We start from the raw sequence: 48,385 nt of genomic DNA, 5'->3' as shown, positions 1-48,385 counted from the left end.
TGGCGAGAGGAGGAAGTTCCCCTTTGGTATCAGGAAAAGCCAACTCAAGTTGGTCACAAACATTCTGAATCGAGCGATTGCGCAGTAATCCAATCCCTAAAACTAGCCAAACAGCCTGCTCAGCGGGAAAGCGACGTTTACGCAAAGAAGCGCGTCCGGTTTGTTTGACTGCTTCTTCAACCCACTCAAGAGGAATGTGTTTAGAGAATGCGTTGATAGGGTGGTCTTGGCAAAACTCAGCGGTGATGTGTAACTCTTTCAAAAACTCAGACATAAAAAATCGGCCTCAACAATGTTGAGGCCGATTATGAAGCCTGCGTAGGATCGTTCAATGACTTAAAACGATCGGCATTATGCCTTGGCAGGGATTTTTCTCTCTGGGTTCGTCTATTGAAAGACTAGAACAGACGACGTTCGCGACGCTTACCAAAGAACTGAGAAAGTACAACGATAGCGAGCACAATCAGCATGGCGGCGAAAATGATCACAAGCCATTGTGGCATCGAAAGATCGAAGAATTGCCAAACCACTTTGCCGCAGTCGCCGTTTGCTTCAAACATCCAAGGTGCCCATTTGTTCAAGGGTGCCCAAGAAGGGAAGGAAACAAAGATGTCGCATGTTGCACCGAACAAGTCGCTAGGATCAGGGAATTGATAACCAACGTGTTCAATGGATAGCTTTAATCCATAACCTGCAGATACGCCCCAGCCTAATAAACCCACCCAGCGGATGAGCCCATTTTGTGGTGCCAGTAAGCCAATGAAAGCGGCGACTAAAACGCCTGCCATCGCTACGCGTTCATAAATACACATCACACATGGTGCAAGGTTCATCACGTGTTGGAAGTAAAGTGCGCATAACTCAAACCCTAAAACAGAAAGCAACAGCAGAAGCCATGCTCCGCGGGTTCTTGAGATTTCGTTGAAAAAGGCCAACATAGTTAACGTATCCATTTCAAAAAGACAAAGCCCTGCATAGGCAGGACTTTGTTATTCAATGTGTTATTTGACCAAAAATCAACAATTAATGGCCAGAAGTCACCGCACTGACGGCACTTGCATCACCCAGAGTGATCCAGCCAGCAGCGTAGAACCAATCTGTTATTGGCACCAGCAGCAGTTCAATACCTGCTAGGCCAACCAGACCCATCACCACGGTATATGGCAGTGCCATGTAAACCATTTTGCCGTAAGACAAACGAAGCAGTGGTGCCAGCGTTGACGTCAGCAAGAACAGGAAGGCCGCTTGGCCGTTTGGTGTTGCAACAGACGGCAGGTTAGTACCTGTGTTGATCGCAACGGCAAGCAATTCAAACTGTTCACGCGAAATCACGCCATCCATGAGGGCTGCTTTTACTTCGTTGATGTAAACCGTTCCAACGAATACGTTATCAGACACCATCGAAAGCAAACCGTTCGCAATGTAGAACATGGTTAGCTGTGCGCCACCTTCAAGTTCCAGTACGGCACTGATGACTGGCGTGAAAAGCTCTTGGTCAACGATGACGGCAACGATAGAGAAAAAGACGGCAAGAAGTGCAGTAAATGGCAATGCTTCTTCGAAGGCTTTACCAATATGATGCTCATCAATGACGCCGGTAAATGACGTAGCAAGGATGATAACCATTAGACCGATAAGGCCGACTGCAGCCAGGTGCATGGCAAGTGCAATCACGAGGAAGACTGCAATACATGCTTGTGCAATTAACTTAGCGACATCAATGTTTGTGCGCTTTGCTTTTTCTGCGTTGTTGAATTCAACAAGAATGGCACGCACGTTTTCTGGAAGTTCTGTGCCGTAGTCAAACAGGCGGAACTTCTCAACGAACAAACAGGTAAGTAAACCACAGAACAAAACGGGTAAGGTCACAGGCAACATGCGGATGATGAACTCACCAAACTGCCAGCCTGCTTTTTCAGCAATGATCAGGTTTTGTGGTTCGCCAACCATGGTCATTACGCCACCTAATGCAGTACCAACACCTGCATGCATGAGCAAGCTACGTAGGAAAGCACGGTATTGTTCAAGGTCATCACGGCTTAGATCATCTCCGAGATTGTCGTCAGAGGTTGGGTCGTTATCTGCTGCGCCACCCGATGCTACACGGTGGTAAATAGAGTAAAAGCCAACAGCAACGCTGATAACAACCGCGATAACGGTTAGGGCGTCCAAGAACGCAGAAAGCAAGGCTGCTGCAGAACAGAAAGCGAGAGAAAGAAGGGCTTTAGAGCGAATGCCAAGCAGTATCTTTGTGAACATGTACAGCAGAAGCTGTTTCATGAAGTAGATGCCTGCAACCATGAAGATCAGAAGCAGTAGCACTTCAAAGTTTGCCACAAGTTCGTGTTTTACTGTGCTTGCGTCGGTCATGCCGATCGCAACAGCTTCAATGGCTAACAAACCACCTGGTTGAAGTGGGTAGCACTTCAGTGCCATCGCCAGCGTGAAGATGAACTCGACAACGAGTAACCAACCTGCCACAAACGGGTCAATTGCAAAGACAATTGGGTTGATAATCAAAAATGCGATGATTGCTGCTTTGTACCAGTCAGGTGCTTTACCGAGAAAGTTCTTGGTAAAGGCATTCCTTAGCGTAATAGCCATGTCTGTTTCTCTGTTCTTATGAAATAAGCTAATTTTCTTGGAAAATTGAAAAGAAGGTGTAAATAAACTGTTGTAGAGGTTGGCGGTTGTTTTGCATTGTTCGCCTTTGGTGGAAACAGGAGAGGATTTACAAACCTAACGTCGATTTCTCGACACGCACTACCTTTTGTGCCCTATTGCATAGGTATACACGGAGCACACAATACAGTGAGTTTCTAAACAGTCAACATTCCTTTCCGTGTTAATTAAATTACTGGAATTTGTTACGAAAAAAAGCAACGAGGTCTCGAACCCGTTGACGGTTTCTGTAACATTTTGCGCGGTATTTTATGCTGCAGTGGGTATTGATACAGTGATGCGGATCAACATTGTCCGAGCAGAGTTTCATGCAATGGCGATTTTTATTCAGTGAGTTAATGCGAATACTTATGAATATTGCGCTAATTATGAATAACCATTGAATGACGTGCTCAATCTTTGCATTTAAGGTTAGCGATGAATTTGCGAAGCGCTTTGCGGTTTTACTCATCACGTTCTGTTTTAAACAGCGCAATTTTTGTTCGACTTTACTTAGCTAACGATCGGGCATGTTGTGGTGGAAATTTCTATGTATGTGAACTGGCTCAGGCGATGGGGGTTAAATGACATGAATCGATGTCACCGGAAGGTTTCTTGGTTGATGTGAGAAGTGGTATGATGAGTTATTAATCAGGATAAGAAGCAACTTGGATACAATACTAAATGGTTATTAAGGCTGATAGCCCGGCAACGTTTGCTGAGAAATATATAATAGAAAGTATCTGGAATGATCACTTTCCTCAGGGCTCTATTTTGCCTGCAGAGCGGGAGCTATCAGAGCTTATCGGTGTTACTCGAACAACGCTTCGCGAAGTCCTTCAACGTCTCGCCCGTGATGGCTGGTTAACTATCCAGCACGGCAAACCTACCCGTGTTAATGACTACATGAACACGTCTGGTTTAAACATCCTTGATACGCTTGTTACCCTTGAAGGTGAAGACGTTCATGGCGTTCTAGAAAACCTTCTCTCGGCACGTACAGACATCAGCGGCGTTTACATGCGTTATGCGATGAAAAACGACGCGCAATCTTGCGCTGCTTTGATTGAAAAAGTCATTAGCCGTTGTGAGGAGCTTCTTGCGAGCGATAGCTTTGCTGCGTTTGTTGATGACGTTGAAGAAAAAGCGGCGATTCAGCAAGACGTGAAAAAGATTTACGATACCTTCGGTAAGTTGGACACTGAACTGTGTGAAGCGGTTTGCCGTGGTCGCGCGTTCAACCACTTTGACTATATGTTGTTCCAAGGCATGGCTCAACGTTCAGGTAACAAAGTCTACGTATTGACCATGAATGGCATGCGTAAGATTTACTCGCGTGTTGGCGGCTATTACTTCATGGATCAACGTGCCTGTGAATTGGCGCTTCAGTTCTACCGTGACCTTCTGGCGTTAACACTTTCAAACAGCCATGGTGATGTGGCTGACCGTATTAAACAGTATGGTCGTGAAAGTGGCGCGATGTGGTTCGGCAACCGCGAAACCATCGCAAAGCTGATGGAACAAGAAGAAGCGTAAGCGTATTACGCCGTGTCTTTATGTGAAAACAGCAGACACAAGAGAAAACGTAAAAAAAACCGCCAATTTGGCGGTTTTTTGTTTTTGTCGCTAGGCGGTTTGAGTGGTGTCACGTTCCTGGGATTAAATCCGGATCAAACTGCGGACGCTTTGGGCACGTCGCGATGATCTTCCCTTTCCCTTCTGGCGTTTCCTCTTCGAGTACCACTTCAAAGCCCCACAAACGATGCACATGCTTGAGCACTTCTTCGTGTGAGTTACCGAGAGGAATTCGGTTGTGCGGCACATAGCGAAGCGTTAACGCGCGATTTCCACGTAAATCTACGTCCCAAACCTGAATGTTTGGTTCGTGGTTCGCCAAATTGTATTGAGCAGAAAGTCTCTCACGCAGTTGCTGATAACCTTCCTCGTTATGAATGCCTGTTACTTCAATGTAATTCTGTCTGTCATCATCATTGATGGCGAAGAATTTCATGTCGCGCATCACTTTTGGTGATAAGAACTGGCTGATGAAACTTTCATCTTTGAAATTATGCATGGCGAAATGCAGTGTTTCGAGCCAATCAGAACCAGCAATGTCTGGGAACCAGTGTTTGTCTTCTTCCGTCGGGTTCTCACAAATTCTACGAAGGTCGGTAAACATGGCAAAACCCAATGCATACGGGTTAATGCCGCTGTAGTACTTGCTGTTGTATGGCGGTTGAGCAACCACGTTAGTGTGGCTGTGCAAAAATTCTAAAATGAAGCGATCGCTCACCAAGCCTTCGTCATACATATGATTCAAGATGGTGTAGTGCCAGAACGTTGCCCAGCCTTCGTTCATTACCTGCGTTTGTTTCTGTGGGTAGAAATACTGGCTGACTTTACGAACAATACGAATGGCTTCACGTTGCCACGGTTCAAGCAGTGGTGAATGCTTCTCAAAGAAATACAGGATGTTCTCCTGAGGCTCTGACGGGAAACGTTCTACTTCGACTTCGCGCTTTTTCTCGCTGGTGGGGATAGTACGCCAAAGTGCATTTACCTGAGTTTGAAGGTAATCCTCACGGGCTTTCTGGCGTGCGACTTCTTCCGCCATGGATATTTTCTGCGGGCGCTTATAACGGTCGACACCGTAGTTCATTAAGGCATGGCAGGAATCGAGAAGCTTTTCGACTTCATCGACGCCATATTTCTCTTCGCATTCGCTGATGTAGTTTTTGGCGAAGAGCAGGTAGTCAATGATAGAGCTTGCATCTGTCCACGTTTGGAACAGGTAATTACCTTTAAAGAAAGAATTGTGGCCATAACACGCATGCGCCATGACAAGCGCCTGCATGGTAATGGTATTTTCTTCCATTAAGTAAGCAATACAAGGGTCGGAGTTAATGACGATTTCGTACGCTAACCCCATATGACCGTGTTTGTAATTGCGCTCTGTTTCGATGAATTTTTTGCCGAATGACCAATGGCTGTAGTTGATCGGCATGCCCACACTGGAGTAGGCATCCATCATCTGTTCGGCGGTGATAATCTCAATTTGGTTAACGTAAGTATCGAGCTTGTAGTGCGCCGCTACTCGCTTGATTTCAGTGTGGTATTGGTCAAGAAGATCAAATGTCCAATCTGGCCCATCACTGAGTGTCTTGTTTTTCTTCTTTGCGGAGACAGTCATCATGGTCCTCCTTGGCGTCCGAACCGAATGCGAAATGCTTAGTGCGTTTGCAACAACACGCCGACTAACTTACTTGTTTCTTAAATAGCTCCCTGAAGACAGGGAAGATGTCGTCGGCAGTTCGAATGTTCTGCATGGCGAAGTTTTCATAGTTTTCATCAAGCGTTTCATACTCTCGCCAAAGCGTTTGATGTGCACGGCGTGTGATTTCGATATAGGAATAATATCTTGTCACCGGCAGCAGTTGTTTTTCGAGCAATTCACGACAACCTGGGGAATCATCCGCCCAGTTATCGCCATCTGAAGCTTGTGCTGCATACACATTCCACTCGCTTGCGGGATAACGCGCTTTGACGATTTCATCCATTAATCGCAATGCACTGGAGACAATGGTGCCACCGGTTTCTTGCGAATAGAAAAACTCGTGCTCATCCACTTCTTTAGCTTGTGTATGGTGGCGAATAAACACCACCTCAACGCTTTTGTAAGTCCGCGTTAAGAAGAGATATAGCAGGATATAAAAGCGCTTAGCGATGTCTTTGGTGGCTTGGTCCATTGAACCTGAGACATCCATCAAACAAAACATCACGGCCTGACTGCTTGGCTGTGGGCGTTTTTCGTAGTTTTTAAAGCGCAAATCAAAGGTGTCGATAAAAGGCACGGCTTTGATTTTGTCTTTGAGCGATTGAATTTCTTCTTCGATGCGTTTTTCTTCAAGCGGCTGAGCGGGTTCTGTCCCTTTCAGCACTTCAAGTTCTGCTTCGAGCTCTTTCACTTTGCGTCGCTTACCCGCTGACATCGCAGTACGGCGAGCCAACGAGTTTTGTAGTGAACGCACGATGGCAATATTGGATGGTACCCCTGTCGCTTTAAAACCGGAGCGATGGGTTTTGTACTCGACCAATTTGGTCATCTGGTTCTTTTGAAGATTAGGCAGTTCTAAGTCTTCAAATAGCAAATCGAGATATTCGTCTTTGGAAATCTGAAACACGAATTCGTCTTGGCCTTCGCCGTCAGGACTGGCTTGTCCTTCTCCTGCGCCACCACTTCCTCCACCGCCTGGTGGACGCTCAATGCGATCACCAGGGATGAATTGGTCGTTGCCAGGGTGGACAGCATCACGCTGTCCTCCTTTGCCTTGACGAAAGGTCGGCTCTCGGATGTCGCGAGAGGGGATAGTGATGCTCTCACCACTATCCACGTCGGTAATCGAGCGTTGGTTTACTGCATCAGCAATAGACTCTTTAATCTGTCTCTTGTGACGACGTAAGAAACGTTGTCGATTGACCGTACTCTTGTTTTTTCCGTTGAGCCGTCGATCTATAAAATGCGCCATAAGCCCCCCGTATGCTGGTTACTTCTCTGACTAGGCTGAATTAAGAGGACTTACGCACGCGTAGGTACCATTCAGACAGAAGTCGCACTTGCTTGCGGGTATATCCCTTCTCCATCATACGAGCGACAAAGTCGTCGTGTTTCTTCTGTTCTTCGGTCGAGGTTTTCGCATTGAAGGAGATAACAGGCAGCAGCTCTTCTGTGTTCGAGAACATTTTCTTCTCAATCACAGTGCGAAGTTTCTCGTAGCTGGTCCAGCCAGGATTCTTGCCTTCATTGTTAGCACGAGCACGAAGCACGAAGTTAACAATTTCATTTCGGAAGTCTTTAGGGTTACTGATCCCTGCTGGCTTCTCAATTTTTTCCAGTTCACTGTTCAATGCGGAGCGGTCGAACAATTGGCCGGTGTCTGGATCGCGGTATTCTTGGTCTTGGATCCAGAAGTCTGCGTAGGTCACGTAACGGTCAAAGATGTTTTGACCGTACTCAGAGTATGACTCGAGGTAAGCGGTTTGAATTTCTTTGCCAATGAACTCGACGTACTTAGGAATCAAATAGCCTTTGAGGTTCTCTAGATACTTCTCTGCGATTTCTTGCGGGAACTGCTCACGTTCAATTTGCTGTTCGAGTACGTAGAACAGGTGCACAGGGTTAGCCGCGACCTCGGAATGGTCGAAGTTAAATACGCGTGACAGGATCTTAAAGGCGAAGCGTGTAGACAGGCCGTTCATGCCTTCGTCAACGCCCGCATAGTCACGGTATTCTTGGTAAGACTTGGCTTTTGGATCTGTGTCTTTCAGTGTTTCACCGTCGTACACACGCATCTTCGAGAAGATGCTGGAGTTTTCAGGCTCTTTCAGACGAGAAAGGACACTGAAGCGCGCAAGAATATCGAGCGTGCTTGGTGAACAAGGTGCTGACGAAAGTTCACTGCTCTCCAATAGCTTGTCGTAAATCTTCATCTCTTCCGATACGCGCAAGCAGTATGGCACTTTCACGATATAAACACGGTCGAGGAAGGCTTCGTTGTTCTTGTTGTTACGGAATGTCTGCCACTCAGATTCGTTTGAGTGCGCTAGAATCATGCCGTCAAATGGTAATGCTGACAGGCCTTCGGTACCGTTGTAGTTACCTTCTTGTGTGGCTGTTAGCAATGGGTGAAGCACTTTGATCGGTGCTTTAAACATCTCGACGAATTCCATTAAGCCTTGGTTGGCTTTACACAGCGCACCGGAGTAGCTGTATGCATCAGGGTCGTCTTGCGCGAAATGTTCGAGTTGTCGAATGTCGACTTTACCGACCAAGGACGAGATGTCTTGGTTGTTTTCATCGCCGGGCTCGGTTTTGGCTACGGCCACTTGGTCTAAGATTGAAGGACGAACCTTCACCACGCGGAATTTGCTTATGTCGCCGCCGAATTCGTGCAGACGCTTAGCAGCCCATGGTGACATGATGGAACGTACATAACGTTGTGAAATGCCATACTCACTTTCAAGTAGCGCACCGTCTTCAACAACATCGAATAAACAGAAAGGATGATCGTTCACTGGGCTGCGTTCGCCGTTTGCTGTCAGAATGTACACAGGCACTTTCTGCATCAGGCTTTTTAGTTTTTCAGCCAGCGAGGATTTACCACCACCAACAGGACCAAGGAGATACAAGATCTGCTTACGTTCTTCCAGGCCTTGGGCGGCGTGTTTAAGGTAAGAAACGATTTGTTCTATGGCTTCTTCCATGCCGTAGAAATCTTCGAAGGTTTTGTAGCGCGAGATGACTCGGTTTGAAAAGAGGCGACTTAAACGTGGTTCTAACGCCGTATCAATCATCTCGGGTTCACCGATTGCCATTAACAAGCGTTCAGCCGCGTTGGCGTAAACACTGCGATCTTCCCGGCAAAGGTCCAGAAACTCTTGAAGGCTCAGCTCTTCGTCTTTCGCTTCTTCATAGCGCTGACGATAGTGGTCGAAAATACTCATGGTCCTGCCCCCTAAATCGTACTGTTAACATTAAGAAAGGATATCGGCGCAGTTGCTTTCATATCCTCACTACTTTAAGACTAGTACCAACTGATCAATTTGCTTGGTTGAATTACTTGTTTTTTCGATATTTTTCCCTTTTGTGATAAGGCTTTGTATTCGGTATGTAACTTTTGCCAGCCGCAATTGTCATTGTGTATTTCGTTGATTGAAGCGGGAAAATCTAAATGTTGAGACGGCAACAGAGGAATTTGCTGTTTGATTGAGGGCGTTGTTGGCAGTGGAGTCTTTGGAACAAAGTAATAAAAAAGAAGGACAAGGTAACAAAAAATAAAAACCGAAGCAGGGCGCTTCGGTTTTGTCTTTCGCGTGGCAGGCGGCGTTTTGCCGTCGCTTTGTGCGTGGTTAGCAACTTACAATTTTTGTTGAAAGCGTATGCGTCTCGCCAGCATTCAATGTCACGCTGCGATCATGCACCGCAGACTCCACACACACCATGGTTTCGTAGCTGTTATCTGCCATGTCACCCATGCTGATTGACAATGCTTTCCAAGGGTTCCACACAACCACGCCATTGTTACCACCGTTGATCACGTTAAGGCGACGCTGCAGTGCAGGATCGTCCACGACGACCGTTTCGTCTGCGTGCGGGTAAATGCGGTCAACTTCTTGATCAAATTGTGTGTTACCTGCGCTTGGTTTACGCACGCCACCTTCAATGTATTCGTTGCCGAGGCTTGATACTGTGGTTGTGGTGATGTCACCGATGTTGAGGTAAGTGTGCAGTGCGCCGCCCAGTTGGAACGGTGTATCGCCTGTGTTGGTGCTGACCAGTTTCACATCTAGCGTGTCAGTCACTTCAACGAGGAGTTCTGCCTTGAATTCATGTGGCCAAATCGCGCGGGTTTCCGCTGAATCTTGCAGCGTTAGGCTGATGATCACGCCTTCATCGTTTTCACGATGTTCGTTGAGTATCCACTCGCTGGTGCGGGCGAAGCCATGAGATGGTTCAGCCGCTTTACCAAACCAAGGCCAACAGACTGGAATGCCACCTCGAATGGCTTTGCTGCCGCCAAAGTCAGCGTTCTCGCTCATCCAAATGGTATCTTTCTTACCAGTGGGCTGAAAGCTAAGTACGTGAGCACCAAAGAGAGAAATTGTCGCAGTTGCTTTTGGATGAATAACGCGAACAACTTTGATGCCGTCCAATTCGCAAACGGTAACATAGTCAGAGAGTACAGCAAGGGTAGGGAGCTGTTTAACGTCCATGAAGCATGCCTTCTGAATGTGAAATTTAGGTACAAAAAAGGCGGCCAATAAGCCGCCTTTTGTCACTCATGCCTTAACGGCAATCCGGAATGATTACTTAGAGATGTGAGCAACCAGGTCCAGAACTTTGTTTGAGTAACCGATTTCGTTGTCGTACCAAGATACAACTTTAACGAATTTGTCAGTCAGAGCAACACCCGCTTTCGCGTCGAATACTGAAGTTTGAACTTCACCGATGAAGTCTTGAGATACAACTTCGTCTTCAGTGTAGCCAAGAACGCCAGCCATTTCGCCTTCTGAAGCAGCTTTCATTGCCGCACAGATTTCTGCGTAAGTAGCAGCTTCTTTTAGGTTAACAGTCAGGTCAACAACAGAAACGTTTGCAGTTGGTACGCGGAAAGCCATACCAGTCAGTTTGCCGTTTAGTTCAGGAAGAACTACGCCAACTGCTTTAGCTGCGCCAGTTGATGATGGGATGATGTTCTGAGAAGCACCACGACCACCACGCCAGTCTTTCGCAGAAGGACCGTCAACAGTTTTCTGAGTTGCAGTAGTAGCGTGAACAGTAGTCATAAGACCAGATTCGATGCCCCACTTGTCGTTCAGTACTTTCGCGATAGGCGCAAGACAGTTAGTCGTACAAGAAGCGTTAGAAACGATGTCTTGACCAGCGTAAGAAGCGTGGTTAACGCCCATTACGAACATTGGCGTTGCGTCTTTAGAAGGACCAGTTAGAACAACTTTCTTCGCACCAGCAGTGATGTGTTGGCGTGCAGTTTCGTCAGTCAGGAAGATACCAGTTGCTTCAGCAACAACATCAACACCTACTGCGTCCCACTGAAGTTCAGTTGGGTTACGTTCTGCAGTTACGCGTACGGTTTTACCGTTAACAACCAAGTTACCGTCTACAACTTCAACAGTACCGTTGAAACGGCCGTGAGTTGAGTCGTACTTCAGCATGTACGCCATGTAATCAACGTCGATCAGGTCGTTGATTGCTACAACTTCGATGTCGTTACGCTCAACAGATGCACGGAAAACGAAACGGCCGATACGGCCAAAACCGTTAATACCTACTTTGATAGTCATTATGTTGCTCCACAACTTAATATCTAGTGAAAGGAAATTGGTAGTAAAATTACAGAATCGGTATCCCCCATGCAAGCGAAAAACCGATCTAAATTGCGTAAAGTCAAAATTTAGTACGGATTATTTTTACATCACCCAAACAAATTTTGTGTTTCCTATTGGAAAAGTTGAATTTATTGGGGCCAATGACACGATGACTGATTTTTGAACATTGCGCACTGAAATGCATACAGCACATAAAACGTACGCAAATCGGTATATCGAAAAGTATGGTGAGAATAGTGTGATGCTTGAGTGCGAAATTTGAGAATTGGAACGCGTTACAAGTTAATCGACGGACAGGGTATGTGGCAGTGTTACTCACGCACTTTATGCGTCGTTGAGGCTAAGCGAATGTCGCTCGAATGCATTCACCTCATTGCATTATTAGAAAGACACACATAAGTCGTTAGAACTCAAAATAATGACGGTGGCTGCAAAGAAGCTCTTTAAGCTGACGCTACGTTAATTTTTACTCAGCTTTGGGTTCATACATAGAAAGGATCATGCGTTTGATCACATCTATGCGTGCGAATGCTTATTGTCTGCACGAGAACTGTTTTAAATAGGAGGCTAACTGATGCTTCGGCACGAATAAATGCATTCAACACAGGGAGTAAAGATGACAAAGGGCGGCGATGATAAGTGGAAAGCATCACTTTCTGAGTTGGCTTATAAGGTTTGTCGCTTGGGGCACACAGAGCCAGCATATAGCGGAGCCTTACTCCACAACCACCGATGTGGGTTTTACCACTGCATTTGTTGCAATCAGCGATTATTTGATTCGAACACTAAATTTGATTCTGGGTGCGGTTGGCCGAGTTTCGATGTAGCGATTGAAGGCACTGTTCGGTATGTGGCAGATAAGAGCCATGGCATGGTAAGAACGGAAATTCGTTGTGTTCAATGTGACAGTCATTTAGGGCATGTATTTGATGATGGCCCAACGAGCACAGGTCAACGCTATTGCGTGAATTCAGTTTCCATGCAGTTTGATGGCGCGTCTCCCTCCGACCAATAACGTCATGTGATTTTCGGGGAAATAAAAAAGCGAACGGCAAACGTTCGCTTTTTTGTTGTGTCCTGTCAGTGTCTTTTATTAATGTGCGTTTCCCATTCTGGTGCTGCACTATTGATCAGAGAAAAGAGTTCGTCTTAGAAACTATTCTTTCTTGTTGTCAATGATGGCTAATGTGCTTAATAAACCCGAATTAAAATCACCATCTTCAATGGCGCTCGCAATGTCGCCCGCAATGTCTGAAATTTGATCACGTCTCGCGTCTTCCATCGGGTAGAGCAATTTCAACTGTGCTTGCTTCGCAACGGGAAGATCCATTTCTGAGCCGACCAATGCCCATAGGTAAGCAATGTCCAAGTTGCCGAGTGAGTGGTTTGCTGTTGCCAGTGATTTGATGGCTTCTGGGACAGTTTTGTCTCGTGTTTTTCCTGCTCGGCCATCGTAAAGCATCAATGACTTCTGTAGCAGGTCAATGGTATGAAGCTTGTCTTTATCGACGTAGTAAGTGGCAAGGCCGAGTTGTAATTCTGGTGTGTCGAGGTACTCGGTTTCTTCTAGCTTTAAGAATTGCTCTAACGCTTCGTTATCACCCTGCGTCCAACGGTAATAGATGATTGAGGGTTGATAAGAGCTTTTCAGTTCTAGCTCTAGGCGTTCAATCGAGTCGAACGCATGAAACAACGCTTCAGTTCGGAGCGTCTTTTTCGCTTTCAATGTTGTGGTCTCAATCTGTGCGACGAGCTCCATACACCTTGCGTACTTTTTGGTGAGCATCAGTTCATCGAACTTGTTGAGATCGGACGGTTTTTTTAGAACGTTAAAACGCTTCCAGATGAGATCAGTACGTTCATGACGACACTGACCGTCTTGCACATTGAGCTTGGCACAAATCGAAGGATTGTTTTCACAAAGCTGAGCAGTGCTTCGGTTGCTTTCAAAGCAGCCAGTGACCAGTAACGTACCAAATACGGTAATGGCGAGTTGGGTGTTGAATTTGGCTCGACTTATCTTCATTCCGTGAAATGCTCTTCTGTTTTTAAATCGGGACACAAGACTTATAACATAAACACTTCTTCTTAGTTTATCTCCAATTTCGGCCTTTTGCGTGACCACGCAAAGAGAAAAAAAGGCCAGCGTGATGCTGACCTTCCTCTTGCTTACGGATTTTATCTGAATTTATAGACCGTTATACGATATCCGTGCCGAGGTAAGTAATAGTCTCTGCGTCGGTCCAAATCGTGATTTGATCGTCACTGAACTGGTCATCAAACACATAAGCCTGAAGATCGCTGACTTGCGCGTTGGTTAGCCCCATTTTTTCTATCATTGCGGGGGTTATATCAGCGTTTGATGTTGCAGATGCATTGTATGCCCAATTGACACCCGTTAGGTTCAACGTGTCGTCACCATCCCCCAACCAAGCAACAAAACCCTGCCAGTCGTCATTGTTTGTATCGTCAGATTGCTGATCAATCTCGTGTGCATTGATGGTGATGGTTTGGTTACTGTTGTCGCCAATCACGGCTTCTATGCCTGCAATAACGTTACCGCTAATGCCTGGCGTGGTTTGGTAGGCAGCTCCCGTAAAGTCGGCATGATGTTCACCTTCCATCAGCAAAGTATCAAATCCGGTTGAAGCATCGTAGATGTTCTGAGTTATCTGTCTGCCGCTTCCTAGGGTTTCGATCTGTCCTTGGAAATCATCTTGATCGAACACGAATGTGTCTGCGTTAAAACTACCGACAAGGATATCTTGACCCTCTTGCCCATCCAGATAGTTGTTATCACTCATCCAACCTGAGAATAGGTAGTCGTTTCCTTCTCCGCCCAAAAGCGTATTGCTGCCAAGAATGCCGTAGATTTCGTCGTTGCCGTCTCCGCCATCAAGGTAGTCATCACCTCGTTGACCTCGCAGGATGTCATCGCCGTCTTCGCCGTAGATTTTATCGTCACTCGAACCGCCTCGTAAATCGTCGTTACCATGGCCACCGTAAATTTCATCATCATCAATGCCGCCGAACACAAGGTCGTCGCCATCGCCTGTATCAATATAGTTACTGCCAGCGGTGCCATGAACGATGTCATCACCGTCGTCCGCCCAGAGCTCATCATCGCCCGCGCCCGCGATGATAGTGTCATCGCCGGCTTGACCGAAAATCAGGTCGTCACCGTCACCGCCACTGAGAGTGTCGTTGCCGCGTCCGCCGCGCAGTTCGTCATCACCTACACCGCCTTCTAACGTGTCGTTACCATTTTGGCCAAACAGACGGTCGTCGCCGTTTCCACCGTGAATGAGGTCGTCGCCGTCCTCACCCCACATTCTGTCGTCACCTTCGCCACCTGAAAGCACGTCGTTACCATCGCCGCCTATCAGAGAGTCATCCCCGCCTTCACCATAAAGGCGATCATCGCCGTCATAGCCATAAAGGGAATCATTGCCGCCAATGGTTGGATCGCCAGTGGTTTGTTCTACCTCAATAGAGACAGAAGAGGACGATATATTGGTTTCTACGTCGTTTAGGACGAGTGGGCGCCATTCGAACCCAGACCTGTCAGCGACAGGAAGCGAGAAAAAGACAAGCGTCGTGCCATTTGCAACGTTGATATCGATGGCACTGGTGTCTTGTGCTGTGGCCGTTGATTCGACGAGGATTTTGGTGCTCAACACATTGCCGCTGCTATCTAAAACGGCGTAGCCGACACTTTTATCATCGCCAGAAGGAAATGAAAACTGTGACAAATGTACTGACAGAAAAGTCTCACTAGAGATACTGTAACTGCCATCAGAATTTTGCGAGAGTTGAGAAATCTGACTGCTTGAGGAATCGCCATAAACAACGTCATCACCTTCATAGGCTCTAAGGGTGTCATTTCCTTCAAGGCCATAGATGAGGTCGTCGTCGGTTGTACCGTCGAGCATATTTGCGGCGTTATCGCCAGTGATTGTAGCCATGGGTTTTACCTTTTAATGGGCGCTTTCAATAATAAATAGTGCGCACAGAACCGTTCAAATTACGCATTGACGTTGTGCAAAATTACGGGGGGTAAAACCTACAGTCTTTGATTATTTTTATGTGCGATGAATTGAACTCTTTTGTTGATGACAAGTGAGGCATTCATCGTCAATTGGATAAACACGTTTTATTGAAACGCGTTTCTCTACACCCTCGATAATATGGTGATACGGTGGCAAAAGTGGACGAATATCACAAGACTATGGCTGTCTATTAATAAGAAAATCAGTACTATTAGGGTTGAGAGACATGCTGATCCTCGCGCAAAGCATGATCAAAATATGAGATCTTCATTCAAAAAAGAATGGGTTTCAAACAAGACGCAATCGTGAAATATTTGGTGTAAAGTAAACCAAATACTGGCCTTACGCGTTGATTAATGCGAGATGTAGAACCGAGGAAAGGTGCAAAACAAACATGGATATCGAACAACTACTAGAAAGCATCACACCTGAAGCATTCGAACGATTAAATTACGCCGTTGCGACGGGAAAATGGCCTGAAGGAACACCGCTGACTCAGGAGCAGCGAGACAACGCCATACAAGTGGTCATGTTGTACCAATCGCGCAACAACACTGACCCTCAGCACATGTCTGTGGCTGCGGGTGGGGACATCAAACTCAAGTCAAAGAGTGAATTAAAGCGTGATTTTTCGCCTGCGCAAGAAACCATTGTTCAGATGAAAGCATCTGACGATTAATCGGTGCTTTTTTCATTCTTAAAGATGAAAAAAACGGCCCGGTCGGGCCGTTTGATGTTACATGCTTTTTATCACAATAAGATCGTCGTCAATTAAACGATATCAATACCGGATTGCGTAACATGTTCAGCGTCCGTCCAAACAGTAATCTGTGAATTGCTGTTGAAGTCGAAAGTGAAAACGTATGCTTGAAGGTCGGCAACTTCGCCTGCAGTCAGGCCCATTTGCTGAATCATCTCTGGCGAGATATCGGCGTTAGAAACACCTGCTGCATCGTAGCTCCAATCCGCACCAACCAGGTTTAAGGTGTCATCACCCTCACCAAGGTATGCGACGAAACCATCCCAGTTGCTTAGGTCGATATCATCCGATTGTGCAAAGATGGCGAACTCGTTCAACGTGATAGTCTGGTCACCTGCATCGCCGATAACCGCTTCTACACCTGAAATGACGTTACCTGTGATGCTTGCATCAGATTGATACTCTGCACCCGTAAAGTCAGCATGCACATCTCCATCTACTTTGAGTGTATCGAAGCTGCTAGAGGCGTCGTAAAGCTTAACGTTAACCTCACGGCCGGCATTGTTCACGAAGGTGCTGCCGTCAAAGTCATTCACATCAAAGATCAGCGTATCGGTTCCAATACCACCGACATATTGGTCAACGCCAACGCCGCCATCAAGCGTGTTGTTATGGCCATTCCCCGCAAAGAGAAAGTCATCACCTTCGCCACCGAGTAATACGTTGCTGCCGTCACTACCGAACAAGCGGTCGTTACCCGCGCCACCTTCAATGGTGTCGTTACCCTCTTTGCCATGCAGTACGTCATCGCCGTCACCACCATAAATGGTGTCGTCGCCTAGGCCGCCACGAATGTCATCTTGACCTTCGTCACCATACAGTTCGTCATCACCCTGGCCACCGAAAATCAGGTCATTACCTTCTCCGCCAGAGATAGTATCTTCACCAAGACCACCGTAAACCGTATCATCACCGCCTTCCGCTGAGATCACATCATCATCAGGTTGGTTTGGTAGGAATTGATTTACATAAACATCAAAGGTGGTATCAACGAAATCACCACTGCCTAAGTTCCAACGGTCATCCCAGATGCTCGTATCACCGCAAATCCGTTCATGATCTTGACCATCACCGTTTTCGTTTTCCTGAGAAACATAAACGATAGATTCAATCGTACCTTGGGCAACAATTGGGACTTGGCCTGAGAGATCAAGATCAACCTCACCTTCAACATAGCCTTGAGAAGCGCCGTCAGGAATAAGGAAAAGACTGAGTGATGTTGCACCTTCTGTGTCAATGCTGAAGACAGTGGCGGTGGTTGCAGTTTTTGCATTGGCTGCAAGTATTTCAGCGCTCAACACATTGCCATTACTATCGAGGAGAAAATAACCGACAGAATTGTTGAATTCAGTGTCGTTGGTGAAATTCGATAGGCTGATATTAAATGTATCACCCTCACTGACATCGTAAGTTCCGTCAGCGTTTCGTGCGCTTGGAGATGCGCCATTGGCTAACTCGCCGCCGATAATGAGATCATTCCCATCACCACCGTTGAGAATATCATCCCCCTCCAACCCATAGATGGTGTCGTCGGTAGAAGTGCCGTTTAACGTATCGTTTTGGTTAGTACCAATAATAGAAGCCATTTTTCATTGCCCTGTGTATAGATAGAGCCGAAGCTCTGCAACTGACATTCATCGAAAATCCCAACATCGTTTATGTCCGTCATCGCGATGAGATCGCGATGCGATTATTCGCCTTGCAGTCGACGCTTTATGTTGTGTTGGGTGAGAAGGGTACTGAGAAGACCGACGACTATCTGGCCCTGTACCTAGGGAGAATGTAAATGTACGAATTTCTATGACAAGCGATGAGCTGTGAATTAAGTGGAATATGGAAGATAGTCTGATGTAAGTGTGACCAGATATTTTCTTAAAGTATGTAATACTGTATATAGAAAGTGCTAATAAAGAGGGGGTAGGGCAATATGGTAATGGGTCTCACTTCCGCGATTTTTGGCGGTTTTTTACTGGAAACCGCATTTACTTCGTCGTAAAACGACCATCTATGAAATTTGTTTTATTCTTTTCTCCATCGTCCGTTTTGTACAATAATCTGAGTTTCTAATGTGTGCTTATTTATACATTCAAACAGTGTGACATGGGGAAGTAATTCGATTGAATTTGGCACATTTATTCATACACCCATGCTCAGTGTAGGGGCAATGTTAGACATCGGAATGATGTAAGAAATAGCGGCAATGCTCGGAAAGTGAAGAACGAGTGTGCAAAGCAAAAAGCCAGCAGAATACTGCTGGCTTTGGGTGTGCGTTAACGAGGTTGCTTAGTGTGTTAATTCGCCACGAAGGTCTTGTTGCAGCATGGTACGAGTGATATCCATTGGCAGATTCTGGCTTAACAAATAATGCAGTTTTGCCAATGCAGCTTCTGGGGTCATGTCATAACCGCTTAGCACGCCAGCTTCTGCAAGCGCACAGCCTGTGGCATAGCCACCCATGTTTACTTTACCCGCAAGACATTGTGTAAGGTTTAGAACAATGACGCCGCGTTGAGTAGCTTCTTTCAGTAAACCCAACAGTTCCGCGTTTTGTGGGGCGTTACCAACACCAAACGTTAGCAATATCATGGCATTCACTGGTTGCTTGAGCGCATTGCTGATGACATCCGGTGAGATACCTGGGTACATCATGATGATGGCGACAGGTTGCTCTGTGATGGTGTGAACCTTAAACGCACCTTCTGGCTTTTTATCAATCTCCGCACCGTGAAGTTGAATATTGATACCAGCTTCAAGCAGGGAAGGCAGGTTTGGCGACGTGAAAGCGTTAAAACCATCAGCATGCGATTTGGTGCTGCGGTTGCCACGAAGTAATTGGTTGTTGAAGAACAATGTGACTTCGTTAATCGGATAGTTTGCCGCGATATGCAGAGAATTTAGCAAGTTGGCCTGGCCATCAGAACGAAGTTCAGCCAAAGGGATCTGTGACCCTGTTACGATAACGGGTTTATCCAAATTCTCCAGCATGAAAGAAAGCGCAGACGCCGTGTATGCCATGGTGTCAGTACCATGCAAGATCACAAAGCCATCATACTTGTCGTAGTTGTCGCGGATATCGTCAGCAATGCGTTGCCAATCCGCTGGCGTCATATCAGCAGAATCGATGAGTGGGCTGTACTCATGGATCGTGAATTCAGGCATTTCTGGGCGATGGAATTCAGGCATTTGCTTAAGTTGTTCTTGCATAAAGCCAGACACAGGAATGTAACCCTGTTCAGATTTAAGCATGCCGATCGTGCCGCCTGTATAGGCGATGTAAATATGTTTTCTTTCCATCTTCACAAATTCAATGTTGCCGAGGTAGTGGCGGCATTATACGTACCAGTGGCGTGAAAAAAACCCCGGCACTTGCCGGGGAGTTCTCAGTTTTCGAAATAGCGGCAACTTGGACACAGGGCATAGCGTCCATTTGGATCGTTGAAGTTAGTTAAATTGTTGATTTCTGATGCCGCAGCGTTAGCAAACTGTTCAAATGCCGGTGGCAATACCGACGCAGTATCAAGACCGACAAACACCATGGTTTGATTGATCATGTCATAAATAAATTGCTGCGCAGGGGTCAGAGGCTCTTCCATCCAATCTAACGAGTAATCGGTAATGCCTGCTAATTCTGCTGCAACAGAAATGGCATCGTCAAAATCGCCCATTTGATCGACCAGCCCGCGCTTCATCGCGTCATAACCGGTCCAAACTCGACCTTGAGCCACCTGATCGACATCTTCAATGGATAGGTTTCGCTGGCTTGCTACGAGCTGAATAAAACGTTGGTAACCATTTTCGATACCAAGCTGCATGATTTCACTGACTTCTTCAGGCAAGGCGCGTGTAACGCCAACGCCCGCAAGTGGCGTTGTACCAATACCGTCGTTGTATACACCATATTTTGCTAGCGCATCTTCAAAGGTAGTCAAAATGCCAAAAATACCAATAGAGCCAGTAATGGTGGTTGGCTGTGCCAAAATGCGGTTGGCGCTGGTGGATATCCAATAACCGCCAGATGCCGCAACACTTGACATAGAAACCACAACAGGCTTATCCGCCTCTTTTAGTGCTTCTACTTCATTGCGGATCACTTCAGAGGCAAACGCACTGCCGCCTGGGCTATCGACACGAAGCACGACGGCTTTCACTGCATCGTCCAAACGTGCTTCACGGAGCAGCGCGGCGGTGGTGTCGCCACCCACTGTACCTTCTCGCTCATAGCCATCAATGATGGCACCGCTAGCAACAACCACGGCAATTTGGTCTGCCTTCGGTAACATGAAATCGTTGGCGTTGTAATCGTAAATGCTGACGTAGTTAAAACTGTCATCCCCGTCGCTACCAAATGTCTCGGCCAGCTTGGTTCGGATTTGTTGGCGTGTCATCAACACATCAACCAAGCCTAGGTTTTGAGAAAGCTTAGCGAAATCGCCATTTGCTGCCTTGATGGCGCTGAGCAAGGTTGCAGAATCCGGCGATATGGATTCGACCGTCACACCACGGTTCATGGCGATATCGTCAACGAATGCCCCCCAAAGCTGATTAAGCCAAACCGCGTTGGCTTCGCGTGCTTGTTCCGACATGTCGGTACGGGTGTAAGGCTCTACAAACGATTTATAAGTACCAACGCGGAACACATGGGTGGTGATATCAAGATTCTTCAACAGATCTTTGAAGTAAAGGTTGTACGTGCCATATCCACGCAGCAGCACCGCACCGTCTGGCGACATCATGATCTCGTCAGCATAGCTGGCAAGGTAATATTGGCTTTGGTTGTAGTGCCCGCCAATCGCCACCACGGATTTCCCGGCAGCTTTAAACTCGTTAATCGCTTTCGCAATGTATCGCAGTTTAGTGAGGCTAGTTTCTGACATGTCGGACAAACTCAGTACCATGCCGTTGATCTTGTCATCTTTGGCGGCGGCACGAATTTGATCGACAACATCAAACAGCACGGTTTCAACTTCTACCGAGCGGCCAATGAGGTTTTGGGTGGCAATGTCATAGGGGTCTAGGCGACGCTGTTTTTCAACAATCGGGCCTGAAATATCAACGAGCAGAGCGCGAGCAGGTTGATCGGTTGGTGTTGGTAACTCTGCATCTTCAATCGTAAAGGCAAAGTAAATAGCAACGAGTAGACCAATAAAAAGCACGTTGAGTATTAACTGACGTGCAAACCCCAATATCTTCCAACACCACTTCAAGATGGTGCCTAGAAACTTAAAAAGCATTTTCATGAATGATTCCAGCGACTTTCCCTAGACATAATCGTAACGAATCCTATTTGGATTGCTAGGGTCTGAGGGTTTTTGATAGCACTATTCTACATAAACCGTCGGAAAGACCTCATAAAAGTCTATGTAATTAGATAAAAAATCCTCTACCCCGAGCCTTCGATGCTGGTATTTGATCGGTGTTGTAAAAATGTAAACAAACGTTTGAATTTTTGGTTTTGCAGGCTTATCTTGGTCAGACCAGAACTCATAATAAGAATGGAAGCGCCTAATGAATTCGCCTTACCCTCACTTGCTCGCTCCACTGGATCTTGGTTTTACCCAGTTGAAAAACCGTGTGTTGATGGGTTCCATGCACACAGGGCTGGAAGAATCTAACGATGGGTTTAGAAAGCTCTCTGCCTTTTATGCTGAGCGTGCCAAAGGAGGCGTCGGGCTCATTGTTACAGGGGGCTTTTCGCCAAATTTCCGGGGTCGATTGCACCCACTCAGTGCGCAGTTCAGCAGCGGCAGAGCGGCGAGGGCACACCGAAACATTACGGATGCTGTTCATGAAAATGGCGGGAAGATAGCCCTTCAACTCCTTCATGCTGGGCGTTATGCCATGCATCCTTTTGCGTTAAGTGCTTCCGAGGTGCGTTCACCGATTTCTAAATTTGCACCTTCTGAAATGAGCGAACGCCAAATCAGAAACACGATCAGTGATTTCGCGAAGAGTTCAGAACTTGCGCGTGAAGCGGGCTATGACGGTGTTGAAATCATGGGCTCTGAGGGCTATTTGATTAACCAATTCATCTGTAAGCGCTCAAACAACCGTTACGACGCATGGGGTGGTAGCTATCAAAATCGCTCGCGTTTTCCTATCGAAATCGTGAAAGCAGTGCGTGAGCGAGTGGGGAAAGATTTCATCATTATTTTCCGACTTTCCATGTTGGATTTGGTGGAACAGGGCAGCACGCATGATGAAGTGGTTGAGCTGGCCAAAGCCCTCGAAGCGGCAGGTGTTACCATTCTAAATACCGGCATTGGTTGGCACGAAGCCCGTGTCCCAACGATTGCGACCCAAGTGCCGCGCGCGGCGTTCAGTTGGGTAACGGAAAGATTGAAGGGGGAAGTCAACATTCCTCTTGTCACTTGTAACCGCATTAACACGCCAGAAGTGGGGGAATCCATTCTCTCGAGTGGGCAGGCAGACATGGTATCAATGGCGCGTCCTTTCCTCGCTGATGCAAATTTTGTGGTGAAAGCGGAAGAAGATCGTTCGGACGACATCAATACCTGTATTGCCTGTAATCAGGCGTGTCTTGACCATGTATTTAAAGGCAAGCGCGCAAGCTGCTTGGTTAATCCACAAGCCTGTTATGAAACAGAGCTGGTGGTTGCACCTGCTACCGCAAAACGAAAAGTTGCTGTGGTCGGTGGCGGCATGGCCGGTATGTCTTGCGCCGTGACGGCAGCCGAGCGTGGTTTTGATGTCGTGCTGTTTGAAAAAGCCCCTCAGCTAGGTGGCCAGTTCAACCTTGCGATGCAAATCCCCGGTAAAGAAGAATTCAAAGAATCGATCCGATATTTCACACGTCGTGTTGAGCAGTGTGGCATTGAGGTGCGTTTGAATACCGAAGTGAATGCGGAATCACTCGATGGGTTTGATGAGGTGGTGATTGCTACGGGTGTGAAACCGAGAATGCCAAACATTCAAGGAATCGATCACGAAAAAGCCATCGATTACCAAACCTTTATTCGAGAGCAACCTGCGTTGGGTGGACGTATCGCTATTGTCGGTGCGGGTGGCATCGGTATTGATGTCGCGACCATGATCACTGAGCCCGAAAATCAAACCTTGGATGAGTGGCTGCAAGATTGGGGTATTGACAAGTCTTTGTCTCATGAAGGGGGATTACTTCCTGCACCACACTATGTAGCACAACGCCAAGTTTGGTTGCTGCAACGTCGTCAAGGGCGTGTTGGTAAAGGCCCTGGTAAAACGACGGGCTGGATCCACCGTAAAACATTGGAAAAACGTGGCGTGGAACTGCTCGGCGGTGTGAGCTACGAAAAGATTGATGATGCAGGTTTGCACATTACCTTGGAAGGGCAAGAGCATATTCTGCCTGCGGATCATGTCATCATTTGTGCCGGTCAAGAATCAGTGAATGGGTTGGTGGCTGAGCTCGAAAGCAAGGGCATCAACGCACACATTATCGGCGGCGCTGAAAAGGCGGGAGAGCTTGATGCAAAACGTGCGATTCGACAAGGTGTTGAGCTCGCCATCGCGCTTTAAACGTTTGGTATAAATCCGTAAAAGCCAGAGGGAAATATCCTTCTGGCTTTGTGGTATCTTGAGGGTAATTGTTTTCTTGAATGGGACCTTTCATGGACGCTTTAAGCCTACTGACGCAACGTCGCTCTATCCCTCGCCTTGCTGAACCCGCGCCATCCGGCGATGCCCTAAACAACATGATTGCAGCGGGGCTTCGTGCACCCGATCATGGTGCATTAACGCCATGGCAATTTGTGGTGGCAACCGGCGAAGGGTTGGAAAAGCTTTCAGACATTTTGAAACGTGCTGCTGAATCTGACAATGCGGAAGACGCTGTTGTTGAGAAAGCACTGAAATCGCCGTTTCGTGCCCCTATGGTGATCACTGTTATCGCCCGTACAAAGCAACATGACAAAGTCCCTGTGATTGAACAGCACATTTCTGCTGGCTGTGCAGCCCAAGCAATGCAGATGGCTGCTGTGGCTCAGGGCTTTCAAGGCTTCTGGCGAACAGGGAAGTGGGCGTATCACCCTGTCGTGCGTGAAGCCTTCAATGTGTCAGGTGACGATGAAATCGTTGGCTTTTTGTATGTTGGGACGCCGGGATGTGAACCTGCAAACCCTCCCAAGCGTGATACGAGCAAGTTCGTCACTTTTCTTTGATCACCTGAATCCAATCTAGCGCAAATAACTGGATGAATATCCAGTTATTTGTTGTTAATAATACGCAATTTCGCTAAATTAACGTCAATATCCTCTGTTCAGATTTCCTCATGGCTCGACTCTTTATCGCAGAAAAACCCAGCCTTGGCCGTGCAATTGTTGCCGCTTTGCCTAAGCCTCATAAAAACAATGAAGGCTATATTCAAGCTGCAAATGGTGACACAGTCACGTGGTGTATTGGGCACTTACTCGAGCAAGCCGAACCCGATGCCTATGATGAAAAATACAAAACATGGCGTCTTGATGATCTGCCTATTATCCCTTCTGAATGGCAATTAAAGCCGCGAAAATCTGCGGCGAAACAACTTTCTGTCGTCAAGAAACTGCTGCGTCAGTTCGATGACATCATCCATGCCGGTGACCCTGATAGAGAAGGGCAATTGCTGGTGGATGAGGTGTTTAGTCATGCCAAGTTGCCCGCCACAAAGAAGCAAAAAATCCAACGCTTATTGATTAACGACCTAAACGTGTCCGCGGTAAAAAAAGCGTTATCAGCGCTGCGAAGTAACCTCGATTTTGTGCCTTTGTCTGTTTCTGCATTAGCGCGTTCTCGTGCTGATTGGCTTTATGGCATGAACATGTCCCGTGCTTACACCCTGTTAGGCAAGCAGGCGGGGTATCAAGGTGTGTTATCCGTAGGGCGCGTTCAAACGCCAGTATTGGGTTTGGTGGTGAGGCGCGATCGAGAGATAGAGGCGTTTATCCCTAACCCCTTTTACCAATTGGATGCTGTTATTCCTTATCAAGGTAATGACATTTTGGCGCGTTGGCAGCCAAGTGAATCCTGTGAGCCCTGGCAAGATGAAGAAGGGCGTGTGCTGTCACGCAAGTTGGTAGAGAACGTTGCTAAACGCATTGAAGGTCAACCCGCGACAGTGGCGGAATCAGAGCGAAAGAACAGCAAGCAAGCGCCGCCCTTGCCTTACAGTTTATCGACACTGCAAATTGATGCGGCAAAGCGGTTCAATATGAGCGCAGCGGATGTGTTGTCTTGCTGTCAATCGCTGTACGAAAAACACAAAGTCATTACCTATCCGCGATCGGATAGCCGCTACTTGCCGAACGGTCATTTTAAAGAAGCGGGGAGCGTGACTGCAGCCATCAGTAAAACCGCGTCATCACTTGGTGAGGCGGTTAAACATGCCAACTTATCGCTACGTTCTAAGGCGTGGAACGATGCCAAAGTTGAAGCGCACCATGCGATCATTCCTACGGGAAAGAGCAGCAGTGCGTTAAGCAGCTACGAACAGAATGTCTACGAGCTGATTGCTCGCCAGTATCTGATGCAGTTTTACTCTGCCGCAGAGTATGCCGAAGCCAAACTACGCTTTGATATTGCGGGTGGACAGTTCATTGCGAAAGGTAAACAGCTTATTGTTCACGGTTGGCGCGCGCTGTTATCCCGAGATAAAGCTGCACAAAAAGACGACATTGAAAGCCAAGTTCCACCGCTGGAAAAAGGCACCGTACTGACGTGTCTGCGTGGGGACATTAAAGATTGCATGACAGAGCCGCCAAGGCATTTCACGGAAGCCACCTTACTTCAAGCCATGACTGGTATTGGTCGATTTGTACAAGATGCCTCGTTGAAGAAAATTCTACGAGAAACGGATGGTCTTGGCACGGAGGCTACCCGTGCGGGTATTTTGGATTTGCTCTTTAAACGCAGTTTGCTTTCACGAGAAGGCAAACAGATTCGGGCGACAGCGTCTGGATGTGGCTTGATTGATGCCTTACCTGAAAAAGCGGCATACCCAGACATGACAGCGCAATGGGAGCGTCAACTGCATGACATGGCAGAAAAGAAGGGTTCGTATCAGCCCTTTATGACGGCGTTGGAATCCGAACTGTTAGCGCTAATGGGCTCCGTTCGACAAGGGCCAGTGCCTGAGAGCTTGCGCTCATTGCCACAAAGTCCTTCGCCGTTTAGGAAGAAAAAAGGCCGATCATTTTCAAGCAAGAAAAAGGGCTACCAGAAGAAATCGGCTAGCAAATAGCGGCTGACATTTACGACCAATATGAACGAAAAATAGCGAGGTTCGTCTCGCTATTTTTTATCAATGACACCTAGAGACTAGAGACTAGAGACTAGAGACACATGCCGCTACAAGACAAACGCACAATCTTTGCCGCTGCTTTTGGCTTCATATAAAGCAACATCGGCATCAATGAATAGCTGTTGTTGGTTGCTTGCTCTATCAGGTATCGTGGTTTTACCGCCAATACTGATGGTAACACATGGCGAAACCGGCGACGTTTCATGCATGATTTGAAGCTTGCGAACGGCATTCAACGCGCGCTGAGCAATGGCTGAAGCACTTTCTGAATCACAGCCAGGAAGCAGATAAACAAACTCTTCACCACCAAATCGTGCAAACAACGCGCCTGCGCGTCTCTCTACTTTGCTTAAAGCGCTCGCCACTTTCATCAAACATAAATCGCCCAACGCATGTCCGTATTTATCGTTGTATTGCTTAAAGTGGTCGATATCGATAATCAGCATAGACAGCGGCATGTGATAGCGTCTTGCACGTCGCCATTCCTCTTCGAGCTTCTCGTCGAGCATGCGTCGGTTAGGGACTTGTGTCAGGCTGTCTTCGCGTGAAATTTGATTGAGGCGTTTGTTCGCATTCTCCAACTGCGTAGTGCGTTCTGCAACACGATGCTCCAAGGATTGGTTGAGCGCTTTGAGGTCGTCTTGCGCATGTCGTTGTATGAGGTGTTGAGACATGGTCACGCCAAGAAGTTTTAACAACTCGCTGTGGTAACTTTTCAACGGTGTCCCCGTCAACAAGTTGTCGCACGCAATCCAACCAATCGCTTCATCACTGTCCCACAATGAAATTGTGGCATTCCAGCCAACGCCCACTTCTTTGCTCGCGTGATAGAGCGGTGTCCCTTCATTGATGGTGATATGTTGGCGACGATCGAGTGTCTGTTTCGCGTGATAATGTTCATCAATGGCAGCGGAATACCACTGTTCATTGGTAACAACACCGTGAACGTCTGTGCCATACGTTCCGCGCAAAATACCCGTGCGATTGTTCACCAAGAAAATTGCCATACGGTCGAAATCTAATGCGTGGATGCATTCATAAACAGCGGTATGGAGCATGTTATCAAGGGAGTGAGCATGCCATAAACGCATCGATATTTTATGCAAGATATGCAGCTGTTCGAGCAAGCCTTTTTGTGAACAGACCTCTAAGTGCCACTTTTTGAGTGTGAGGTCATGGTGGCTTTTCTCGCACTCTAACGCGTCATGTTGCAAATGACCATCAAGTGCACCTGCTATGGAAGTCGCTAGCATCGTAAGCGTCGAATACACATTGGCGTCTAATGGCTGAGAGAAACGGATGGCAAGGCAGCCAAACGTGTCTCCTCGCACTGATAAGTCGATCAGTAGATGGTTTGAACCCAGAACATCGATACGTTTATCGGCAGCAAGCCACGTGTTGATCTGTGCCACGGATGTGGACGTCTCTTTACTAAACACAATAGCAGGCACGTGAACATGAATATCTTGGTTTTCCATGGCCGTGAGTAAGTGCCAGCTATTCTCAGAACCAGAGACCACAAACAATTCGAGGTGGGAAATATCAGCATGGCTAGAGAGTGTTTGAGCGAGCGACAAACAAAAAGAATGCGTGTCTTTTTGCTGACAAACGATTTCACTCACGCGGAGGCAGAACACAGAATCCAAAGCTTGCATGCCCGCCAACTCCCTTTTCACGATCAAATTCAAAATGTGATCTTGCTTCTAAAATAGACAAGGGTTGAGTATGACACCTATTGGTATTGGAAATGCCTGAATATTTATCGTATACGACTTATGTCACAGGTAAAATAGTCGACATGTGATCATGGTAAACTCTTTGATAATAAAGAGATGTGAGGTTGTTCTAGGGTTCAATATTACAGGACATATAAAGTCGATTTATTGTCATTAATTCTATGCACTGTAAGCAAACACACACCCGACTAACGTCATGATGAACAAGAACCATTTCAAGGTGTTGGGGTTAGCTTTGACGGCAAACTTCACCGCAATCCATGCACCAAACATAGAGCCGATGGCGAGTAGCAAACCTGGCAACCAAAGAATCAAATCTTGCCAAACAAATATCGCAAGAGACACACCCGTGAATGCAAGGGTGCAGACTAGTTTAAGGGCATTACCTCGAACCAAATCGTACTTTAACGTTCCACACAGTGCGGCTAACAGAACGAAACCTACCCCCGCTTGAACGAATCCCCCATAAAACCCAGCAATGCCTAAACTCAGCCATGATGCAGGCGTGTCAGCCACCTTTTTTATGTCTGCTGCTTCTTCTGGCGCAACCAACGAAGGCTTCACGAGCATAATAAAAGCCATGAGCAACATAGTGCCTAAAAGCAAAGGTTTGATGATAGATGATGGTAGCCATGCCGCCGCAGAAGCACCGATAGTGCCACCTAGCAAGGTTGGGATAAGAATAGGGATCAGATCGGAGGTATCCAGTCGCTTATGATGACGGAAGCCTGCAACACCAGACACGCTTTGCATCATCACGCCCACACGGTTGGTTGCGTTTGCGACTTCGGCTGGCATACCGAGCACGATCAACGCGGGAATGGTGAGGTTTGAGCCGCCGCCAGCAAGCGTGTTGATGATACCAGCAACAAAACCCAGCACGATGAGTAGAACACCAAATGCTATCGAGATATCCATATCATCAACCTTTGTGTTATGTAGCGAAAACCAGCGCGTCATTCTATGCGGTAACGTGCTGTAAAAACGGGGCATGCGGCGTTTAAACGAAAAAAGCCCGCAGCGATTGTGCTGCGGGCTTTCGAAAATGGTCGGTCTGAGAGGATTTGAACCTCCGACCCCTGACACCCCATGACAGTGCGCTACCAAGCTGCGCTACAGACCGACTAACTGAAATTCATGTTACGAACTGAGTGTTAATGTGTCAATTGTCTTTATTCATTTTCTCTGTGTGATTCAACCAGTTGGATAAGGAAGAAAAAAAGCAGCCGTTGGGCTGCCTCCTTTTTATTGTTCTTCTGGGTGGTAGAACCGTTTTAGTTCGTGCATGACTTGCATTAACACAGACAGCTGCGGTTTCCCTTCTGGCTGCTGTTTATAGTTGCTGTCGTAAACACGGTAATTACCAAACTTGTCCACCACAGTGGTTTTGTCTGGTTGCACCACAACGATATCTCGGCTGTCTCCTGCCAGTACCCATTTGCGTGGCTTGTCAGCAAGCTCAAAAATATTGCGGCCACTGGTGTAAAGCTCCGCAGGGCTATCAACTGCTAACATCGATTCCATCAAGGTTGGTACGATATCGAGGTGTGAACTGTATGCTTCGATCACTTGTGGGGCTTTGTTTGGCCAATGCACAACCAATGGCACTTGTAACTGATAATTGCTGTAGTTGGTGTTGGCACCCCAACTGTTCGATCCTGTCTCGTTAAATTCAGTCCCGTGATTGGAGGTCACAATGACGATGGTGTTATCGAGTTGTCCGTTGGCTTCAAGAGAATCAAACAGGTCGCCTAGCAATTCGTCGACATAGTACGCCGCGTTGTTGTAGCTGTTTTTCAGCACCAAGGCAGTATGGTCGCCAACGCTCGCCAATTCATTGTCGAGAGAGGGCTGGAACGGGCGTGTATAGTCCCCGCCTTGTTCATAATTGGTGACGCTTTTAAGCTCTAAATAGGCGAACCAAGGGGCTTTCGTGTCAGAGGCATTGACCCACGTGTTGAGGGCATCCGTTGCTTGATCGTCAGCAAGCCACGACGCTTTTTCTTCAAAACGCTGTGCGGTGTCTAAATGCTTGCCAAACACGCTTTGGTAATAAATCGGATTGCTAAAGTTGTCTGCGCTGAAAAGCCCAAACGCATATTTCTTATTGTCGAGTGTATCGATAAGCAAAGGGCTTAGTCCCTCTGTTCTCGCGCTTTGAGCGTAGCTACCTGGTAGACCATAAAACAAACCAAAGATGCCAGCCATTGCATCATTGCTGGTGCTGAAGTGGTGCTCGAATTTGGCGTTATTATTGGCAAATTCATTGAGGCGAGGCATCACAACAGGATCAAGCATGTCGGCGCGAAGGCTTTCTACCATCACGACCAACAGGTTCTGGTTGTAGCTGTTCGCATTGGAGGCGAAAGAGACACTGTCCAGTGGATAACGGATCACTTCGCTATCTTGCTGACCGAGTTCATCTCGGCGTGCTTGGTACTCTTGACGGTCAAGCAGACCGTATTTCTCCATGAAGGTTTTTGCCGTCATAGGATAAGAAATTGGGAAATTAGAACGCTGCGCCGTCACAGGGCTATATAAGAAAGCATCCGCCCATATGTGGATCAGATGACTGCCAATGAAGCAAAGCGAGAACACGGTGGCGATAGGCACACCAACACGCTTACGCGACAGCTTACGCAGTTTGCGCCATACCCATTCAGACATGGCAATTTCGAGCAAGAAAATCGCGGGCACGACGACAAACAAGTATTGCCAGTGCGCGTTCATGTCCGTTTTTTCACCGCTCAACAACAGCTCCCACACCAAGGGATTCAGGTGCAGGTGCAGTGTTTGATACGCGTAGATGTCCAGCAATAACGCGGTCAGTCCGGCAGTGGCGACGAGCACTGCAAACAGACGCATTAAGCGCTGCGACGGAATGATAAAGCTGGCAGGGAAGATAATCAGAATATAGACAGCGAAAACCAGAAAGCCGAAATGACCTATCCACGTAAAAAGTTGATAAGTTTGTCCAAGCAGGGTTTCTGGCCAACCCGACTGAGCGATATAACGTGTGCCCAGCAACATGGCTGCAATGATGTTAAAAAAACTAAACCAGTGTCCCCAGCTGATAAGCTGTGACACTTTATCCCTGTAGGTATTTCCGCTGTCTACCATAAAGGTCAATTCTTCTCTTTATTCTTACTGCGCGATATCCGAATTAACGGCTTATTACTCTGTATCGATTGAAGACACGAGAGCTTGAGCAAATTTTTCCGCGATAATTTTACGTTGCGCGGCTGGCAGGTTGTTATTGATCAAATTTGTCGCGATATTACCAACAACCATCAGCGATAAGTCAGTTGATGCTTTGTGCTTTTCAAGAACATTGACCACATCGCTCAGGATCTGTTCAACGTTTTTATCTTGATATTTAGAAGTAACAGGCATAGAAACTCTTGTCTTGTGTCATCAGAAGCCGCGTATAATACCCCACACTCTAGTCTGACTTAAAATGTTTTCAATTATGAGCCTCACGCTTTCAAACGTAATTCTTCATCAACTGAAAAAAGACGGTGAAGACACGCTGGTCGTTCAGCTACGCGATCAACTGCTAACCCATTCTCCTTCAACGGAAAATTTAATCAGTGAAATCCACCGCATTTATAACGCAAAAGCCGGAAAAGGTTTTGGTCAATTTGCGCAGGAGAGTGACGTATCTGCGTGGCTGAAGGCCTGTCGCAATCAAGAAATGGATTTTTTGACCTTTTCTTCTCAAGCAGCAGAGCGTTTAAAGACGGAACTTTCAAAGTATCCTTTTGCTGATGAAGGGGTTTTGGTATTGGCAGAATACCGTTCACTGGCGACGGAATATTTGTTCATTGGCCTTTTAGAATCGAAAGCCAGCATGAAAGTGACCGATGATCTGGAAATCAGCTCAACGGATTACCTTGATGTGGCAAAAATGGACATCGCTGCGCGTATCGATTTGTCGACGTGGGAAAGCGATGCGGATTCAAACCGCTACCTCACTTACATTAAAGGCCGTGTTGGCCGTAAAGTGGCGGATTTCTTCCTCGACTTCATGCAAGCCGAAGTGGGCATGGACACCAAACAGCAAAACTTGGTGCTGATGCAAGCTGTCGAAGATTACTGCGCAGATTCGCGTCTTGAAAAAGATGAAAAGCAGCAATACCGTAAGCAAGTTTACGATTACTGCAAGGGCCAATTGCAATCTGGCGATGAAGTCATCGTAAAAGAATTGGCGGGTGAACTGCCTAAAAATGACCAAGGCGTGGATTTTTACCAGTTTGCGTCAGAGCAAGGTTATGAGCTTGAAGAAAGCTTCCCGGCGGACAAAACCTCAATGCGTAAGCTCACGAAATTCGTGGGTGGCGGTGGTGGCCTTTCGATTAACTTCGACAGCATGCTGCTAGGCGAACGCATTTTCTACGATCAAGACACAGATACACTCACCATCAAAGGCATTCCACCTAACCTCCGTGATCAACTTACGCGCCGCCTAAACGTTGAAGAGTAAATCTTGCTGATTTATCAATAAAAATGAAGTCGCTTATTGCGGCTTTATTTTTATATACTGCTATGCAAAAACACGCACAACATTTGCAAAATTGGGCAAAGTTTCTAACTTAAAGAAAGCATATCTAGAAAAGCTTACATAGTTAGTTTTAGCGCTGGCAGATTAATGGTTTAGGCAGTGAACAACACACAAGCTTAAGCTTTTTTAAAGGAACTCCTGTGATATCAAAGTTATCCATGTTCGCCTTGAACAGTCGGAAAAAAACAAGAAACAGCCAACGTCTTCAACTGAGTCGGCTTTCGATGTTGGTATGGGTGCTTTTTTTCATCTCTTTTTTCTACGCGATGGCGACCTACAAAGAGATGTACCACGTTAAAGAACACGCGACACATGTTGTGAAGCTCAATAACGCGGCGCAGCAGTTACGACAAGCCGTGTCGGCCTCAATGCTCAATCAGAAAATTGAGCTCTCGAACATTGAAAAAGAAATCCAACATTTTCGTTATCTGCTGCTGCAGACCAAATCCCACACGATTGACGATCAGTGGAGCGATATTCAAAGCACCTTGTTAGATGCTGATGCATTTGCGGAAGATGTGGATAATCTGCTCGCCTCCATCTACTCAGTCGCGAATGTGACCAAGAAACTTAAACAACTCTCCGAATCAGAAATCAGTGTCGATCAACAATTGTTGTATCAAAGTATTAGTAGCTACCTACTTTATGAATTGCACGGGCTAAATGATTCCGGAACAACCCGCCGTGCAGACCGTTTTAATGAATACATTGCTACGTTAGAGGCCATGCTTGCTGAGCGTTCAAGTAAGCCTGCGAGTGTTGAGGTTTATGCCTTATATACCGGTCTAGAGCGGTTGAATCAGCAGTTGGAAAACGTTGATAGCATTATGAATCATCGTTTCGTTAGAGCGATGACGCAACAGCAAACCTATTGGACGACGCAGGTCATCGCGTTGTTAGATCGCACATTACTGCTGTTCGGCATCGCGTTTTTGTTTCTCGCTGCGCAGGTTCTTGTTCGTTATAAACTCGAAAGATTGTCGACCAATTTCTCGCGAAAAATGCCACCGGTATCATCCGAAGATATTGGCTTTATTCAAAACGATGCGGTGCAGTACGACCAGTCTGTGTTTGAAATCGAGAACTTGATGGAGCAACTAGAGGGCGACACTGATGCTATTGATGCCGTTCTCGGCATGTTTGTCGAAGAGCATAAAACGGACGGCGAGAAACTTCAGACGTTTGCAAAAAACGACGATGTAGAAGGTACGCGCGGATTGATCCACAGCATGAAAGGGGTCTCGGGTAATATTGGCGCGTATGCGATGCAGCATTTTTGTATCCAGCTTGAAAAAACGCTGTCAGCGGGCGAATCACCCGACAAGCGTGCGGTTGAACAATTCGACCAATTGTTAGCACTTACTATCAAAGACGTGCTGAGCGAGATGGAAAACCTGAATAAAATGACCACTTCCTGAGGCTCAATCCGTGTTTAAAAATGATATTCCGTGGTACAAAACGATCAGCATTAAAGCATTATGGATACTCGGGCTTATGCTGGCGGTTATGGTGGTATCCATTGTGTATGTGCTTGAAACCACGGGTGACAGTATGGTGCGTGACGGCGCCAATCAGCGGGTTGAAGCGCAGGTCGAAACCGTTGCGCAAAGCCTCGGACAGCTCTCAAATAATATTGGAACTGTGGCCCTTACCATTGCCGATATTCTGTCAGTCGATGATACGGAAGCCCAAATTGAACAAAAGCTTGCGACGCTGCTGAGCAATGCGAACATCAAGAATGTGGTCGCAAGTGGTGGCTTCTGGCCTGAACCGTACCTCTATAATCCGTCAAAAGCGAAAGCATCGGTGTTTATCGCCTTTAACGAGGACGGGTCCTATCGACGCGTATCCGATTACAACGATGCATCTGCGCGTCCTTATCAAATAGAAGAGTGGTACGCGCCAGCACGTTGGTCTGTGCCAGGCTCAGCGTATTGGTCTCGTGCTTACATCGACCCTTACACGCAAGAACCTATGGTGACGTGCAGTGTGCCTATTTACGCTGAAGGCGTTTTCTTTGGTGTTGTCACCATTGATGTGCGGTTGGCTGAACTTCAGGCATTTTTAACCCGCAGTGGACAAAAACTCGGCGGCTACCTTGCCATGTTTGACCGAAGTGGACGCTTAATGTCAGACGCAGAATCGGTGACGCAAGGGAGCCCAAAATTTGGGCCATTGCCCACTGCGCGTGAAATTGCTGCTAGCGAGCCGCAGTTTTCTGAGCTTGCTTTAGTCATCAGTGTTGCAACGCAAGGTGACCACCTTGTGCGCCAAAGCAACCATAAGCTGCAAACCTTAGCGAAATCCATGGTGCAAGCGTCACCAGACATTGATATTGGCTATGCGTTGTCAATTGCGTCGGAAATGGTTCCTGATGAATCATTGTTTCAAGGCTCTGAAAGGCTCTTTACGCACCGTCTTCAAAACGATCCCATGCTTCAAGAGCCAACCTTGGTTTTTGGTCGCATTTTACCCGCGTCAAACTGGATGCTTGTCGGTGCGCTCCCTGAACGTTTATTGCTGGTAGAGGCGACAACATTAAAGAATGATTTGTTTTTTGCGATGGCATTGGTTGGCATTTTGCTAGTCGGTGTGACGTATGCGGCGATTCATTTTTATGTTGTCAGGCCTATGGCGAAAGTGCGTCTTGCGCTGATCGAACAGCGCGGTGATGGGCCTTTTTCTCCGATTGATTACACAGAACAAGATGAGTTGGGCATGTTGGTATGCGAGTTTAACGACATCAGTACCGATCTTGTGGATGCGCGGGAAAAAGCGTTAGACGCGGCGCGCGCCAAGCAATTGTTTCTTGCCAATATCAGCCATGAAATTCGAACGCCAATGAACGGGATTCTTGGTGCGACCACTTTGATGCAAGACGAGCCGATGACGGGGAAGCAGGCAGAGTATTTGTCAGTGATTGCTCACTCTTCTCGCGGTTTGATGTCACTCATCAATAACATTCTTGATTTCAGTAAGATGGAATCCAATCACCTAAAACTGGAAGAAGCGCCTTTCGACTTAGAACAAGTCGGGCGCTATGTGCATGATCTGATGCTGCCAACGATCAAAGACAAGCATCAACTCTGCTTTGAATATGAGTTTGATGAGCACTGTCCGCGCCGTTTTATGGGGGATGCACACCGTATTGAACAAGTGATATTGAACTTGGTGTCTAATGCACTGAAATTCACCGAGAACGGCTTGGTGAAATTGAAAATTGGTGTCAGTAAGCAAGGTGGTTTGTATTCCGGTGTCGTGGTACGCGTAACCGACACAGGGGTAGGTATTCCCTCTGACAAGTACAAATTGATATTTGATGAATTCCAGCAAGCGGATGCATCAACCACGCGTCGATTTGGTGGTTCAGGCCTCGGTCTCGCTATTACAAAGCAACTGGTTGATCTGATGGGTGGAGACATTTCAATTGCGAGCAAGGTTGGGCGGGGTAGCCAATTTGATGTTTCCCTGCCGCTTCAAATAGAGGACGATGTGTCGAACGAAACGGCGCAGGCATTGATAAGCCAACACTTAGATGCTTTCTCAGGAAAACAGTGCTTGCTGGTGGAAGACAATGCCATTAACTGTATGATTGCAGAGAAAATGCTGTCTAAACTTGGCTTTTCTATTGATATCGCAAGGGACGGTGTGGTGGCGCTCGAAAAAGCAGCATTACGCAGTTACGACATCATTTTCATGGATATTCAAATGCCGCGAATGGACGGGTTAGAGGCCACACGCCAAATTCGAGCATCGCAAAATATAAATCAAAGTACGCCGATTGTGGCGATGACGGCGAACGTGCTGAAAGATGATATTTGGCGTTGTATCAGTAATGGCATGCAAGGACACATAGGAAAACCGTTGCGTGAAAACGACATATACGCAGCATGCGTTAAAACCATGTCTCATGAATTTGAATCGTAAATTGAAGGCAAAGTCATCGATATCGAGCAATTAACTTGATCTGGGTCAATGGTTTTTCGCCACGCGCGAGCAAAATAGCGCGCCTATGAATACTGTATCTGTAACGTCAACCCAACGACGCCAGCCTCTGTGGCTCGTTCGCGCGATGACGACATATTATTGCAAGCACATTCACCGTGGCAGCCAACTTTGTCCTCAGTGTTCCGCCTTGATTGCCTTTGAAGAAGCACGATACTCCCAGTGTGCAACACAAATGGGAAATGCGTCTTGTCGTGAGTGTCAGCGTCAATGTTATCCTGATGCGAAGCGACTGGAAATCAATCACATTGTTCGATGGGCAGAGCCGAAAATTCGCTGGCGTATCCCGTTCATCATCGCTCGCCATTACATGCATGGCCTTTTCCAACCGCATTAAACTCAGCGCCACGTAACGGTTCGGCGTGCGTCTTCTTTGTCTTCTTTCTTAGAATGGGAAATGGGTGGAAATTCACCCCTTTCCCAATTTCGATCTCTCAAATTTGTTTTTGAATTGTTAATTAAATGTTTAAAGCATTTAACCCTCTTCCTCCTTGCGCTACTGATTAAAAGGAAAGCAAACATTCTCTGTGTGAATGTTTATCAAACGAGGAAGAAGAGGACATTCTATGAAAAACCTTCAGAAGATGGTTTCCGCCATCACACTGTGTGTGGGCATGGTTGCTGGTGCACAAGCGGCACCTGACACGATCAAATTCTCCCATGTGGTGGCTGAGAACACACCCAAAGGCCAAATGGCACTCAAGTTTAGAGATCTTGTGGCTGAGCGCATCGGTGACAAATACGTGGTTGAGGTTTACCCCAATTCACAACTGTTTGGTGACGGCAAAGAAATGGAAGCGCTGATCCTTGGAGACATACAATTTATTGCCCCCTCTCTCTCTAAATTCTCCAAATACACCAAACAACTCCAGATTTATGATCTCCCATTCCTGTTCAAAGACATGGCGGCGGTTGATCGCTTTCAACGTAGCGAAGCGGGTCAAGCATTGCTGAATTCGGTGCAAGGCAAAGGGCTGACGGGACTTGGGTATTTGCACAATGGTTTAAAGCAATTGTCAGCGAACGATCCACTGCGCGTGCCTTCGGATGCAGATGGGAAAAAATTTCGCATCATGAGCTCTGACGTGCTGGCTGCACAGTTCGAAGCGGTCGATGCTGTGCCGCTGAAAAAGCCGTTTTCCGAAGTGTTTACCTTGCTGCAAACACGCGCGATCGATGGTCAGGAAAATACGTGGTCAAACATCTATTCGAAGAAATTCTTTGAAGTTCAGCCTTACATCACTGAGTCCAATCACGGCGTGTTGGATTACATGGTGACGACTTCGAATGAGTTTTGGTCTGGCTTGCCTGACGCTGATCGAGATGTGCTAAAAAAAGCGTTGGATGAAGCCGTGGCGCACGGTAATCAGATCGCCAATGAAAAAGGCATGAAAGATCGCCAAAACATCATCGACTCTGGGCGTAGCCAAGTGATCACGCTGACTGATGCAGAGCGCCAGCAATGGGTTGAAGTCATGAAACCTGTTTGGGGTGAGTTCCAAGAACAAATTGGTCAATCGCTGATTGACGCTGCTGTTGCCTCAAACCAGTAAGTTGTTTTAGCCCGACCTAACACGTCGGGCTTTTTGATGTTTGGAGTAGAACATGGTTCAGTTTTTACACCGCTTTGAAGAAGCCGGCATCGGCTTGTTGTTGGTGGCGATGACCTTGTTGGTGTTTTTCGAAGTGATATTGCGATTCTTCTTTAACGAAGGGCTGCTGTGGGCTCAAGAGCTTACTTTGTACATGTCAGCATGGTTGGTGTTGATGGGCGCGTCGTGGGGCTTACGTGAAGGTGCACACATCGGTGTGGATGCTTTGGTGAAGCATTTGCCTACTGGCACGCAAAAGGTTGTTACCTTGATTGCGCTCGGCGGGTGCTTGGCTTATTGCGGGCTCTTTTTGTATGGGTCTTGGATTTACCTCAGCAAAATGAGAATGATCGGCATTGAAATGGAAGACATGCCGATTGAGAAGTGGAAAGCCATGTCATGTCTGGTCTTGGGTTTTGCACTGTTAGCGCTTCGCGTATTTAGCTTGGGATACGAAGTCTGGACAGGAAAACGTGCTGGGTTTGGTTTCATTGATGAAGCGAAGGAAAGCATGCATTTGGCACAGGAACTGGAAGCTGAATATGACGCCAAAGAGGGGCAAAACAAATGACCATTGCAGCACTGTTTGGATTGCTTTTTCTTTGTATGTTCATAGGGATGCCCATTGCGATTGCACTCGGTTTGTCGAGTGTGGCAACGATTTTGATGTTTTCAAATGACTCATTGGCATCCATTGCCTTGAAGTTGTTTGAGGCCACCAGTGAACACTACACCTTATTGGCCATTCCTTTTTTCATTCTTTCTTCGGCGTTTCTCTCAACGGGGGGTGTAGCAAGGCGTCTGATCAATTTTGCCATTGATTCAGTGGGTCATGTGAAAGGTGGCCTCGCCATGGCGTCTGTTATGGCCTGTATGCTGTTTGCGGCGGTGTCTGGCAGTTCTCCTGCTACAGTGGCCGCTATCGGTTCTATCGTCATTGTGGGCATGGTGAAAGCCGGATACCCCAAAGCATTTGCAGCGGGTGTTATCGCCAATGCGGGCACCTTGGGTATTTTGATTCCACCTTCTATCGTGATGTTGGTGTATGCCGCAGCAACGGAAGTGTCAGCGTCACGCATGTTTATGGCGGGCTTTATTCCTGGTTTGATGATGGGCGGTATTCTGATGCTGGCTATCTACATCGTTGCGCGTATTAAAGGCTTACCTTCTCAGCCGTTTCCGGGTGTGGGTGCGTTAATGCACTCAGGGCTTCGCGCCTTGGGTGGCCTGATGCTGATTATCATCGTGCTTGGCTCGATTTACGGCGGTGTCGCCAGCCCGACGGAGGCGGCTTCGGTGGCGGCGGTGTACGCGTGGCTTGTCAGTGTGTGGGGCTATCGCGATATTGGTCCACTCAAAGATGTGCCTTGGCGTCGTGATGGTGAAGGCACGGTAAGCATGTTGCTGAGAAACCTGGTTTCACTGCCGATGGTGATGGTGAAGTCATTTACCGACAAAGAAGTGAGCCATGTGGTTCGTGATGCTTCGAAAGTCAGCATCATGCTGCTGTTCATTATCGCGAATGCGATGTTGTTCGCCCATGTGCTCACCACTGAGCGTATTCCTCATACCATTGCGGAAACCATTGTGGCGTGGGGATTACCGGCTTGGGGCTTCTTGATCGTGGTGAACATCCTGCTATTGATTGCGGGTAACTTCATGGAACCATCGGCTATCTTGCTGATCATGGCTCCGATCTTGTTCCCTATCGCGATGCAGCTTGGTATTGACCCGATTCATTTGGGCATCATCATGGTGGTGAACATGGAAATAGGCATGTTAACGCCGCCGGTGGGGCTGAATTTGTTTGTGACCGCGGGGATTACGGGGGAAAGCATGGGGTGGGCGATACGTGCCGCGTTGCCTTGGCTTGGTCTGCTGTTGATCTTCCTGATTCTGATCACCTACATTCCGCAGATATCGCTGTTCTTACCGGATTACCTCGATTCACTTCGAGGGTATAAATCCTGATGTAGCGACCAGAGATAACGAAAAGGGGCGAATTCGCCCCTTTTTATTTGTACGTTAGCTTACGTCAAATCTGCGTTGGAGCAGGGTGAGCGTATTGGCCGACGGAGAATACTTATTTCGCCAATTTCTCAAGCACTGCTTTCAGTAGCTTGATGCGTGGTTCAATAGAGTGAAGCTCAAGGTATTCTGCGTCACTGTGGAAGCCTGCACCGATAGGGCCTAAACCATCAAGGGTGGGTACACCCAATACTGCGGTTAGGTTGGCATCAGAGCCGCCGCCCACTTCCTGCCAAGTGATGTCGATACCCAGATCGTTTCCGGTTTCTTCGATCATCGCCATAAGGCTTTCGGTTTTGCTTGTTGGTGCCATTGCAGGTTTGGTCGCTTCACGCACCAACGATACGGTGACGCCATCAACGAACGGGGTTTCTGTTAATGCGCGGATTTTGCTGTCTACGAGCGCATATTCATCGTTGTCCCAGAAACGCACGTCAACGACCGCTTCTGCGTGTTGTGGAGCAATGTTCGCACCGTCGCCGCCGTTCACAACGCCTACGTTCAGGGTGGTGCCTGTTTCGAAGTCCGTCATCGCGTTCAAGGCTAGGATCCAATGCGCCATTTCAGTGATTGCACTGCGGCCATTTTGAGGTTCGTTACCTGCGTGTGCCGCTTTGCCGTGGAACGTCATTCTGTAACGCGCCATGCCTTTGCGTGCTTTTACCAATGAGCCATCAGCACGTGCAGCTTCTGCAACCAGCACGTGGCGTGCATCTTTCGCCACGGATTTCAGCCATGCTTCTGAGTGCAGAGAGCCAATCTCTTCGTCTGGGTTCATGCAAACACAGATAGACAACGCATCACGAACACTCACATCCAGATCACGCAGTGCGTATACCACGTTCAGAAGGCCTGACTTCATGTCTGAAACGCCTGGGCCGTATGCACGGTTTTCATCGTTGCTCATTGGGCGGTCAGCCGCTGTCCCCACTGGGAATACGGTATCCATGTGACCAATCAACATCACATCAATGTGTTCTGCTTCAGGCTTGTTGCGGATCTCAAGACCCATGCCAGCAATACCACAATCAACACGCTTGATGTTCCATCCGCCCATGTCTTCGTATTTTTCGGCGATGATGTTGGCAATCACTTCGATGCCTTCAACCGTCAATGTGCCGCAATCTACATTGATCAGGGGGCGTAGTTCTTCTAAATAGGTGCTCAGAGAAAAGTTCATAGCAACTCCGGAAATCCGTTTGGAAAGCAACGCCGAGCCTTTATTGAATAAGAAAGTGCTCGGCGTGAGAGAAAAGCGTTAAACCAGAATGTTCATCACCAACATTGCGCCAAGGGCATTGATCACTGAGATGATAACCATGGCTGGGATGTAGCGGCCTTCAGTACCTATTGGGCCAAGGATGCGGCCAAGGTATTGAACTTGTGAACCCATGAGGTAAATAGCAGGAGCAAGAATGGCAATGTGTTCGCCATTTAGGATGCCTTGGTCAAACAGGCTAATCACCACGCCCACTGCGCCACCCATCGACATCCACGCGCCGATAAGCACAGCGGCCGCTTCACCAGGAAGGCCGAACACTGCCATGACAGGAGAGAACAAGGTGCCCATCAGATCCAGTGCGCCGGTGATTTGAAGCGCTTTGATGATCACGAACGCCATCAGAACGTTTGGTACGGTTGACGTTGTTGCGATGTTCCAGCCTTTTTTAGCGCCTTCTACGAAAATGTCCGTCACCATCGGCTTTTTTGCTTCAGTCATTATGCTTTCTCCTCGGTTAGCGCGTTGCCGGTTTTGTCTTCTTTGCCTTCAGTGATGTTCAAGTAAACGCGGAACAGGTTTGCGCCCACGAATTTGAATACGAACATCACGGCAACCGCGAGACCGATAGAAGAAGAAACTGCCAAAGAGCCGTCCATCAGTGTCAGGGTGAACAGCACCGCGCCTGATGAGAAGAAGTTCACGATCGCTGCACCTGCAGAGAATTGGAACATGGTGAAAATATCCGCTTCACGCTTGGTGAGGTGGCCTTCATCTTTTAGCTGACGGGTCATGGCTGCACCCGCATCGGTACTTTGCAGCGATGCAATCAAAGCAAGACCTGTGTTACCAGGGATGTTCATCAGTGGACGAAGCAGTGGCGTAAGCAGTTTACGCGCTGCATCCAGTGCGCCGTAGTGCTCTAGTACGTTGATCATACCCAGTGCGAACATCACGGTAGGGATCAGCGTTAGGGCGAACAGGAAGCCGTCACGAGCACCGCTACCGCCTTTACCACGCATAGAAGTGGTTGCAGCTTGGATGCCATCAGCGGTTTCGTTAACGCCATAAACAACGCTACCGAAAGAACCGTTCAATGTGGTGAAGTCAAAAACGCCATACCATTCGTTAGATTGGAGTAATCCTGAAAAGAAAACGACGGCGAAGGCGAGGGCAAAGTAACTACCGATAGTAACTTTGCGAGTTTGCTCGCTAGGAGTGCTCATAGATACCTCTTTGGGCTAAGTGTGTTTGCGTATGCAAAATGAAATCTGCCCCCATTCTCTTCTGCGAGGGATTCCGCACTTTGATTGGGGTCAATATGTGCTACTGAATGGTGGGGAATTCGCGTGGTGCAATGTTGAATATGTGATCGTGATCTACTATCAGTAGCAGCGTCGGGAAGGCTAAGATTTTCTGCTAAAACAAGGATGTAAACACCTTTCGAGAGATGTAAAAAAGGCAGCGTTCGCTGCCTTTAGAAAGGGGATGTTGAGATTACGCTTTTTGCAGTGCTGCAGCGCCTTCTAGGCTTGCGTTATCGGATGCCACTTCGTGTTGTTGGTTTGGTTCAACAGGGTCCACAAACCAACCAAGGTAAGAGGTCACAATGGTCACGATAATACACACGAAGCTCAGCCACATGAACGGTGCATAAGACAGGGTTGCAACACCCAAAATGCTCGCCATGTAAATACCGTTATCACTCCAAGGCACCATACCGGATGTGAGTGTGCCGCCGAACTCTGCATTACGAGAAAGGTTCTTACGGTGGTAACCAATGCGGTCATAGTTTTTCGCACAAATCTTAGGTGTCAGAATCAAAGACACGTACATGGCCGAACCAAACACGTTACCAAGGAATGCGGTACCAATGGTTGAGGTAGCAAGGCTGCCCGCAGAATTCACTTTGCGCTCGAAAATCTTCGCGATGGTTTCAAGTACACCCACCTTGTCTAGCAGGCCACCAAAGCCCAGACCGAACACAATCACAGCCACTGAACCGAGCATAGATTCCATGCCGCCGCGGTTTAAGATGGCATCAATGAAGCTCACACCCGACTCAATTTGGAACGGTGCCCATGCCGTGTTGATTGCGGCAAGAGGGTTCATGTCTTGCACCACGATAGCCCACACGATACCCAAAACAGAACCAAGAGAAATCACAGGGAACGAAGGTAGACGGAGAGCCAAAAGCACTAACACAATCGCCACTGGGATAAAGGACATTGGTGAAATCACGAATTGTTTGTCCATCGCGGCAATCACGTCACTCACTTGCGCCATGTCAACATTGCCAGCGTAGTGCAGGCCAAGTGCAGTGAACAAAATACCCGTGATGATGTAACTGATCAGAGCGATTGGCAGCATGCCTTTGATGTGTTCAACGATTTCGACACCAGACATAGAAGAAGCAAGGATCACCGAGTCAGAAAGCGGAGACAGTTTGTCGCCAAAGTAACAGCCTGACAGCACAGCGCCCGCTGTGACGGGTGCAGGAACGCCAAGACCTTGGCCAATGCCCATCATTGCGATACCCGCAGTACCTGCTGCACCCCATGATGTACCCGTCGCCAGCGCCGTTAATGAACAAATGATCATGGTGGCGGCGAGGAAGATAGAAGGGTGAATGGCATTCAAGCCGTAATAGATGATGGTTGGAACGATACCGCCCGCAATCCAGGTGCCGACAAGTGCGCCGACCGCCAGAAGGATCAAGACCGCTCCTAAGCCATTTGCAATGCCGTTGGTGGCCGCTTTTTCAAGATCTTTGTACTGATGGCCAAGCTTAATGCCAAGGCCGATGATCAAGAACCAACCAATGTACAGCGCCAATTGAATAGGTAAGTTAAGTTTGGCGGTAAAGGAGAATGCCAACAACAGGAACAGACCGAGCGCCATGAATACTTGGAACAAAGAAGGAAGTTGCACCGAGCGATTTTTCATATATGAAACCTTTCTTGAGAGTCGGGCCCGTGTCGGTTCCTTCCGGTGAAATACATAACCAAGTCACGTCAAAATGAACGTCTGTGCGCATCAATATCGCGCTCTAACGTCTCTTTCTCTGACATCGTAGACATCATTACCTTGAGGTCGCTTGGGTATACAAACAATCACAAACAGTGGGCTGTTATTACTACCATCCTGGCGGCGAGAGTTACTTTAGCGAAAGAGGATAGAAGAGGTGAACAAGAATTTCATTTTATGTGACTTATGCGCTCAAGGGGTTATTTTTCATGGTTTACCTGATGATATTTGTATGGATATGGTTAATTTGAGTGATTTAAATGCGGTTAAGATGTGTTTCTGAAATGTGTGTGTAAATGTAAATGTGCAGCATTTGAGATGGTTAAACTGCAATGTTTTGGCTCTAAACGTCGTTTTGGTTGGTATGTATAGGTGTTTTTATCTCTATGCGAATGAGAGGAAGATCGTAAAAATCATCTTTTGGTTACTTCGGTTCGTTTTAATGTCATCACTTCCATAATGAAACGTTTAAATTTGGTTGGAAGCCTGTTCAATGCAGGCAGGCTGAGATTTTTCTCGTGCTTAGGCAAAAAGATGCAGTTTTTGCTTGTTATTTGTGTCGTTAATTTTCAAGATAAGTGGAGAAATTTAAAACAAGGAGTGTGAGAGCGAATGAAAAGAGTAGGGTTAGTAGGCTGGCGCGGTATGGTGGGTTCTGTACTGATGCAGCGCATGGTAGAAGAGCGTGATTTCGATGTTATCGAGCCGGTTTTTTATAGCACCTCTCAAATTGGCATCCCTGCGCCAAACTATGGCAAAGATGCAGGTCTTCTAGAAGATGCCTTTAATATCGAAAGTCTAAAAACATTGGACGTTGTTATTACCTGTCAAGGTGGTAGCTATACCGAAGAAGTGTATCCAAAACTACTGGCCGCTGGCTGGAAGGGATATTGGATTGATGCCGCATCAACACTTCGTATGAAAGAAGACAGCATCATTACGCTGGATCCTGTCAACTTTAAGCAAATCCAAGAAGGCATTCACAAGGGGACGAAAACCTATGTGGGTGGTAACTGTACTGTCAGCTTGATGCTGATGGCGGTGGGTGGCCTTTACAAAGAAGGTCTGGTTGAGTGGATGACCGCGCAAACGTACCAAGCAGCATCTGGTGCTGGTGCGAAAAACATGCGCGAATTGATCAGCCAAATGGGCGTGATCAATGATGCAGTGAGCCTTGATCTGGCAAACCCTGCAACATCCATCTTGGATATCGACCGTAAAGTGGCTGAAACGCTGCGCTCTTCAAGTTTCCCGACTTCAGAATTTGGTGCGCCATTGGCGGGTTCTTTGATCCCTTGGATCGACGTGAAACGTGAAAACGGTCAAAGCAAGGAAGAGTGGAAAGGCACCGTTGAAACGAACAAGATCCTTGGTCTTGAAAGCAACCCAGTACCGATTGATGGTACGTGTGTTCGCATTGGTGCAATGCGCTGTCACAGCCAAGCACTCACGTTGAAGTTGAAGAAGAACGTTCCTTTGGACGAAATCGAAGGCATCATCGCTGCGCATAATGACTGGGTCAAAGTGATCCCGAATGAGCGTGACATTACGCTGCAAGAGCTGTCTCCTGCAAAAGTAACAGGAACCTTGTCTGTGCCTGTAGGTCGTCTTCGTAAGATGGCGATGGGCGATGACTTCTTGAATGCGTTCACTGTCGGTGACCAATTGCTGTGGGGTGCTGCAGAGCCTCTACGCCGCACACTTCGCATTATTCTTGCTGAAGTGTCGTAACACTGCGTTTAACGCCAGTTGAAATCTTAAGACCTAAAACAAAGCCGCTGATCATCAGCGGCTTTTTTGTGACAGACGTTTTTGGCATCTTAGTTTCTAGTTTCTAGTTTCTAGTTTCTAGTTTCTAGTTTCTCGGTGAACGACAAGCAAAAAATACCCCGCCGAAGCGAGGTATTTCATTCACACCCAAGGGTGCGAAGAGAACCGAGAGATTACGCTGCTAGGTTTTGAGCAACGAATTCCCAGTTAACCAATGCCCAGAATGCGTTCATGTAGTCTGGACGTAGGTTACGGAAATCGATGTAGTAAGCGTGTTCCCACAGGTCAACAGTCAGAAGAGGTGTAACACCTTCTTCAGTCAGTGGCGTGCCTGCGTTTGACGTGTTTACGATATCGAGAGAACCGTCAGCTTTTTTCACCAACCAAGTCCAAGAAGAACCGAAGTTGTTGATTGCTGAATCAGTGAATTTCGCTTTGAATTCTTCGAATGAACCGAATGCTTTCGCGATTGCATCAGCAACATCACCTGTTGGCTCACCGCCGCCATTTGGGCTTAGGCAGTGCCAGTAGAACGTGTGGTTCCAGATTTGTGCTGCGTTATTGAATACACCGCCAGTAGAGGTCTTGATGATCTCTTCCAGAGATTTGCTCTCAAGCTCAGTACCTTCAACTAGGCCGTTAAGCTTAACAACGTAAGTGTTGTGGTGCTTACCGTAGTGGTATTCCAAAGTCTCTTGAGAGATGTGCGGCTCAAGTGCATTTTTTTCGTAAGGAAGAGCTGGTAGTTGAAATGCCATTACTCGATTCTCCATGATGGGTGGGGTTGCCCCCTGACATTATTGCTTCCTGTAGATTTGTCTTACACTTTAGGTAACTAAATTGTCGACGTTTCTACTTATAGACTGACTGCAAAACAGTTTAGCAAGTTTTTACTTTATTAAAAGAATAATTTTAAAAAAAGCGGCTGAATATGTCCTTACAGTTTTTAGGCATTTTTTTCCGCGCTTTTCCCAGTTAATATGAACGAAGTCATCACACTTGGTGTTCGAGGAAGTAATGGAAACTATTGATAAAATCAAACAGCAGATCGAAGAAAATGCGATCCTGCTTTATATGAAAGGCTCACCCAAGCTACCTAGCTGTGGCTTTTCGTCGCAAACTAGCCAAGCGCTGATGGCGTGCGGTGAAAAATTTGCGTACGTAGATATTCTGCAAAATCCAGACATTCGTGCCGAGTTGCCAATTTATGCAGAATGGCCGACCTTCCCTCAACTATGGGTTGAAGGTGAACTGATCGGTGGTTGTGACATCGTACTGGAAATGTTCCAGAAAGGTGAGCTTCAGCCTATCATCAAAGATGCGGCAATGCGCCGTGATGCGGAATAAAACCTCGCCGTTTTTAACGCAATGATTCTGACCCGTCCTGATATGGGTTGACACTTTCTAAGCATAAAACGCCTGATGGACTTCATCGGGCGTTTTGTATTTTAACGCAGCGTGTGGCCGTCTTTGATTGTAGATATCTACGGACTCTGCCACCATCTTTCTCGCCTCCTCTAAATCACGTGGTTTGATAAGTAAGTACTCGTTCTTCAATATGCCATTCACTCGTTCAGCCAACGCATTCTGGTAACAATCATACCCATCCGTCATTGAGCACATCACGTCATGTTGCTTATGAATACGTTGATATTCGTCTGAGCAATACTGCACCCCTCGGTCAGAGTGATGAACTAACAGGCTATCAGCCCTGCGCTGTTTCAGAGCATGGGTGAATGCGCGTTTAACCGTCGATGCTTTCATGTTGTCATCTAAGTGGAACCCCATGATTTTTCTCGA

General features: G+C 47.2%; 37 protein-coding genes, 1 tRNA gene and 1 pseudogene. 15 read left to right on the top strand and 24 right to left on the bottom strand.

The window, feature by feature from the left end:
- The 3 genes from BM082_RS19950 to nhaB form a co-directional block, all read right to left on the bottom strand.
- Positions 1–274: transposase domain-containing protein (locus BM082_RS19950; protein ID WP_208862527.1), on the bottom strand; the 274-nt coding region annotated here is incomplete at its 3' end.
- Between the two features lie 124 nt (positions 275–398).
- Positions 399–938 (bottom strand): disulfide bond formation protein DsbB, encoded by a 540-nt coding sequence (dsbB, locus tag BM082_RS19945; RefSeq protein ID WP_074928351.1) that lies wholly within the window; start codon positions 936–938, stop codon positions 399–401.
- Between the two features lie 85 nt (positions 939–1,023).
- The gene (gene nhaB / locus BM082_RS19940) at positions 1,024–2,604 is read right to left on the bottom strand and encodes a Na(+)/H(+) antiporter NhaB (protein WP_017012074.1); all 1,581 of its coding nucleotides are present in this window, start codon (positions 2,602–2,604) and stop codon (positions 1,024–1,026) included.
- 741 nt (positions 2,605–3,345) lie between these two features.
- On the opposite strand from nhaB, the gene fadR reads away from it, so the two are divergent.
- Positions 3,346–4,197 carry a fatty acid metabolism transcriptional regulator FadR gene (gene fadR, locus BM082_RS19935; RefSeq protein WP_017012075.1) on the top strand — a complete coding sequence of 284 codons (852 nt, stop codon included), beginning with the start codon at positions 3,346–3,348 and terminating at the stop codon, positions 4,195–4,197.
- Positions 4,198–4,306: 109 nt separating this feature from the next.
- On the opposite strand, the gene BM082_RS19930 is transcribed toward fadR, so the two are convergent.
- The 5 genes from BM082_RS19930 to gap form a co-directional block, all read right to left on the bottom strand.
- The gene (locus BM082_RS19930) at positions 4,307–5,851 is read right to left on the bottom strand and encodes a SpoVR family protein (RefSeq protein ID WP_017012076.1); all 1,545 of its coding nucleotides are present in this window, start codon (positions 5,849–5,851) and stop codon (positions 4,307–4,309) included.
- A gap of 64 nt (positions 5,852–5,915) precedes the next feature.
- The gene (locus BM082_RS19925; protein ID WP_017012077.1) at positions 5,916–7,187 is read right to left on the bottom strand and encodes a YeaH/YhbH family protein; all 1,272 of its coding nucleotides are present in this window, start codon (positions 7,185–7,187) and stop codon (positions 5,916–5,918) included.
- 40 nt (positions 7,188–7,227) lie between these two features.
- A complete protein-coding gene (locus tag BM082_RS19920; protein WP_074928349.1) occupies positions 7,228–9,162 on the bottom strand; it encodes a PrkA family serine protein kinase in 1,935 nt (644 codons plus the stop codon).
- A gap of 405 nt (positions 9,163–9,567) precedes the next feature.
- On the bottom strand, positions 9,568–10,431 hold the full coding sequence (locus BM082_RS19915) for a D-hexose-6-phosphate mutarotase (RefSeq protein ID WP_074928347.1): 864 nt from the start codon (positions 10,429–10,431) through the stop codon (positions 9,568–9,570).
- 93 nt (positions 10,432–10,524) lie between these two features.
- Positions 10,525–11,520 carry a type I glyceraldehyde-3-phosphate dehydrogenase gene (gene gap, locus BM082_RS19910; protein ID WP_017012080.1) on the bottom strand — a complete coding sequence of 332 codons (996 nt, stop codon included), beginning with the start codon at positions 11,518–11,520 and terminating at the stop codon, positions 10,525–10,527.
- Between the two features lie 661 nt (positions 11,521–12,181).
- Here gap and msrB point away from each other — a divergent pair.
- A complete protein-coding gene (gene msrB / locus BM082_RS19905) occupies positions 12,182–12,580 on the top strand; it encodes a peptide-methionine (R)-S-oxide reductase MsrB (RefSeq protein WP_074928345.1) in 399 nt (132 codons plus the stop codon).
- Positions 12,581–12,721: 141 nt separating this feature from the next.
- Here the strand turns inward: msrB and BM082_RS19900 are convergent, their stop codons facing one another.
- Entirely contained in the window at positions 12,722–13,591 is an 870-nt protein-coding gene (locus BM082_RS19900) for a DUF2989 domain-containing protein (protein ID WP_017012082.1), read from the bottom strand.
- A gap of 172 nt (positions 13,592–13,763) precedes the next feature.
- Positions 13,764–15,530, bottom strand: a complete 1,767-nt coding sequence (locus BM082_RS19895) for a calcium-binding protein (protein WP_074928343.1) — start codon at positions 15,528–15,530, stop codon at positions 13,764–13,766.
- Between the two features lie 478 nt (positions 15,531–16,008).
- Between BM082_RS19895 and BM082_RS19890 the strand changes: the two genes are divergently transcribed.
- Positions 16,009–16,293, top strand: a complete 285-nt coding sequence (locus tag BM082_RS19890) for a YeaC family protein (RefSeq protein ID WP_017012775.1) — start codon at positions 16,009–16,011, stop codon at positions 16,291–16,293.
- Between the two features lie 92 nt (positions 16,294–16,385).
- On the opposite strand, the gene BM082_RS19885 is transcribed toward BM082_RS19890, so the two are convergent.
- From BM082_RS19885 to sppA, 3 genes are all read right to left on the bottom strand, one after another.
- Positions 16,386–17,960: a calcium-binding protein gene (locus tag BM082_RS19885; protein ID WP_017012776.1), complete on the bottom strand. Its 1,575-nt coding sequence runs from the start codon at positions 17,958–17,960 to the stop codon at positions 16,386–16,388.
- 697 nt (positions 17,961–18,657) lie between these two features.
- Positions 18,658–19,668: an asparaginase gene (gene ansA / locus BM082_RS19880; RefSeq protein WP_017012086.1), complete on the bottom strand. Its 1,011-nt coding sequence runs from the start codon at positions 19,666–19,668 to the stop codon at positions 18,658–18,660.
- Between the two features lie 86 nt (positions 19,669–19,754).
- Positions 19,755–21,611 carry a signal peptide peptidase SppA gene (gene sppA, locus BM082_RS19875; RefSeq protein WP_017012777.1) on the bottom strand — a complete coding sequence of 619 codons (1,857 nt, stop codon included), beginning with the start codon at positions 21,609–21,611 and terminating at the stop codon, positions 19,755–19,757.
- 268 nt (positions 21,612–21,879) lie between these two features.
- Between sppA and BM082_RS19870 the strand changes: the two genes are divergently transcribed.
- From BM082_RS19870 to BM082_RS19860, 3 genes are all read left to right on the top strand, one after another.
- Entirely contained in the window at positions 21,880–23,889 is a 2,010-nt protein-coding gene (locus BM082_RS19870) for an NADPH-dependent 2,4-dienoyl-CoA reductase (RefSeq protein WP_017012088.1), read from the top strand.
- 92 nt (positions 23,890–23,981) lie between these two features.
- On the top strand, positions 23,982–24,530 hold the full coding sequence (locus BM082_RS19865) for an NAD(P)H nitroreductase (protein ID WP_017012089.1): 549 nt from the start codon (positions 23,982–23,984) through the stop codon (positions 24,528–24,530).
- Between the two features lie 110 nt (positions 24,531–24,640).
- Complete coding sequence (locus tag BM082_RS19860) at positions 24,641–26,587, top strand: DNA topoisomerase III (protein ID WP_017012778.1); 1,947 nt, start codon at positions 24,641–24,643, stop codon at positions 26,585–26,587.
- Between the two features lie 107 nt (positions 26,588–26,694).
- Here the strand turns inward: BM082_RS19860 and BM082_RS19855 are convergent, their stop codons facing one another.
- The 5 genes from BM082_RS19855 to BM082_RS19835 form a co-directional block, all read right to left on the bottom strand.
- Positions 26,695–28,302, bottom strand: coding sequence for a GGDEF domain-containing protein (locus BM082_RS19855; protein WP_017018059.1), 1,608 nt, complete (start codon positions 28,300–28,302; stop codon positions 26,695–26,697).
- A gap of 240 nt (positions 28,303–28,542) precedes the next feature.
- Positions 28,543–29,301: a sulfite exporter TauE/SafE family protein gene (locus BM082_RS19850; RefSeq protein WP_017012780.1), complete on the bottom strand. Its 759-nt coding sequence runs from the start codon at positions 29,299–29,301 to the stop codon at positions 28,543–28,545.
- A 128-nt stretch (positions 29,302–29,429) separates the two neighbouring features.
- Positions 29,430–29,506: transfer RNA gene (locus BM082_RS19845), tRNA-Pro, on the bottom strand.
- Between the two features lie 122 nt (positions 29,507–29,628).
- Positions 29,629–31,503 carry a DUF3413 domain-containing protein gene (locus BM082_RS19840; RefSeq protein WP_017007689.1) on the bottom strand — a complete coding sequence of 625 codons (1,875 nt, stop codon included), beginning with the start codon at positions 31,501–31,503 and terminating at the stop codon, positions 29,629–29,631.
- A gap of 54 nt (positions 31,504–31,557) precedes the next feature.
- Positions 31,558–31,776, bottom strand: a complete 219-nt coding sequence (locus tag BM082_RS19835; protein WP_017007688.1) for a YejL family protein — start codon at positions 31,774–31,776, stop codon at positions 31,558–31,560.
- A 76-nt stretch (positions 31,777–31,852) separates the two neighbouring features.
- Here BM082_RS19835 and yejK point away from each other — a divergent pair, with 76 nt between their 5' ends.
- From yejK to BM082_RS19800, 7 genes are all read left to right on the top strand, one after another.
- On the top strand, positions 31,853–32,866 hold the full coding sequence (yejK, locus tag BM082_RS19830; RefSeq protein WP_074928341.1) for a nucleoid-associated protein YejK: 1,014 nt from the start codon (positions 31,853–31,855) through the stop codon (positions 32,864–32,866).
- Between the two features lie 218 nt (positions 32,867–33,084).
- Positions 33,085–34,362 carry an Hpt domain-containing protein gene (locus BM082_RS19825; protein ID WP_241810483.1) on the top strand — a complete coding sequence of 426 codons (1,278 nt, stop codon included), beginning with the start codon at positions 33,085–33,087 and terminating at the stop codon, positions 34,360–34,362.
- Between the two features lie 10 nt (positions 34,363–34,372).
- Complete coding sequence (locus BM082_RS19820) at positions 34,373–36,871, top strand: hybrid sensor histidine kinase/response regulator (RefSeq protein WP_017012783.1); 2,499 nt, start codon at positions 34,373–34,375, stop codon at positions 36,869–36,871.
- An 85-nt stretch (positions 36,872–36,956) separates the two neighbouring features.
- Complete coding sequence (locus BM082_RS19815; protein WP_017007684.1) at positions 36,957–37,286, top strand: nitrous oxide-stimulated promoter family protein; 330 nt, start codon at positions 36,957–36,959, stop codon at positions 37,284–37,286.
- A gap of 229 nt (positions 37,287–37,515) precedes the next feature.
- Positions 37,516–38,502 (top strand): TRAP transporter substrate-binding protein, encoded by a 987-nt coding sequence (locus tag BM082_RS19810; RefSeq protein WP_017007683.1) that lies wholly within the window; start codon positions 37,516–37,518, stop codon positions 38,500–38,502.
- 52 nt (positions 38,503–38,554) lie between these two features.
- Positions 38,555–39,112, top strand: a complete 558-nt coding sequence (locus tag BM082_RS19805; protein WP_017012785.1) for a TRAP transporter small permease — start codon at positions 38,555–38,557, stop codon at positions 39,110–39,112.
- Positions 39,109–40,512: a TRAP transporter large permease gene (locus BM082_RS19800; protein ID WP_017012786.1), complete on the top strand. Its 1,404-nt coding sequence runs from the start codon at positions 39,109–39,111 to the stop codon at positions 40,510–40,512. The genes BM082_RS19805 and BM082_RS19800 overlap by 4 nt, the downstream gene beginning before the upstream one ends.
- 112 nt (positions 40,513–40,624) lie before the next feature.
- Here BM082_RS19800 and BM082_RS19795 read toward each other — a convergent pair whose 3' ends face one another.
- The 4 genes and pseudogenes from BM082_RS19795 to nhaC form a co-directional block, all read right to left on the bottom strand.
- A complete protein-coding gene (locus BM082_RS19795) occupies positions 40,625–41,749 on the bottom strand; it encodes a M20 family metallopeptidase (protein ID WP_017012787.1) in 1,125 nt (374 codons plus the stop codon).
- Positions 41,750–41,827: 78 nt separating this feature from the next.
- Positions 41,828–42,289, bottom strand: coding sequence for a YjiG family protein (locus tag BM082_RS19790; protein WP_017007679.1), 462 nt, complete (start codon positions 42,287–42,289; stop codon positions 41,828–41,830).
- The gene (locus BM082_RS19785; RefSeq protein ID WP_017012788.1) at positions 42,289–43,014 is read right to left on the bottom strand and encodes a nucleoside recognition domain-containing protein; all 726 of its coding nucleotides are present in this window, start codon (positions 43,012–43,014) and stop codon (positions 42,289–42,291) included. Before BM082_RS19785 ends, BM082_RS19790 begins: the two co-directional genes overlap by 1 nt.
- Positions 43,015–43,285: 271 nt before the next feature.
- Positions 43,286–44,752 (bottom strand): annotated as a pseudogene (gene nhaC, locus BM082_RS19780) (Na+/H+ antiporter NhaC); the annotation flags it as partial.
- A 675-nt stretch (positions 44,753–45,427) separates the two neighbouring features.
- On the opposite strand from nhaC, the gene asd reads away from it, so the two are divergent.
- A complete protein-coding gene (asd, locus tag BM082_RS19775) occupies positions 45,428–46,546 on the top strand; it encodes an aspartate-semialdehyde dehydrogenase (protein WP_074928336.1) in 1,119 nt (372 codons plus the stop codon).
- A gap of 212 nt (positions 46,547–46,758) precedes the next feature.
- Here asd and sodB read toward each other — a convergent pair whose 3' ends face one another.
- Positions 46,759–47,343: a superoxide dismutase [Fe] gene (gene sodB, locus BM082_RS19770; protein ID WP_017007675.1), complete on the bottom strand. Its 585-nt coding sequence runs from the start codon at positions 47,341–47,343 to the stop codon at positions 46,759–46,761.
- Between the two features lie 259 nt (positions 47,344–47,602).
- On the opposite strand from sodB, the gene grxD reads away from it, so the two are divergent.
- On the top strand, positions 47,603–47,932 hold the full coding sequence (gene grxD / locus BM082_RS19765; protein ID WP_017007674.1) for a Grx4 family monothiol glutaredoxin: 330 nt from the start codon (positions 47,603–47,605) through the stop codon (positions 47,930–47,932).
- A gap of 57 nt (positions 47,933–47,989) precedes the next feature.
- Here the strand turns inward: grxD and BM082_RS19760 are convergent.
- Positions 47,990–48,385: integrase core domain-containing protein (locus tag BM082_RS19760; protein ID WP_074928334.1), on the bottom strand; the 396-nt coding region annotated here is incomplete at its 5' end.

This window comes from Enterovibrio norvegicus DSM 15893 (assembly GCF_900115495.1).
GTDB lineage: Bacteria > Pseudomonadota > Gammaproteobacteria > Enterobacterales > Vibrionaceae > Enterovibrio > Enterovibrio norvegicus.
Note: the sequence above shows the minus strand (reverse complement) of the source record. Positions and strands in the feature narration are given on the sequence as shown.

Excerpts from the sequence above, each read along its gene's own strand:
- BM082_RS19805 (WP_017012785.1), top strand. The coding sequence starts at position 38,555 with ATGGTTCAGTTTTTACACCGCTTTGAAGAAGCCGGCATCGGCTTGTTG.
- gap (WP_017012080.1), bottom strand. The coding sequence starts at position 11,520 with ATGACTATCAAAGTAGGTATTAACGGTTTTGGCCGTATCGGCCGTTTC.
- BM082_RS19870 (WP_017012088.1), top strand. The coding sequence starts at position 21,880 with ATGAATTCGCCTTACCCTCACTTGCTCGCTCCACTGGATCTTGGTTTT.
- ansA (WP_017012086.1), bottom strand. The coding sequence starts at position 19,668 with ATGGAAAGAAAACATATTTACATCGCCTATACAGGCGGCACGATCGGC.
- BM082_RS19795 (WP_017012787.1), bottom strand. The coding sequence starts at position 41,749 with ATGAACTTTTCTCTGAGCACCTATTTAGAAGAACTACGCCCCCTGATC.
- BM082_RS19800 (WP_017012786.1), top strand. The coding sequence starts at position 39,109 with ATGACCATTGCAGCACTGTTTGGATTGCTTTTTCTTTGTATGTTCATA.
- BM082_RS19860 (WP_017012778.1), top strand. The coding sequence starts at position 24,641 with ATGGCTCGACTCTTTATCGCAGAAAAACCCAGCCTTGGCCGTGCAATT.
- dsbB (WP_074928351.1), bottom strand. The coding sequence starts at position 938 with ATGTTGGCCTTTTTCAACGAAATCTCAAGAACCCGCGGAGCATGGCTT.
- BM082_RS19930 (WP_017012076.1), bottom strand. The coding sequence starts at position 5,851 with ATGACTGTCTCCGCAAAGAAGAAAAACAAGACACTCAGTGATGGGCCA.
- BM082_RS19790 (WP_017007679.1), bottom strand. The coding sequence starts at position 42,289 with ATGACTGAAGCAAAAAAGCCGATGGTGACGGACATTTTCGTAGAAGGC.
- msrB (WP_074928345.1), top strand. The coding sequence starts at position 12,182 with ATGACAAAGGGCGGCGATGATAAGTGGAAAGCATCACTTTCTGAGTTG.
- BM082_RS19915 (WP_074928347.1), bottom strand. The coding sequence starts at position 10,431 with ATGGACGTTAAACAGCTCCCTACCCTTGCTGTACTCTCTGACTATGTT.
- asd (WP_074928336.1), top strand. The coding sequence starts at position 45,428 with ATGAAAAGAGTAGGGTTAGTAGGCTGGCGCGGTATGGTGGGTTCTGTA.
- BM082_RS19840 (WP_017007689.1), bottom strand. The coding sequence starts at position 31,503 with ATGGTAGACAGCGGAAATACCTACAGGGATAAAGTGTCACAGCTTATC.
- fadR (WP_017012075.1), top strand. The coding sequence starts at position 3,346 with ATGGTTATTAAGGCTGATAGCCCGGCAACGTTTGCTGAGAAATATATA.
- BM082_RS19925 (WP_017012077.1), bottom strand. The coding sequence starts at position 7,187 with ATGGCGCATTTTATAGATCGACGGCTCAACGGAAAAAACAAGAGTACG.
- sppA (WP_017012777.1), bottom strand. The coding sequence starts at position 21,611 with ATGAAAATGCTTTTTAAGTTTCTAGGCACCATCTTGAAGTGGTGTTGG.
- BM082_RS19785 (WP_017012788.1), bottom strand. The coding sequence starts at position 43,014 with ATGAGCACTCCTAGCGAGCAAACTCGCAAAGTTACTATCGGTAGTTAC.
- BM082_RS19895 (WP_074928343.1), bottom strand. The coding sequence starts at position 15,530 with ATGGCTACAATCACTGGCGATAACGCCGCAAATATGCTCGACGGTACA.
- yejK (WP_074928341.1), top strand. The coding sequence starts at position 31,853 with ATGAGCCTCACGCTTTCAAACGTAATTCTTCATCAACTGAAAAAAGAC.
- BM082_RS19900 (WP_017012082.1), bottom strand. The coding sequence starts at position 13,591 with ATGAAGATAAGTCGAGCCAAATTCAACACCCAACTCGCCATTACCGTA.
- sodB (WP_017007675.1), bottom strand. The coding sequence starts at position 47,343 with ATGGCATTTCAACTACCAGCTCTTCCTTACGAAAAAAATGCACTTGAG.
- BM082_RS19815 (WP_017007684.1), top strand. The coding sequence starts at position 36,957 with ATGAATACTGTATCTGTAACGTCAACCCAACGACGCCAGCCTCTGTGG.
- BM082_RS19810 (WP_017007683.1), top strand. The coding sequence starts at position 37,516 with ATGAAAAACCTTCAGAAGATGGTTTCCGCCATCACACTGTGTGTGGGC.
- BM082_RS19920 (WP_074928349.1), bottom strand. The coding sequence starts at position 9,162 with ATGAGTATTTTCGACCACTATCGTCAGCGCTATGAAGAAGCGAAAGAC.
- BM082_RS19885 (WP_017012776.1), bottom strand. The coding sequence starts at position 17,960 with ATGGCTTCTATTATTGGTACTAACCAAAACGATACGTTAAACGGCACT.
- nhaB (WP_017012074.1), bottom strand. The coding sequence starts at position 2,604 with ATGGCTATTACGCTAAGGAATGCCTTTACCAAGAACTTTCTCGGTAAA.
- BM082_RS19850 (WP_017012780.1), bottom strand. The coding sequence starts at position 29,301 with ATGGATATCTCGATAGCATTTGGTGTTCTACTCATCGTGCTGGGTTTT.
- BM082_RS19865 (WP_017012089.1), top strand. The coding sequence starts at position 23,982 with ATGGACGCTTTAAGCCTACTGACGCAACGTCGCTCTATCCCTCGCCTT.
- BM082_RS19890 (WP_017012775.1), top strand. The coding sequence starts at position 16,009 with ATGGATATCGAACAACTACTAGAAAGCATCACACCTGAAGCATTCGAA.
- BM082_RS19835 (WP_017007688.1), bottom strand. The coding sequence starts at position 31,776 with ATGCCTGTTACTTCTAAATATCAAGATAAAAACGTTGAACAGATCCTG.
- BM082_RS19855 (WP_017018059.1), bottom strand. The coding sequence starts at position 28,302 with ATGCAAGCTTTGGATTCTGTGTTCTGCCTCCGCGTGAGTGAAATCGTT.
- grxD (WP_017007674.1), top strand. The coding sequence starts at position 47,603 with ATGGAAACTATTGATAAAATCAAACAGCAGATCGAAGAAAATGCGATC.